At 58.0% G+C, this 57,671-nt stretch carries 41 protein-coding genes, 2 tRNA genes and 2 pseudogenes (1 of these 45 running past the window's edge); 29 read left to right on the top strand and 16 right to left on the bottom strand.

Features of this window, described 5'->3' with window-relative positions; all coding sequences use genetic code 11:
• On the bottom strand, positions 1-988 hold the beginning of the coding sequence (locus AC54AF_RS21550; protein WP_496638159.1) for a TonB-dependent receptor. Its footprint begins 1,868 nt before the window's first position; the window shows 988 of its 2,856 coding nt (coding positions 1-988); it begins with the start codon at positions 986-988; its stop codon lies beyond the left edge, outside the window.
• Positions 989-1,497: 509 nt separating this feature from the next.
• Here AC54AF_RS21550 and aroG point away from each other — a divergent pair.
• Positions 1,498-2,562: a 3-deoxy-7-phosphoheptulonate synthase AroG gene (gene aroG / locus AC54AF_RS21545; protein WP_496638158.1), complete on the top strand. Its 1,065-nt coding sequence runs from the start codon at positions 1,498-1,500 to the stop codon at positions 2,560-2,562.
• 76 nt (positions 2,563-2,638) lie between these two features.
• On the opposite strand, the gene AC54AF_RS21540 is transcribed toward aroG, so the two are convergent.
• Positions 2,639-5,485: a TonB-dependent receptor gene (locus tag AC54AF_RS21540; protein ID WP_496638157.1), complete on the bottom strand. Its 2,847-nt coding sequence runs from the start codon at positions 5,483-5,485 to the stop codon at positions 2,639-2,641.
• A 356-nt stretch (positions 5,486-5,841) separates the two neighbouring features.
• Positions 5,842-8,517: a TonB-dependent receptor gene (locus tag AC54AF_RS21535; RefSeq protein ID WP_496638156.1), complete on the bottom strand. Its 2,676-nt coding sequence runs from the start codon at positions 8,515-8,517 to the stop codon at positions 5,842-5,844.
• Positions 8,518-8,997: 480 nt separating this feature from the next.
• Between AC54AF_RS21535 and AC54AF_RS21530 the strand changes: the two genes are divergently transcribed.
• The 20 genes from AC54AF_RS21530 to AC54AF_RS21435 all read left to right on the top strand — a co-directional run bounded on the left by AC54AF_RS21530 (position 8,998) and on the right by AC54AF_RS21435 (position 34,742).
• Positions 8,998-10,836, top strand: a complete 1,839-nt coding sequence (locus AC54AF_RS21530) for an ABC transporter substrate-binding protein (RefSeq protein WP_496638155.1) — start codon at positions 8,998-9,000, stop codon at positions 10,834-10,836.
• Positions 10,837-10,876: 40 nt separating this feature from the next.
• On the top strand, positions 10,877-11,815 hold the full coding sequence (locus tag AC54AF_RS21525; protein ID WP_034782513.1) for an ABC transporter permease: 939 nt from the start codon (positions 10,877-10,879) through the stop codon (positions 11,813-11,815).
• A 9-nt stretch (positions 11,816-11,824) separates the two neighbouring features.
• The gene (locus AC54AF_RS21520) at positions 11,825-12,934 is read left to right on the top strand and encodes an ABC transporter permease (RefSeq protein WP_496638154.1); all 1,110 of its coding nucleotides are present in this window, start codon (positions 11,825-11,827) and stop codon (positions 12,932-12,934) included.
• A 9-nt stretch (positions 12,935-12,943) separates the two neighbouring features.
• Positions 12,944-14,635, top strand: coding sequence for an ABC transporter ATP-binding protein (locus AC54AF_RS21515; protein ID WP_496638153.1), 1,692 nt, complete (start codon positions 12,944-12,946; stop codon positions 14,633-14,635).
• Between the two features lie 150 nt (positions 14,636-14,785).
• The gene (locus AC54AF_RS21510) at positions 14,786-15,748 is read left to right on the top strand and encodes a VTT domain-containing protein (RefSeq protein WP_496638152.1); all 963 of its coding nucleotides are present in this window, start codon (positions 14,786-14,788) and stop codon (positions 15,746-15,748) included.
• Between the two features lie 349 nt (positions 15,749-16,097).
• Positions 16,098-17,117: a glucokinase gene (locus AC54AF_RS21505; RefSeq protein WP_496638160.1), complete on the top strand. Its 1,020-nt coding sequence runs from the start codon at positions 16,098-16,100 to the stop codon at positions 17,115-17,117.
• Between the two features lie 398 nt (positions 17,118-17,515).
• Positions 17,516-18,310 carry an SMC-Scp complex subunit ScpB gene (gene scpB, locus AC54AF_RS21500; protein WP_131688802.1) on the top strand — a complete coding sequence of 265 codons (795 nt, stop codon included), beginning with the start codon at positions 17,516-17,518 and terminating at the stop codon, positions 18,308-18,310.
• Positions 18,303-20,390: a 23S rRNA pseudouridine(2605) synthase RluB gene (gene rluB / locus AC54AF_RS21495; RefSeq protein ID WP_496638151.1), complete on the top strand. Its 2,088-nt coding sequence runs from the start codon at positions 18,303-18,305 to the stop codon at positions 20,388-20,390. Before scpB ends, rluB begins: the two co-directional genes overlap by 8 nt.
• Positions 20,391-20,733: 343 nt before the next feature.
• The gene (gene rimP, locus AC54AF_RS21490; RefSeq protein ID WP_029496192.1) at positions 20,734-21,222 is read left to right on the top strand and encodes a ribosome maturation factor RimP; all 489 of its coding nucleotides are present in this window, start codon (positions 20,734-20,736) and stop codon (positions 21,220-21,222) included.
• Positions 21,219-22,784, top strand: a complete 1,566-nt coding sequence (gene nusA / locus AC54AF_RS21485; protein WP_086144982.1) for a transcription termination factor NusA — start codon at positions 21,219-21,221, stop codon at positions 22,782-22,784. Before rimP ends, nusA begins: the two co-directional genes overlap by 4 nt.
• 46 nt (positions 22,785-22,830) lie before the next feature.
• Complete coding sequence (infB, locus tag AC54AF_RS21480) at positions 22,831-25,689, top strand: translation initiation factor IF-2 (RefSeq protein ID WP_131689695.1); 2,859 nt, start codon at positions 22,831-22,833, stop codon at positions 25,687-25,689.
• Positions 25,690-25,803: 114 nt separating this feature from the next.
• Positions 25,804-26,232, top strand: a complete 429-nt coding sequence (gene rbfA / locus AC54AF_RS21475) for a 30S ribosome-binding factor RbfA (RefSeq protein ID WP_131689694.1) — start codon at positions 25,804-25,806, stop codon at positions 26,230-26,232.
• The gene (gene truB, locus AC54AF_RS21470; protein ID WP_131689693.1) at positions 26,222-27,157 is read left to right on the top strand and encodes a tRNA pseudouridine(55) synthase TruB; all 936 of its coding nucleotides are present in this window, start codon (positions 26,222-26,224) and stop codon (positions 27,155-27,157) included. The genes rbfA and truB overlap by 11 nt, the downstream gene beginning before the upstream one ends.
• A gap of 207 nt (positions 27,158-27,364) precedes the next feature.
• Positions 27,365-29,197: a translational GTPase TypA gene (gene typA, locus AC54AF_RS21465; protein ID WP_035825203.1), complete on the top strand. Its 1,833-nt coding sequence runs from the start codon at positions 27,365-27,367 to the stop codon at positions 29,195-29,197.
• Between the two features lie 118 nt (positions 29,198-29,315).
• Positions 29,316-30,311, top strand: a complete 996-nt coding sequence (gene dusA / locus AC54AF_RS21460; RefSeq protein WP_496638150.1) for a tRNA dihydrouridine(20/20a) synthase DusA — start codon at positions 29,316-29,318, stop codon at positions 30,309-30,311.
• Positions 30,311-30,775 carry a hypothetical protein gene (locus tag AC54AF_RS21455; RefSeq protein WP_496638149.1) on the top strand — a complete coding sequence of 155 codons (465 nt, stop codon included), beginning with the start codon at positions 30,311-30,313 and terminating at the stop codon, positions 30,773-30,775. The genes dusA and AC54AF_RS21455 overlap by 1 nt, the downstream gene beginning before the upstream one ends.
• 533 nt (positions 30,776-31,308) lie before the next feature.
• Entirely contained in the window at positions 31,309-33,048 is a 1,740-nt protein-coding gene (locus tag AC54AF_RS21450) for a methyl-accepting chemotaxis protein (protein ID WP_131689698.1), read from the top strand.
• Between the two features lie 60 nt (positions 33,049-33,108).
• Positions 33,109-33,456, top strand: a complete 348-nt coding sequence (locus AC54AF_RS21445) for an energy transducer TonB (protein ID WP_436511182.1) — start codon at positions 33,109-33,111, stop codon at positions 33,454-33,456.
• 168 nt (positions 33,457-33,624) lie between these two features.
• A complete protein-coding gene (locus AC54AF_RS21440; protein ID WP_496638148.1) occupies positions 33,625-34,197 on the top strand; it encodes a hypothetical protein in 573 nt (190 codons plus the stop codon).
• A gap of 161 nt (positions 34,198-34,358) precedes the next feature.
• The gene (locus tag AC54AF_RS21435) at positions 34,359-34,742 is read left to right on the top strand and encodes a hypothetical protein (protein ID WP_496638147.1); all 384 of its coding nucleotides are present in this window, start codon (positions 34,359-34,361) and stop codon (positions 34,740-34,742) included.
• 63 nt (positions 34,743-34,805) lie between these two features.
• Here the strand turns inward: AC54AF_RS21435 and AC54AF_RS21430 are convergent, their stop codons facing one another.
• The 4 genes and pseudogenes from AC54AF_RS21430 to AC54AF_RS21415 all read right to left on the bottom strand — a co-directional run bounded on the left by AC54AF_RS21430 (position 34,806) and on the right by AC54AF_RS21415 (position 38,058).
• The gene (locus AC54AF_RS21430) at positions 34,806-35,021 is read right to left on the bottom strand and encodes a hypothetical protein (RefSeq protein ID WP_496638146.1); all 216 of its coding nucleotides are present in this window, start codon (positions 35,019-35,021) and stop codon (positions 34,806-34,808) included.
• Between the two features lie 38 nt (positions 35,022-35,059).
• Entirely contained in the window at positions 35,060-35,509 is a 450-nt protein-coding gene (locus tag AC54AF_RS21425; protein ID WP_131689687.1) for a hypothetical protein, read from the bottom strand.
• A 256-nt stretch (positions 35,510-35,765) separates the two neighbouring features.
• Positions 35,766-35,867: pseudogene (locus tag AC54AF_RS21420) on the bottom strand (PEP-CTERM sorting domain-containing protein); the annotation flags it as partial.
• Positions 35,868-35,937: 70 nt separating this feature from the next.
• Positions 35,938-38,058, bottom strand: a complete 2,121-nt coding sequence (locus AC54AF_RS21415; RefSeq protein WP_496638145.1) for a TonB-dependent receptor family protein — start codon at positions 38,056-38,058, stop codon at positions 35,938-35,940.
• A 288-nt stretch (positions 38,059-38,346) separates the two neighbouring features.
• On the opposite strand from AC54AF_RS21415, the gene AC54AF_RS21410 reads away from it, so the two are divergent.
• Entirely contained in the window at positions 38,347-38,793 is a 447-nt protein-coding gene (locus AC54AF_RS21410) for a response regulator (RefSeq protein WP_131689685.1), read from the top strand.
• Between the two features lie 277 nt (positions 38,794-39,070).
• A complete protein-coding gene (locus AC54AF_RS21405; RefSeq protein ID WP_096234062.1) occupies positions 39,071-39,547 on the top strand; it encodes a hypothetical protein in 477 nt (158 codons plus the stop codon).
• A 144-nt stretch (positions 39,548-39,691) separates the two neighbouring features.
• On the opposite strand, the gene AC54AF_RS21400 is transcribed toward AC54AF_RS21405, so the two are convergent.
• The 4 genes from AC54AF_RS21400 to AC54AF_RS21385 all read right to left on the bottom strand — a co-directional run bounded on the left by AC54AF_RS21400 (position 39,692) and on the right by AC54AF_RS21385 (position 43,052).
• Positions 39,692-39,767: transfer RNA gene (locus AC54AF_RS21400), tRNA-His, on the bottom strand.
• A 142-nt stretch (positions 39,768-39,909) separates the two neighbouring features.
• A complete protein-coding gene (murI, locus tag AC54AF_RS21395) occupies positions 39,910-40,755 on the bottom strand; it encodes a glutamate racemase (protein ID WP_496638144.1) in 846 nt (281 codons plus the stop codon).
• Between the two features lie 66 nt (positions 40,756-40,821).
• Positions 40,822-42,363, bottom strand: a complete 1,542-nt coding sequence (locus tag AC54AF_RS21390) for a fumarate hydratase (RefSeq protein WP_070218188.1) — start codon at positions 42,361-42,363, stop codon at positions 40,822-40,824.
• Positions 42,364-42,434: 71 nt separating this feature from the next.
• Positions 42,435-43,052 (bottom strand): YqhA family protein, encoded by a 618-nt coding sequence (locus AC54AF_RS21385; RefSeq protein WP_131689683.1) that lies wholly within the window; start codon positions 43,050-43,052, stop codon positions 42,435-42,437.
• A 308-nt stretch (positions 43,053-43,360) separates the two neighbouring features.
• Between AC54AF_RS21385 and acs the strand changes: the two genes are divergently transcribed.
• From acs to AC54AF_RS21355, 6 genes are all read left to right on the top strand, one after another.
• Positions 43,361-45,367: an acetate--CoA ligase gene (gene acs / locus AC54AF_RS21380; RefSeq protein WP_496638143.1), complete on the top strand. Its 2,007-nt coding sequence runs from the start codon at positions 43,361-43,363 to the stop codon at positions 45,365-45,367.
• 190 nt (positions 45,368-45,557) lie between these two features.
• A tRNA-Ser gene (locus tag AC54AF_RS21375) sits at positions 45,558-45,648 on the top strand.
• Positions 45,649-45,879: 231 nt separating this feature from the next.
• The gene (locus AC54AF_RS21370; RefSeq protein ID WP_436574247.1) at positions 45,880-47,190 is read left to right on the top strand and encodes a tyrosine-type recombinase/integrase; all 1,311 of its coding nucleotides are present in this window, start codon (positions 45,880-45,882) and stop codon (positions 47,188-47,190) included.
• The gene (locus tag AC54AF_RS21365; protein WP_496638142.1) at positions 47,183-47,821 is read left to right on the top strand and encodes a DUF4102 domain-containing protein; all 639 of its coding nucleotides are present in this window, start codon (positions 47,183-47,185) and stop codon (positions 47,819-47,821) included. Before AC54AF_RS21370 ends, AC54AF_RS21365 begins: the two co-directional genes overlap by 8 nt.
• Positions 47,822-48,819: 998 nt before the next feature.
• Positions 48,820-49,686: a phage integrase N-terminal domain-containing protein gene (locus AC54AF_RS21360; RefSeq protein ID WP_496638141.1), complete on the top strand. Its 867-nt coding sequence runs from the start codon at positions 48,820-48,822 to the stop codon at positions 49,684-49,686.
• 136 nt (positions 49,687-49,822) lie between these two features.
• On the top strand, positions 49,823-50,026 hold the full coding sequence (locus tag AC54AF_RS21355; RefSeq protein WP_496638140.1) for a helix-turn-helix transcriptional regulator: 204 nt from the start codon (positions 49,823-49,825) through the stop codon (positions 50,024-50,026).
• A gap of 616 nt (positions 50,027-50,642) precedes the next feature.
• Here AC54AF_RS21355 and AC54AF_RS21350 read toward each other — a convergent pair.
• The 5 genes and pseudogenes from AC54AF_RS21350 to AC54AF_RS21330 form a co-directional block, all read right to left on the bottom strand.
• Positions 50,643-51,524 (bottom strand): hypothetical protein, encoded by an 882-nt coding sequence (locus AC54AF_RS21350; RefSeq protein ID WP_496638139.1) that lies wholly within the window; start codon positions 51,522-51,524, stop codon positions 50,643-50,645.
• Between the two features lie 123 nt (positions 51,525-51,647).
• Positions 51,648-51,875 (bottom strand): annotated as a pseudogene (locus AC54AF_RS21345) (RNA-dependent RNA polymerase family protein); the annotation flags it as partial.
• Positions 51,876-52,614: 739 nt separating this feature from the next.
• Positions 52,615-53,850: an antiviral reverse transcriptase Drt3a gene (gene drt3a / locus AC54AF_RS21340; RefSeq protein ID WP_496638138.1), complete on the bottom strand. Its 1,236-nt coding sequence runs from the start codon at positions 53,848-53,850 to the stop codon at positions 52,615-52,617.
• Between the two features lie 539 nt (positions 53,851-54,389).
• Positions 54,390-55,217: a DUF4062 domain-containing protein gene (locus AC54AF_RS21335; protein ID WP_496638137.1), complete on the bottom strand. Its 828-nt coding sequence runs from the start codon at positions 55,215-55,217 to the stop codon at positions 54,390-54,392.
• Positions 55,218-55,867: 650 nt separating this feature from the next.
• A complete protein-coding gene (locus AC54AF_RS21330; RefSeq protein ID WP_496638136.1) occupies positions 55,868-57,352 on the bottom strand; it encodes an anti-phage dCTP deaminase in 1,485 nt (494 codons plus the stop codon).
• Between the last annotated feature and the right edge of the window lie 319 nt (positions 57,353-57,671).

Genomic DNA, 57,671 nt, shown 5'->3' with positions numbered 1-57,671 from the left:
ATTGCTGTGCGGCATCGGTCAGGCAGCCGCCGCCCGGGTCGCCCTGCGGATGCGTGGTGAAGTTGCCGCAGGCGGCGCCGGGGAAGGTGCGCGTAAAACCCGCGCCAGCGAGGTTGCCGCGGTTGTAGTAGTCGAGCGTGTCGGGATTGCGCACGTTGCCGTTGACGGCGCTGCCAGCTGCATTGTTGGTGGTGATGGCGCCCGCGCCGCTGAGCGACTCCTGCGCGCTGAAGCCCAGGTCGCGCAAGTCGCTGCGGCCGACGGCGCCCCGCCCGGCCCGGTCGCGGTTCCAGATGGCGGCTTTTTCGCTGTATTCGAGGTTCAGCAGCACGTTGTAGCGGTCCGTATCGATGTCGCCGAAGCCGTGCGTGATGGCGGCGCGCGCGTCGCGCCCGTCCCACTCCTTCGTCTTGCCGTAATTGCCCTTGATGGCCGTGCCCTGGTAGTCGCGCCGCAGGATCACGTTGACCACGCCGGCGATGGCGTCCGAACCGTAGATGGCCGAGGCGCCATCCTTGAGGATTTCCACCCGTTCCACCGCTTCCAGGGGAATGATGTTCAGGTCGGCAAACACTTTCTGGCCATCGTCGGCCAGGCCGTACGGCGCCACCCTGCGGCCATTCAGCAGCACCAGGGTCGAGGCCGTGCCCAGGCCCCGCAGCGACACGCCGGAAGCGCCAGCGGCAAAGCCGTTGCCGAAGGAGGTGGGGACGGAGCCCTGGTTGTCGACGGCCAGGGTCTGCAGCAGTTCGGCCACGCTGGACTTGCCCGATTTTTCAATGTCGGCCGCGTTCAGGGTTTGTACGGCCGACGCCGTTTCCGCCTGCGCGCGGCGGATGTTCGAGCCGGTGATTTCCACGCGTTGCAGGGGCGCGGGTGTGACATTATCCTGCGCCAGTACGGGTAGACTCAGCAGCGCACTGGCCAGTGCCAGGCCCAGTCTGGGTGGCGAAAAGGCAGCGCACTGTAAAAGTGGTGTAGGGATCATGCGGTTCTCCGGAAAGGTCAGGCAGTCAAAGGTCATCGATACGTCCTTGAGTTTTGTCCGTGCGGAGATGCTGGGACTAGATCTAGATCAAGTAGTGCCCCGCTTGTCGTCGATAGAATGGCTGGCGTGGCGTGGTTGCCACGGCGGGCACAGCGGTGGCGTCCGGTATGCAGCGTCACAGCGAGAGTCACCGCGCGCAACTTTTTATGCTTTTTTGCGTGTTGTACAGTGTAAAACGGCGGCGGCATGCGGCTTTGCCAACAAATATGCTTGCCAACCCTTGCAATTTAGGTTTATAGTCATTCATCACTTAGGGATGACTCATATGTTCGCTCGCCACTTTTTTACCGCTTATTTTTACTTTAGCAATTCCAACCCAAAGGCGGTGGAGTAGCGGTCGGTTCACGTAGCAGCAAAACGAGATCCCAGCAAATTCTAGAAAACCGCCACTGATGGCGGTTTTTTTTTACCCAGATGTTTTACCCTTCCTTAATTTTTTGGAGAAAATAATGCCCCGCACCGATGATTTGCGCATTCGCGAAATGAAGGAATTGACCCCGCCGTCCCACCTGATCCGCGAATTCGCCTGCTCGGAGCAAGCCGAACAGACCGCCGCCAGCGCCCGTATCGCCCTGCACCGTATCCTGCATGGCCAGGACGACCGCCTGATGGTGGTGATCGGGCCTTGCTCCATCCACGATACCAAGGCGGCGATGGAATATGCGCGCCTGCTGGTCAAGGAGCGCGCGCGTTTCGCCGGCGAACTGGAAATCGTCATGCGCGTCTACTTCGAGAAACCGCGCACCACGGTGGGCTGGAAGGGGCTGATCAACGATCCGTACATGGACAACAGCTTCCGTATCAACGACGGCCTGCGCATGGCGCGCGAACTGTTGCGTGATATCAATGAGTTGGGCTTGCCGGCCGGCACCGAGTTCCTCGACGTCATCAGCCCGCAATACATCGCCGACCTGATCAGCTGGGGCGCCATCGGCGCGCGCACGACGGAGTCGCAGGTGCACCGCGAGCTGGCGTCGGGACTGTCGTGTCCGGTCGGCTTCAAGAATGGCACGGACGGCAATGTGAAAATTGCCGTGGAAGCCATCAAGGCCGCCTCGCAGCCGCACCATTTCCTTTCCGTCACGAAGGGCGGCCACTCGGCCATCGTCTCGACCAACGGCAACGAGGATTGCCATATCATCCTGCGCGGCGGAAAAACCCCGAACTATGACGCGGCCAGCGTGGACGAGGCGTGCAAGGCCATTGCCGCACAAGGCCTGGCGGCGCGCCTGATGATCGACGCCTCGCATGCGAACAGCTCGAAAAAACCGGAAAACCAGATCCCCGTGTGCGCCGACATCGCCAGCCAGGTAGCAGGCGGCGATGGCCGCATCGTCGGCGTGATGGTGGAATCGCACCTGGTGGCGGGGCGCCAGGATTTGATCCCGGGCAAGGAATTGATCTATGGCCAATCCGTCACGGATGGCTGCATCGACTGGAACGCCAGCGTGGCCGTGCTGGAAAACCTGGCGGCGGCCGTGAAGCAGCGCCGCTTGCAGGGCGACGCGGAATAGAGTGGCGCGCAGCATGAAAAAAAGCCCGGAAAGCTAAGCTTTCCGGGCTTTTCAGTTTTCAGCCGATGCAGTCAGCTTAGAACTTGTAGGAACCGCTCAGATAGAACTGGCGGCCCAGGGCGCTCGAGTACGATGGGTTGTAACCCACCTGATGCGAACCCGTGTTGCGCAGGGTGAACGGCGGGTTGCGGTCGAACAGGTTCAGGATGCCGCCCGTGATTTCCACGTTCTTCAGTGGACGGTAGGCCGTCTGGAAGTCGAAGGTGGTGTAGCTCGGCACTTCCAGCTGGACGCCATAGCATTCGCCAGGGCTGCCGGCAACGATCACGGCGCAATCGTCAGCTGTCTGGTCCTTGTCCGTATAGCCATTGCGGTAGCTGGCGCTCAGCGTATGCGTAAACTTGGCCGTCTCATACGAAGTGGTGGCGCGGATAATGTTGCGGAAGCTGACCTTGTCGTTCGAACCGTAGCGATTCAGGCTGGTTTCCCATTGATCATCGGTGCCCGGCGTCGTGTAGCGCGAACGCAGCAGGTAGGTCCCCATCAGGCGGCTCGTCAGGCGGCCGTCCAGCAGCTTCATCTTGTGGGTGAAGTCGTAGTCGATACCGCGGTTTTCCACCTTGCCGATGTTGATCGGCAGCAGCTTGATGGCCAGCACGTCGAGGCCCGTCGAGCTGATGTGCTTGGTGGTGAACAGGTTGGCATACTTGGCAGGATCGTTGAAGATCAGGCCTTCGGAGACCGCCGTCACCTGGTCGCGGATTTCCACGTTCCACAGGTCGAACGACATCGACAGGCTGTTGATCGGCTCGAATACGGTACCGATGCTCCACTGCTTCGACGTTTCCGGCTTCAGGTCAGGATTGCCGCCCTGGAAGGCTTCGAATTGCTGGCGTGCGACGCCACTGCAGTAGCCGGCCAGCGGATGGCCGCCCATGCCGTTCGCCGCCGTCAATGGGCATTGGTAGTTACCGCCCGTGACGCCCCAGTCTTCCAGTGGGCCAGCGATTTCCTGCATGCTGGCGGCGCGGAAGCCGGTGCCGGCAGCGGCGCGGAACATCAGGCTCTTGGTGGCGGAATACTTGCCGCTGATTTTCCAGGTGGTGGCGTTTTCTTTCTTGCCTACCGACTTGCCCGTCAGTTTGTCATCGATGGCGCCGATCTGGTCATAACGCAGCGAGCCGGTCACTTCCAGTTTTTTCGAAATCGGCAGCATCAGCTCGGCATAGGCGCCCGCATTGTCGCGTGCGTATTCGCTGTCGACTTGCGCATTGTCAAACAGGATCTGCGCCTGTTTGGCGACGTCCGCCTGCTGCACCTTGTACGAGGTGTTGCGGTAATCGGCGCCCACGCCCAGCATGGCGGTGCCGCCTGGCAGCGAGAACACAGGACGCGAAGCGCGGCCGTCGACGCCTTTCATTTCCACGGTTTGCGTGTTGTACGTGCCGCTGAAGCCTGTGCCCAGCAGGGCCTGGCGCATGGCGTCCGGCATGGAGCCCACAGGATAGGCGAACGGGTCGATATTGCCGGCGTCGATCTGGGCGTTGAACTTGTCGGACAGCGGGAAGCCGCTGACGTAGTCCTGCGTTTGCTTGTTTTTCGAGTACGTCACAGCCGTGTTGATATCCCAGCCGAATGCGCTGCCTTCCACGCCACCGACGAGGTGGGTGGCCTTGGTGCCATAGTCGTAAGTGCGGTTGCCCATTTCCGACAGGCGGTATTTGGCGACGCCGCTCACGGCATTGGCCAGTTGCGATGGGCTCAACTGCGAAGCCAGGTATTTGCTGAACAGTGGAGAATTCGGGGAAATGGAGAAATCTGCCGGGTATGGCGCGATACTGGCCTTGATGCTCGCTTCGGTGTAGGCGAAGTCATAGAAACCCTGCCAGCCGGTCTTGCCCAGTTTGACGCTACCCGAGCTGAACAGCGAGTCGCGCTTCGATTCCGGATTGATTTCAATGGTTGACGGCGAGTCGAAATAGCAGTTGCCGTCGCCGTAGAAGTCCATGTTGCCAGGCGCGCATTTGCCGCCATTGGCCATTGCATACGGATTGGCCAGGTTGACGCTGTCGACAAACGGTTTTTTGGTTTCTGGATTGATCACCACATTGCCGTTCGCATCGGTACGGTTGTAGTTGACGCTGGCATTGGCCGGCGCCGAGCGCGAGGAACCGTTGATGAATTGCAGTGCCTTGCCGGTTTTCGGATCGTTGAAATTGATGATGCCGCTTTTCGCGAAGCTGCGCTGCGAGGCTTTCAGCGATTTTTGTTCGTCATGGCTGGCCGACACGAAGATGCTGTAGCCGTCTTCGTCGATGTCGCCGAAGCCCTTGCTGATCGAAATCGAGTTGCTGGCGCCGCCTTTTTCTTCAGGACGCGAGTACTTGGCATTGATTTCCAGCGGCGAGGTGCCTTTTTTCAGGATGAAGTTGACCACGCCGGCGATGGCGTCGGCGCCATACAGGGCCGAGGCGCCGTCCGTCAGCACTTCCACGCGCTCGATGGCGGCCAGTGGAATCGAATTGAGGTCGATGGTGGTGCCCGAATTGGATGGCGCAAGACGGCGGCCATTCAGCAGCACCAGCGTGTAGGCTGAGCCAATATCGTGGATCGAGGCCGTGGTGACGCCGCCGCCGCCGCCGCCCACCGAATCGGCGGCCACGGAGAAGCCCTGCATCGCAGGAATTTGCTGGATGAAATCGGTCACCGTGGTGACGCCGGTTTTCTTGATGTCTTTCTGGTTGAACGACTGCACCGGCAGCGACGCTTCGGAAGCGATGCGCTTGATGCTCGAACCCGTCACTTCCACGCGTTGCATGGTGCCATCTGTTGTTTCTTGCGCATACGCGGCGTGCATGCTCAGGGCCATGCCGCCTGCAAACATCAGGCGCAGCGACCGCGATATTACATTTTCTATCATCATCTGAAATTCCTTGTTATTGTGATAAAGGCGGCAATTATTTTGAAATAACTTGTTGCTCACCAACAATTTATTTGCCTTTTTGAAAATCCACCAATGAAAATTCTGTAAATTTTCCGGGCCCTCATCAAAACATTCACGATTCAGATTGTCAATTTCGTGGGGACTTTTTGGACGAAATGCAACATTTCCCTGTTTTTTTTGTAATCCTTCAGCAATAAAGTATCGTGAACCCTTGTCAGCCTTGCTCAGATGGGTAAAATAAAACGGCGCACATCATCGCTGATGGCGCCGCTTTTCTGTTGCTGGCAAGCTGTTGCCAGCGCTGCCTGTTTTATCTGTTGACCTGAAAATTTCCCTTAAAACGTATAGCTGCCGCGCAGGTAGTACGCGCGTCCGACCGGGTCCGTGTAGCGCGGGTCATAGCCTTTCTGGAACAGCGTGCCCTGGTTCGAGAACGGCGGCTCCCTGTCCAGCAGGTTCTTCACGCCGGCCGTCAGCAGCAAGCCTTTCCACGCATAGCTGCCTGACAGTCCCAGCAGGCTGTATGACGGCACATCGTGTTTGTATTGGTCGGCAACATTATTCTGGTCCGTGTAGCCGGACTTGAACGATTGCGACAGGCTGGCGCCCCAGTTGCCCATGCGCCAGTTCAGCGCCGCCGTATGTTTCCAGCGGAACACCGGGTTGTTGTCCGCATAGCGGCCCACGTTGGCGATGAAGGCGCCGCCGCGCTCGTTCTGGTAGTCGTACTTGCGGGTCCACGTGCCATCGACCGATACGCTGACATCGCCATACGCGCCGCGTCCCAGGCGTGCATTCAGGCTGACATCGATGCCGTCGGTTTTCACTTCGCCGAGGTTGTCGTTCAGATCGAGAATGGCATAGGGGGAACCGTCGGGATTGCGCAGGAACAAGGCCTTGTATTTCTCGTAGTTGCCGAAGATCGATTGCTCGGGCAAGGAGGCAATCTTGTCCTTCAAATGGATGTTCCAGTAATCGATGGCGACGGTCACTTCCTTCACCGGTTCGAGCACCAGACCGAAGGCGAAGGTGGTGGATTTTTCCGGTTTCAGGTTTTCATTGCCGCCTTGCAGCTTGAACTGCTGCAAGTCGCAATCGCGCAAGGGGTTGGCGCCCGGCTGCGGCACGCCACCGGGGCATAGAATCGGGTCGTCATAGGTATCGTTGGTATCGTTCTTCGACGGCGGCGCATTTTTTTCAAACAGGGTGGGAGCGCGGAAACCCGTGCTGGCCGAGCCGCGCAGCACCAGCGCGCTGCTGGCCTGGTAGCGCACGGCCAGCTTGGGATTGGTGGTACTGCCCACGTCGCTGTAGTGGTCGAAACGGGCGGCCAGCTGCACCTCCAGATCCTTGATCAATGGCAAGTTGACTTCGCCGAAGATGGCCTGGATCGTGCGCGAACCACTCTTCGACAGCGAGCCGGACAAGCCGGAGCTGGCGGCCTGGCCGGCGATGTCGCGGTTGACGTTGAAGTCGGCCTTTTCGCGCCGCACTTCGCCGCCCAAAGCGATGGCCAGCGGGCCGCCGGCCAGCTGCATCAGATCGCGGCTGCCCTTGAGGTCGAAGCCCGTCGTGGTGACTTTGGCGTTCTGTACTTCGCCGCGCAGGGCGGTGCTGTCGAGGTAAGCCTTGCCGGCGGCATCCTGCACGCCGAACGGGTTCAGGATGCCGTTCAGCACGCCGGCGGCAAAGCCCGCGTCCTGCACATAGCCGTTCGTAAATTTCTCCGACGACTTGCTGATCGCATGGCTCAGCCCCGTCTTGTAATCCCAGCCCGCCAGCTCGCCCTCGAGGGCCAGCACCAGGCGGTCCGCCTTGCCGGTGGAATCGATCTGCCGCTGGCCCGCCTCGACGGGACGCCAGTTGACGCTCAGGGGCTGGCCCGACAAGCCGGGCTGGGCTGGCACGCCACCCGCATTGCCCGGATAGTAGCGGCTGGTGCTGGGCAGGATCAAACCCGTTTGCGGCGGCGGCGCCGTGCGTGCCTTCATCTTGTTTTCCGAATGCAGATATTCCGCCGTGGCCAGGTGGCCACCGCCGAGCTTGAAGGCGCCCTTGCCGAAGAACGCCAGTTGCTGCTGTGCGGGCAAGTTGTCAATCTGCCGCGTGTAATCCTGGCGGCAGGTGCCGTTCGCCGGCACGGCCGGCACCGACAGCGGCGGCAGGCAGCCGCTGGCCGCGTACGGATTGCCGGCCAGGCCCGCGCCGCCGTTGGCCGCCGCATCAAAGTAATTGCCGGGGAACGTCGTGCCGCTGGTGATGGACAGGCCGCGCGAGGGGACGATGCCGGTGGCCGAGAAGGCGCGGTCTTGCGAGGTCAGCACTTTTTGCTTGTGATAGTCGAGCACGCCAAAAATATTGTAGCCATCCGTGTCGAGCTCGCCGAAGCCCGTCGACAGGTTGATGCGGTGCTCGTCGCCGCCCCTGTGCTGTGGGGCGACGACCTCGGCGGTGATGTTCGTGACGTTGACGGAGCGCTTCGTGATGAAGTTGATGACGCCGCCGATGGCGTCCGTGCCGTAGATGGCCGAGGCGCCGTCGCGCAGCACTTCGACCCGTTCCAGGGCGGCGATGGGAATGATGTTCAGGTCGACGCTGGCGCCGTCATACGGATGGTTGGCGATGCGCCGGCCATTGAGCAGCACCAGCGTCTTGTCGCCGCCCAGACCGCGCAAGTCGGCGCTGGCCTGGCCGCCCGTGGGCAAGCCGCTGGTATTGCCACCGACGGCATTGCCGCTGCCCATGCTCGATGCGTTCGAGGGAATTTTACTGAGCACTTCCTGCGCCGTCGTCAAGCCCTGTCTGGCGAAGTCCTCGGCCCTGAAGATGGACAGCGGCGTCGCCGTTTCCGAGACGAGGCGCTTGATGGAGGAACCGGTGACTTCGACCCGCTGCATGGCGGGCTCCGCCGGGTCGCCCGTGCTTTGCCCCAGGGTGGCGGGTGCCTGGGCAACGAGCAGCGCCGCACACAGCAGGCGCAAGGGAGGAGACGGACGCGTATTGATGTTCATTGAAACACTCCTGTGATAAAGGTCATGTTGCTGAGAAAGAGTGGCGAGAGGGCGCCTGCTGCGGTTGTAGCAGGCGCTGTTGGTGCCTGATTTGCGCTAGCGCAGGACAACGGTGGCGTGCACCGGTGCGGCATTGATGCGACGCAAATGCGTGATGCTGCGGTGCAAGGCAGCGCTCTGCGGCGCGCTTCGCTTTTGCCATTTTTCTGCCGCCGTCAACAGCGGTGGCATGCGGATATTGCGATGCAGCAAATTGGGCTGGCAGCCGGGGACGGGATGGCGAAGGTGGTGCGGCTTTCTGCCCACGCAGCAAAATATGCGTTATCGTTACGCGTTTTTCAGACAGTCGAGACGGCTGCTAACAAGGCATAGATCTTGCGAGGATGGACTGGTTTTGGCGGTGGAATCCTGTATCCCAGGGCGAAGCCAGTACAAGCGCACCAATACGGTGCGACAGATAATCGAGATGAAGGGTATTACATGAAGTCACCATGGATGCGGCGCGTGGCGCTGCTCGCCTGCCTGGCCACCCTGCCGCTGGCGGCCGTTGCCGTTGACGCCGCCCCTGCCGCCGCGGCCGCGCCGGTGAAAACCTTGCGCTATATCTTGCCGGCCGCCGAGACGGGCTTCGATCCGGCCACCGCGCGCGACCTGTATTCGAATCACATCACGCAGGCCGTCTTCGACACGCTGTACACCTATGACTACCTGGCGCGCCCCGTGAAAGTGGTGCCCGGCGCGGCGGCCGCCATGCCGGAAGTGTCGGCCGACGGCAAGACCTACACCATCCGCCTGAAAAAAGGCATCCTGTTTACGCCCGACGCCGCGTTCGGCGGCAAGCGCCGCGAACTGACGATGGCCGACTACGTGTATTCGTGGAAGCGCCTGTTCGACCCGCGCCTGGCCTCGCCGCACAGCTGGCTGTTCGAAGGCAAGGTGGTGGGGCTGGATGATCTGGCCAAGGAAGCGGCCAAGTCGAACAAGCTCGACTTCAACAAGAAGGTGGCCGGCCTGGAAATCCTCGACCCGTACACCCTGCGCGTGACTCTTACCAAGACCGATTTCAATTTCCCCATGATCCTCGCCTACGTGCCGACGGCCGCCGTGGCGCGCGAAGTGGTGGACAAATACGGCGACGTGAAGGGCGAAGTGGGCTCGAATCCCGTCGGCACCGGTTATTACACGCTCGGTGAATGGACGCGCGGCAACCGCATCGTCCTGAACCGCAATCCGCAGCACTTGCCGGAAACGTGGAATTTCATGGCCGGCGACGACCCGGACGACCAGCGCATCGTGCGCCAGATGCAGGGTAAACGCATTCCCGCCATCGACCGCATCGAAATTACCGTCATGATCGAAGACCAGTCGCGCTGGCTGTCTTTCCAGAGCGGCGGCACGGACGTGTTCTGGCTCGATGGTCCGCTGGCGCCGAAAGCGCTGCTGAACGGCAAGCTGCGTCCCGAGCTGGCGGAGAAGGGCGTGCAACTGTCGCGTCTGCTTGACCCGGAAATCAGCTATTACTACTGGAACATGGAAGACCCTACCCTGGGCGGTTTCAGCAAGGAAAAGATCGCCCTGCGCCGCGCCATTGCCATGGCGCACAATATCGATGAAGAAATCCGCATCATCTGGAATGGCCAGGCCAAGCGCCTCGACTATCCAATACCACCCGGTGTCGTCGGCTACGATCCGCACTACAAATCCCTGCTGCAATACGATCCCGTGCTGGCGAACAAATTGCTCGATAAATTCGGCTACAAGAAGGGCGCCGATGGCTGGCGTACTTTGCCGGACGGCAAGCCGCTGCTGATCCGCTACGCTTCGCGCAACGAAGCCAATGGCGTGCTGCAGGCGGAAATGTGGCGCAAGACGTACAACTCGCTGGGCATCCGCATGGAAAACGACCGCATGATCTTTTCCGATATTCTAAAAACGGAAAAGCAGTGCAAGATGCAGACGCGCACGGCGCCGTGGCTGGCCGACTATCCGGACGGCGACAATTTCATGCAGCTGTTCTATGGCCCGAACACGCACCAGAACAACAATGGCTGCTACCAGGATCCCGAGTACGACAAGTGGTACGCGGCCAGCCAGGCCATGCCTGCCAGCCCCGAGCGCGATGTGCTGTTCCACAAGATGGCGCGCCGCCTGGAAGTCAATGCGGGCGCGCTGATCGGCTATGCGCGCTACCGCAACATGCTGGCGCAAAAGTCGGTGCTGGGCTACAAGAAGCACCCTATCCTGTTCCAGGAGTGGGCGTATATGGATATCGACAGCACGGGCGCACCGGTCCCTCTCCCGGCCCCTGCTGCCAAATAAGCGCAGCCGCTTATAACAACATATACAACAAGGAATCATTATGTTTGCTTATATCCTGCGCCGCCTGTGGCAGATGCTGCCCACCATGCTGGGCGTCGTCCTGCTGGTGTTTATCCTGTTCAACTGGGTGGGCGGCGATCCCGCCTACATCCTGGCCGGCAAGATGTCTAGTGCGGAAAGCATCGCCAACATCCGCCGCCAGCTCGGCGTCGACCAGCCGTACTACGTGCAACTGTGGATCTTCATCAAGCAGATCGTCACGTTCGACTTCGGCCAGAGCTGGGCCACGGGGGAATCCGTGTCGCACATCATCACGTCGCGCCTGGGGCCGTCGATGATGGTGCTGATCCCGCTGACCGTGCTGGAAACGTTTTTTGGCGTGGCGCTGGCGCTGGCCATCGCGTTTGTGCGCGGCTCGCTGACGGACCGCGCCGTCATGATCGCCTGCACGGTGGGCATGTCGATTTCCATCCTCGTCTACATCATCGTCTTCCAGTACGGCTTCGCCTATAAACTGGGCCTGTTCCCTGTGCAGGGCTGGGGGGACAGCTTCTGGGAAAACCTGCTGCGCTATTCCACCTTGCCGATCCTGATCGGCCTGGCCGTGTCGATTGCGCCGACCCTGCGCCTGTTCCGCACCTTCGTGCTGGACGAGGCCAACCAGGATTACGTGCGCACGGCGCGCGCCAAGGGCTTGAAGGAAGGCCGCATCATGTGGGTCCACGTGCTGCGCAACGCCGGCATCCCCATCATTACCTATGTGATGTCGAACTTGCCGGCACTGCTGATCGGCGCTTTCCTGCTGGAACGTTTCTTTGGCATCCCCGGCATCGGGCGTGAAGTGATTTTGGCCGTCGAGCGCAGCGACTTTCCGGTGATCAAGGCGATCACCGTGTACGTTGCCGCCGCCACCATGCTCTTCAACCTGCTCACCGACCTGCTGTACCAGGCGGTCGATCCTCGCGTACAACTGAAGTAGAAAGAGACGATGTCGAAACCTCATACATCGCCCGGCCTGTGGGCCCTGGCGTGGCGCCGTTTGCGCGGCGACAAGATTGCAATGGTATCGCTGGCCGTGGTCGGCGCCTTTTTCCTGCTGGTGCTGGCATCCGCCAGCGGCCTGGTGGCGGCAAACTGGGAAGATGAAGTGGCTGTCAGCTATGCGCCGCCCACGTTTGTGGGCGCCGATGCCGATGCTGCCGGTGATGGCGCGATTCACGTGCCGGACGAGCGCAGCGCGCCGACACCAGTCAACGTGCTCGATCCGCTGGCCGACGATATCGCCGAACTGCGCGCCCAGATGGGCAGTAACCCATCGGCTGGCGTCGAGATGTACGGCGTCACCGACCCGCTGGCCGACGACTTGACGGCCTTGCGCGCCGGCATGGGCAAGGCCAGGAAACTCGTCACGCACAAGGCGGCAACGTTACCGTTCGGCGCCGACAAGTGGGGCCACGACATCATCCAGAAAACCATCAAGGGCGGCGAAACGTCGATCGTCGTGGGCCTGGTGGCAGCCTTGCTGGCCGTCGTGCTGGGCACGCTCTTTGGCGCCGTGTCCGGCTACTTCGGCGGCATCGTCGACGACTTCTTCAACTGGTTCTACAGCATTTTTACTTCGATTCCGTCGATCCTGATGATCCTGACGGTGGCGGCCGTGCTGCAGCAGAAGGGCGTGCTGACCATCGTGCTGATCCTCGGGTTGACGGGCTGGACGGGGCCGTACCGGCTGATCCGCGCCGAATACATCAAGCACAAGGCGCGCGAATACGTGATGGCGGCCGACGCCATCGGTGCCTCGCACTGGCGCAAGATGTTCTCGCATATCTTCCCGAACGTGAGCCACGTGGCGCTGGTGCAAATGTCGATTCTGGTGGTGGGCTTCATCAAGGCCGAAGTGATTCTGAGCTTCCTCGGCTTTGGCGTGCCGGTGGGCACCGTCTCGTGGGGCAGCATGCTCAACGAGGCACAAAATGAACTGATCCTGGGCAAATGGTGGCAGCTGACGGCCGCCGCCACGGCGATGGCCGTGCTGGTGACGGCGTTCTCGCTGTTTACCGATGCCTTGCGCGATGCGCTCGACCCCAAAGTGAAATAGGAGTTGCTCATGGACCAGAATAACCTGTTGGAAGTGCGCGACCTGCGCGTCACCTTCCGCCTGGACAAGAAGACCACGTTCGAAGCCGTGAAGGGCATCTCGTTCAACGTGCCGCGCAACAGCACCGTCGCGCTGGTGGGTGAATCGGGCAGCGGCAAGTCCGTCAGCTCCCTGGCCGTGATGGGCTTGTTGCCGCCGGATAACACCATCATAGCCCCCGGATCGAGCATCCACTTTGGCGGGCGCGATTTGCTCAAATTGTCGATCGCCGAGCGGCGCACCATGTGCGGCAAGGATATCTCGATGATCTTCCAGGAGCCGATGTCGTCGCTGAATCCCGTCTTCACGGTGGGCTTCCAGATCGCCGAGGTGTTGCGCCAGCACATGGGCATGAACCGCAAGCAGGCGCGCGCGCGCACCTTGGCGCTGCTGGAAGAAGTGGGCATTCCCGACCCGGCCACCAAGATCGACGCCTACCCGAGCCAGATGTCGGGCGGCCAGCAGCAGCGCGTGATGATCGCCATGGCGATCGCCTGCGAACCGAAGCTGCTGATCGCCGACGAACCGACGACGGCGCTGGACGTGACGATCCAGAAGCAGATCATGGACTTGATCGCGGCGCTGCAAAAGAAGCATCAGATGTCCGTGCTGTTCATTACCCACGACCTGGGCCTGGTGGGAGAAATTGCCGACCAGGTGATCGTCATGCGCCACGGCGAAGTGCGCGAGACAGGGGAAGTGCGCCAGGTATTCGAGGCGCCGACCGATGCTTATACAAAAGCCCTGCTGCATTGCCGCCCGTCCCTGGATGAGCGCCCGTGGCGTTTGCCCGTGATCGCCGACTACATGGAAGGCAAGGCGGGCCCCGGTGTGGAAGTCAAACAGCGCACGCGTGGCTACACGCCGGGAGACGAACCGGTGCTGGTGGTCAACAATTTAAGTAAAAGCTTTTACACGCGCGAGGGCCTGTTCGGCAAGCGCGAGTTCCAGGCCGTCAAGGACGTGTCGTTCACTTTGCCGCGCGGAAAAACGTTGGGCGTGGTGGGCGAATCCGGTTCCGGCAAGACGACGGTGGGCTTGACCCTGCTGCGCCTGCACCAGGCGACAGGCGGCACGGCCATGTTCCACGGCAAGGACCTGATTGCCATGCCGAACAAGGAATATTTGCCGTACAAGCGCCGCATCCAGATCATCTTCCAGAATCCGTATGCCTCGCTGAATCCCCGTTTCACGGTGGGACAGATCCTGCTCGAACCGATGCGCATCCACAAGATCGGCGCGAACGACGAGGAACGCATCGCCAAGGCGTATTGGCTGCTCGACAAGGTGGGGCTGCCGGAGCAGGCTTTCCACCGCTACCCGCACGAGTTTTCCGGTGGACAACGCCAGCGCATCGCCATTGCCCGCTGCCTGACGATGCAGCCGGAAATTTTAGTCTGCGACGAATCCGTGTCGGCGCTGGACGTGTCGGTGCAGGCGCAGGTGCTCAATCTGCTGCAGGATTTGCAGGATGAATTCGGCTTGTCTTACATCTTCATTTCGCACGATTTGTCCGTGGTGAAATACATCGCCGACCAGGTGATGGTGATGCACAAGGGGCAAGTGGTGGAACTGGCCGATTCGGATGAGCTGTACCGCAATCCCGTGCATCCTTACACGCGCACCCTATTGAGTGCCATACCGAAGGGCGTGCAAATCTAACGTCTGGCAAAACCTACTGCGCGTCGCGCTTTGCGGCCTGCGATGCTCACCGTGCTCAAGCACGGTTGCGCTTCTTAGCCACAAATCACTGCCGCTCGCTACGGTTTTGTCTGACGTTAAGGTCCGGATTTTTACGGTAAGATAGCGGCCATGCTCAACCTCATTTACCTGCTCGAACATTACGGTGTCCTGATTGTCTTTGGCATCGTGCTGGTGGAGCAGCTCGGCCTGCCGATACCCGCCTTTCCCATCCTCGTGGTGGCGGGCGCGCTGGCCGTCGATGGCGACATGAATGGGGGGCTGGTGCTGGCCGCCGCGCTGGGCGCCTGCCTGATCAGCGACTTCACCTGGTTCCGCGCGGGCCGGCATTTCGGCAAGCGCATCCTGCGGCTGCTGTGCCGCATCTCGCTGTCGCCCGATTACTGCGTCAGCCAGACGGAGGACAAATTCAAGCGCTGGGGCCCGAAAGCCCTGATCGTTTCCAAGTTCGTGCCAGGATTCAATACCGTGGCCGCGCCCATGTCGGGCGCGCTGGGCACGCCGCCGGGCCTGTTCTTCCTGTACGCGGGCCTGGGCGCCTTGCTGTGGAGCGGCACGGGCATCGTCGTCGGCGTGATCTTTCACGCCAGCGTGCAGCAGGTGCTCGACTTGCTCAGCACCATGGGCAGCACGGCCTTGCTGATGCTGGCGACCTTGCTGGGCCTGTTCCTGCTGTACAAATTCCTCGAACGCCGGCGCTTCCGCCAGGCCTTGCAGATCGAGCGCATCGGCATCGATGAATTGCTCGAACTGATCGAGCAGGGTGAGGAGCCGCTGCTGGTCGACGCACGCAGCGCCACGGCGCAGGCGCTGGAACCAGCCGTGCCGGGCGCCTTGTTCTTCAATGGCAAGGAACCCGTGCCGGCCATGATCGCCATGGACAAGGACCGCCACATCATCGTGTATTGCAGCTGTCCCAACGACGTGACGGCCGCGCAGGTGGCCAAGCTGCTGCACCAGCACGGCTTTCACCGCGCCAAGCCCCTGCATGGCGGCCTCGATGCGTGGAATGCCGCCTACCGCTCGGACCAGCCGGCACCCGCAAGCCTGCTGGGCGAAGGCATGCCCTCCTGACCAGTAAAAACCGGTAGTAATAATACGAAAACGCCTTTCCCAGGCGGCCAGCACGGCAGTGCCACGCCTGCGCCGTCCCGTACACAGCGCATTTGCGCAAACTCCGGCATACTCTGTTTTCAAGGCGATTCTTGCTGCTGTGCAGCATGCTTTTCGCACTCCTGGCGAGTGCAAGCACTTACTATAAAACATTGTTTTTGAGTAATTTTGGTGCTGCCTGTTGCATTTGGAGTGGAACTACCAATAAAGGCTTGTTTTGATGTACTTAAACTACAAACTTTGCTTGCCTCAGGGCGCATTCATCCTTTAAGCTTGGCGTCCCATGCGTCCCACTTCATCATTTAAAATCATGAGCGCTTCGTCTTCTTCCGTACTGCCGACTTCCGCCTTCGCCGATGGACCGCGCCTGCTGGCCGACGTGGGCGGCACCAATGCCCGTTTCGCCCTGGAAGTGGCCGCTGGCCACATCACCCTGGTGGAAGTGTTGCCCTGTGCCGATTACCCGAGCCTGTCCGCCGCCCTGCAAGCCTATCTGGCCCTGCCGCACGTCGCTGCTGCCGGCGGGCAAGCCGTGCGCCATGCCATGATCGCCATCGCCAACCCGGTCGATGGCGATTTCCTCAGCATGACGAACCACCACTGGTCGTTCTCGATTCGCGCCATGCGCGAAGAGTGCGGTTTCACGACCTTGGACGTGGTCAACGATTTCACGGCCCTGGCGCGCGCCTTGCCGCAGCTGTCGAACGAGCAAAAGCACCAGGTGGGCGCGGGCACGGCCCGTCCCAACACGGCCATCGGCCTGATCGGCGCTGGCACGGGTCTGGGCGTGTCGGGCCTGATTCCGTCGCACGGCGGCTGGATCGCCCTGCAAAGCGAAGGCGGTCACGTCAGCTTTGCGCCGTTCAATGACGTGGAAGTGAGCATTCTGCAATTTGCCTGGCGTGAATACGAGCACGTTTCGGCCGAACGCCTGATTTCCGGCGATGGCCTGGAACTGATCTACCGCGCCCTGGCCGACCGCGCGGGCGTGCCGGCGGAAGACTTGCCGGCGGCGGAAATCACGCGCCGCGCGCTGGCTGGCGAATCCCAGCTGTGCGACGACGTCATCGAAGCGTTCTGCTGCATGCTCGGTACCGTGGCGGGCAACGTTGCCGTCACCCTGGGCGCGCTGGGCGGCATCTATATCGGCGGCGGCATCGTGCCGCGCCTGGGCGCGCGTTTCGACCGTTCCGGTTTCCGCGCCCGCTTCGAGCGCAAGGGCCGCTTCGCCAATTACGTGTCGCAAGTGCCGACCTTCGTCATCACGGCGCAGTACCCAGCTTTCCTGGGCGCATCGGCCATTCTCTCGGAGAAACTCGCCTCCCTGTGATGCGGGAAGCGGGCGATATGTCGCGCCAGGGCCGGGTAAAACGCGTGTTTTACCCGGTTTTGCGCTTTTCCGCTTTTTATCAGGTACAATTGGCATCGTTGGATGAAACGACGACTGTCGCTCTCCCGTATGGCTGGTGCGTCGCCACGGGAAAAGCAGCTGCTCCGCAGTGCGTTTCATTGCTGGTTATTTAAGGCCAGCACCATGGATGGCAGGACTTTCACTGCATCCGCTTCAGTCCCGCTTTGCGCGCATCGGCCAAGGCGTCGGAAAAACAGCCTCAACTAGTAACCCAGCACGGCGTCATCATCGATGTCTGCCCTCTGTTACGTTGAAATGAACGTTTTTGATTTCTTTCTCTGCACACGAATTGCAACACACATCCGCACAGAATTGCTATGAATACAATTGAGGCTAAAAAAGTCCTCGAAACCGCGTTGCTGTGCGCTCGTGAATCGCTGACGATCCACAGCTTGAAAAAGCTGTTCGTCGATGCGGACGAGAATGGTCGCGTGCGTGGTGTCGGCGTCGGCGCCGACACGATCAAGCAGTTGCTGGAAGAGTTGCGGCAGGAGTGGGAAGGGCGCGGCATCGAGATCGTCAGTCTGGCTTCGGGCTGGCGCTTTCAAAGCCGCCCGGAAATGAAGATGTATCTCGATCGCATGACGCCCGAGCGGCCGCCCAAGTATTCGCGGGCGACCCTGGAAACCCTCGCCATCATCGCCTACCGCCAGCCGGTGACGCGCGGCGATATCGAGGAAATTCGCGGCGTTGCCGTCAATTCGCAGACGATCAAGATGCTGGAAGACCGTGGCTGGGTTGATGCCATCGGCTACCGCGACGTGGTGGGACGGCCGGCCTTGCTGGCCACCACCAAGCAGTTTTTGGATGACCTGGGTTTGCATTCGCTGTCCCAGCTGCCGCCTTTGCAGCAAATCAGCGAGATGCAGGGCAACGGGCTCGAAGCCCTGGAAGCGGCCCTGCAGGAAAATTTTGATAAAGCAAGCAATGAGCTTGCCCACCAGCTTGGTGCAGGTAGCAATACGGCTGTGACAGATGTAGATGTGACAGCAAGCCTTGATGCCGGCCCCGATGCTTCGCCCACGGACGAAGCCTACACTCACGACCCTGCGCCAGAACTAACGGTTGACGCTGCGCCAGGTCAGCACAGCCAAGAAACGAAGAATGAATAATCCGAACACACCCGAGACAGTAATCGCCAGCGACGAAGCCATCGTTGCCAAGCCCAAGCGCCGCACCAAGGCCCAGATCGAAGCCGACGCAGTGGCTGCAACCGCTGCTGCCGCCGCTGGCGATGCCGTCGCTGCCAAACCGAAGCGCCGCACGAAAGCCGACGTGGCCGCCGATGCGCCCGTCGCCGCTGCTGAAACTGAAGCTGCCCCAGTCGCCAAGAAAACCCGCGCCAAGCCGGCCCTGAAGGCCGTGGCCGACGCCGCGGAAGCGGCTGCCGAGGCAGTTGCCGAAGTTGCCAGCGCACCTGCGCCACGTCCGCCGCGCGCCCGTGCTGCCGCCAAGGCCGCTGCCGCCGTCGCTGAAACGGCGCCGGAAGCCATCGCTGACAAGCCGGCCGAAGCCCGCCCGACCCGTGGTCCGCGCCAGATGCGTGGCGTGCAGGCGGAACGCGCGCTGCGCCAGCCGCCGCGCGCCGAAGCGCCGCAGGCGGCCGAAGCCGTTGCAGCAGCGCCGGCCGCAGAGCAAGCTGCCGCGCCTGTCGCCGATGTGTTCGATGCCGAAGGCAACCTCGTGTCTGGCCCGCGCCTGCCGCGCGGTCCGCGCAACGACGTGCCGGGCGCTGGCAAGAATGCCGGCAAGAGCCGCAAGAAGGGCAAGGGCCGCCAGGCTGCGCCCGGTAAGCTCAGCGACGCTGACGCCGTGTTCTCGTTTGTCACCTCCGACGCTTTCGACAGCGAAGAAGGCGGCACGGGCCGCGTGCAAAAAGCGGCCGTGCGCCGCGACCTGACGTCCGACGACGACGCGCCGAAGCTGCACAAGGTGTTGGCCGAAGCCGGTCTTGGTTCGCGCCGCGACATGGAAGATCTGATCATTTCGGGCCGCGTGTCCGTGAATGGCGAACCGGCCCACATCGGCCAGCGCATCTTGCCGAGCGACCACGTGCGCATCAATGGCAAGTTGATCCAGCGCCGCGTCAGCAAGAAGCCGCCACGCGTCTTGGTCTACCACAAGCCGGCCGGCGAAATCGTCAGCCATAATGACCCGGACGGCCGTCCATCCGTGTTCGACCGCCTGCCGACCATGAAGGCGGGCAAGTGGCTGGCCGTTGGCCGTCTCGACTTCAATACGGAAGGCTTGCTGCTGTTTACCACGTCCGGTGACCTGGCCAACCGCCTGATGCACCCGCGCTACGGCATCGACCGCGAGTACGCCGTGCGTACCCTGGGCGAGCTGGAAGAGGGCATGCGTCAGAAACTGCTGGCCGGCGTCGAGCTGGAAGACGGTCTGGCGCAGTTTTCGAAGATCGCCGATGGCGGCGGCGAAGGCATCAACAAGTGGTACCGCGTGGTGATTGGCGAAGGCCGTAACCGCGAAGTGCGCCGCATGTTCGAAGCGATCGGCCTGACCGTTTCGCGCCTGATCCGTACCCGCTACGGCGCCATGACCCTGCCGAGTGGCCTGAAACGCGGCCGTTGGGAAGAAATGGATGAAAACACCGTGCGCGATCTGTTGACCGCCTACGGCATCGAAAAGAAAATGCCGGCATCGGGCGATCCCCGTGCCGCTGGCGCCGCCAAGGGCCGCGAAGCGCGCAAGGCCAGCCGTGACGACGAGCCGAATGGCAATCGCATCGATGTGAGCAACCGCAACGCCGATCCGTTCCCCGTCGCGCCGCGCCGTGGCCAGCCTGCCGGCCAGTTTGCCCGTCCGCAAGGCCAGGGCCGCCCAGGCGGCGCCGGCCGTCCAGGCGACGCGCGTGGCCCGGGCCGCGGCCAGCCGCAAGGTCCGTTCCAGGGTGGCCAGCCCCGTTCGTCGGCATCGTTCGAAGGTGCGCCGCAAGGCCGTGCTCCGCGCGCCGCCGGTCAGGGTCAGGGCCGTCCGGGTGGTGAAGGCCGCGCGCCGCAGCGCGCTCCGCGCCAGCCCGATCCGCTGCAAACGACTTTCGGCTTCGCCAACACGGGTCCGCGCCGCAATACGGGTGGTGGTGCCGGTGGGCAAGCCCGTTCCGGTGGTCAGCCGCGTGGCGGCATGGACCGTGGCGGCATGGATGGCATGCCGCGCCGCCGCAGCAAAGGTTAATCGGGAAGTGTTTCTTCTTGCGCGCCCGCTGATCTGCGCGGGTGCGCGCTCTTGTAACTGTTGTAAGCCGGGCCGCTCCTTGCGTGCGGCATTGCGGCGAAGTTAATAAGAGGTTATAATCTGCAGCCTAATAAAAGTTCTCCGCAGGGTTGTTTGGTGGGGAGTGCTTTCATCTGGTTGGGGAAATACAAGAAGATGGGCAGATGCCCATTTTTTTTTTGTTGAACCGTTTGTCATGGCTCCGCAAGGGGCCATATATGACTTGAATGCGTGTTTTTGCATGTTGTCGGCGCTCAATGCGGCGCCGTCATGCCGAAAACGGGCCTTATTTCTGGAGAATTTCTTGCAGCAGTTGGGATTGATTGAAAAGACAGTTATTGGTCTGGGCTATGAGCTCGTTGATGTCGAACGTGCCGAGCGCGGACTGCTGCGCGTCTTTATTGATTTCAGCGCCGCCGATGCCGCTGAAAAAGGTCCGATCACGGTCGAAGACTGTGCCACGGTGAGTCACCAGTTATCGCATGTGTTGACGGTAGAGAATGTTCCTTACGAGCGTCTCGAAATTTCTTCCCCAGGTCTGGATCGTCCGGTGCGCAAGCTGGAAGACTTTGTCCGTTTCGCAGGCCAGGAAATCATCGTCAAGCTGACTGTGGCGATGCCGGGTACGAACAACCGGAAATCGTTCCAGGGGATCTTGCAAGAACCCGTGGGCGATAAATTGTCGTTGGAATTTGAAGGTAAGGATGGTCCGGCGATGTTGGAGTTTACGCTCGCGGATGTGGATAAGGCACGCTTGGTGCCGCAGGTGGTTTTTAAGGGACGCAAAGCATGAGCCGCGAAGTTTTATTATTGGTTGACGCGCTGGCGCGCGAAAAAAACGTCGATAAAGATGTCGTCTTCGGCGCCCTCGAATTCGCGTTGGCGCAAGCCACGAAGAAACGGTATGAGGGTGAGGTAGACATCCGCGTTTCGATCGACCGCGAAACGGGCGAATTCGAATCGTTCCGCCGCTGGCACGTGGTGCCCGATGAAGCAGGCCTGCAATTGCCGGATCAGGAGATCCTGCATTTCGAGGCAAAAGAACAGATTCCTGATATCGAAGTCGATGACCACATCGAAGAGCCGATCGAATCCGTTGAATTCGGCCGCCGTTTCGCCCAGGATACCAAACAGGTCGTCCTGCAGCGCGTGCGTGACGCCGAACGCGAACAGATCCTGGTCGACTTCCTGGAACGCGGCGATTCGCTCGTTACCGGCACCATCAAGCGCATGGAGCGCGGCGACGCCATCGTCGAATCGGGCAAGATCGAAGCGCGTCTGCCACGCGACCAGATGATCCCGAAAGAGAATCTGCGTATCGGCGACCGTGTGCGTGCATACATCTTGCGCATCGACCGCAACATGCGCGGCCCGCAAGTGATTCTGTCGCGCACCGCGCCGGAATTCATCATGAAGCTGTTTGAGCTGGAAGTGCCGGAAATCGAGCAAGGCATGCTGGAAATCAAATCCGCAGCCCGCGATGCCGGCGTACGCGCCAAGATCGCCGTCTACACGGCCGACAAGCGCATCGACCCGATCGGTACGTGCGTCGGCATGCGCGGTTCGCGCGTGCAGGCTGTCACCGGCGAACTCGGTGGCGAACGCGTCGACATCGTGCTGTGGTCCGAAGATCCGGCGCAGTTCGTCATCGGCGCCCTGGCGCCGGCGAACGTGTCGTCGATCATGGTCGATGAAGAAAAACACGCGATGGATGTCGTCGTAGACGAAGAAAATCTGGCAATCGCGATTGGCCGTTCCGGCCAGAACGTGCGCCTGGCCTCGGACCTGACCGGCTGGAAGATCAACATCATGACGGCCGAAGAATCGGCTGACAAAGCTGCCCAGGAAACGGCTGCCGTGCGCATCCTGTTCATGGAAAAGCTCGATGTCGACCAGGAAGTGGCCGATATTCTGGTGGAAGAAGGTTTCGCCAGTCTGGAAGAAATCGCTTACGTGCCAATTTCCGAAATGCTGGAAATCGAATCGTTTGACGAAGATACCGTCAATGAACTCCGTACCCGTGCGCGTGATGCGCTCGTGACCGAAGCGATTGCTTCGGAAGAGGGTCTGGAAGGCATGGACGAGGCGTTGGTCGGTCTGGAAGGCATGGACCGCATTACCGCCGGCAAGCTGGGTCTGGCTGGTATCAAGACCGTTGAAGCATTTGCAGCACTGGCATACGACGAATTTGGCGCAATCCTGGCCTTGTCTGCGGACCGTGCGCGTGAACTGATTACAAGTGAATTTAAAGATGTGACCGACGATGAGATGAAGTTGGTTGACTCGAAATATGACGATCGTGCCAAGGCCTTGCAAGCCAAAGCATGGAGTCTGGCCGAATCCGCAAAGGCTTAATTTGAGTATCTTTATCATCTCCGCGACACATAGAAAAGAGGACTGAATGGCGAGTAACAACGTAGCCCAATTTGCCACCGAACTGAAGATGCCTGCAGATTTGCTGCTGACGCAGCTGCGTTCTGCCGGCGTCGAAAAAAGTTCGACGTCAGATCCATTGTCGAAAGATGATAAGGACAAGCTTTTGGATCATCTGCGCCGCACACACGGCGCAGCGGCTGACACAGAAAAGAAAAAAATCACCGTGACCCGCAAGGAAACGACTGAGATCAAGCAAGCTGACGCAACCGGCAAGTCGCGCACCATCCAGGTGGAAGTGCGCAAGAAACGCACTTTCGTCCAGCGTGACGAAGCTGCGCCGGTCGCGGCAGAACCGGTCGCGCCTGCCGCACCGGTGATCGATCCCGCCGACGTGGCGCGCCGTGAGGAAGAAGCCCGTAAACAGGCTGAACTGATCGCCCGCCAGGAAGCCGATCTGCGCGAAAAGCAAGAACGTCTGGCCAAGCTCGACGCGGAAAAAGAAGCCCAGGCGAAAGCCACGCAACAGGCTGAATTGGCTGCGAAGAAAGAAGCTGACGCGGAAGCGAAGAAAGCCGCCGCCAAGGCTGCTGCTGCGCCTGCCGCCAGCGCCGCTGCGCCTGTCGTCGACGACGCCGCCGCCGAAGCGAAAAAAGCTGCTGCCGCTGAAGAAGCGAAGAAGAAAGCCGCTGCCGCTGCTGTTGCCGCCAAGGAAGCCGCTGACAAAGCGGAAGCCACCGAGCGTGCACGCAAGGCCGTTGCCGACGAAGTCGCCCAGATCAAGGCCATGATGAACGCGCCACGCCGCGCCATCAAGGCACCGGAACCCGTACCGGTGCCGGTCAAGCCGAAGGCGCCGGAAGGCACCCTGCACAAGCCAGCTGACAAGAAACCTGGCGACAAGCCGGGCGACAAGAAGCCTGCTGTTGCAGACAAGAAATCCATCAAGTCGGCCAATGTGTCGTCGACCTGGTCCGATGACGCGAAAAAACGCGGCACCACCGGTGGTCCGAAACCACGCGGCAACAGCGGCCCAGGCGGCCGTGACAGCTGGCGCGGTGGCGCGAAGGGCCGTCGCCCGACGCACCATGACGACCGCGAATCGAACTTCCAGGCGCCGACGGAAGCCGTCGTCAAGGACGTGCACGTACCGGAAACGATCACCGTGGCCGAACTGGCGCACAAGATGTCCGTCAAGGCATCCGAAGTCATCAAGCATTTGATGAAATTGGGCCAGATGTGCACGATCAACCAGGTGCTGGACCAGGAAACCGCCATGATTCTGGTGGAAGAAATGGGCCACAAGGCGTTCGCCGCCGAACTGGACGATCCGGAAGCGCTGCTGGCCGATGTGGGCGAACACGCGCACTTCGAAACCAAGCCACGCGCACCGGTGGTCACCGTCATGGGTCACGTCGACCACGGCAAGACCTCGCTGCTCGACTATATTCGTCGCGCCAAGGTTGCCTCCGGCGAAGCGGGCGGGATTACGCAGCATATCGGCGCTTACCACGTCGATACGCCACGCGGCATGATCACCTTCCTCGACACCCCGGGCCACGAAGCGTTTACCGCGATGCGTGCCCGTGGCGCCAAGGCAACCGACATCGTCATTCTGGTGGTTGCCGCCGACGATGGCGTGATGCCGCAAACGAAAGAAGCGATTGCCCATGCGAAAGCAGCCGGCGTACCGCTGGTGGTGGCGATCAACAAGGTCGACAAACCGGGTGGCAACGTGGACCGCGTGACGCAGGAACTGGTCGCCGAACAAGTCGTGCCGGAAGAATACGGTGGCGAATCGCCATTCGTACCGGTCTCGGCCAAAACGGGCCAGGGTATCGACGATCTGCTGGAACAAGTGCTGTTGCAAGCCGAAGTGCTGGAACTGACGGCACCGGTCGATGCGCCTGCGCGCGGCCTGGTTGTCGAGGCGCGTCTGGACAAGGGCCGTGGTCCTGTCGCGACGATCCTGGTGCAGTCCGGTACCCTGAAACGCGGCGACGTGATTCTGGCGGGTTCTTCGTATGGCCGTGTTCGCGCCATGCTGGACGAGAACGGCAAGTCGATTGCTGAAGCCGGTCCTTCGATTCCGGTCGAAATCCAGGGCTTGACGGAAGTGCCGGTTGCCGGTGAAGAAGTCGTTGTCATGGCTGACGAGCGCAAGGCGCGTGAAATCGGTCTGTTCCGTCAAGGTAAGTTCCGCGATGTGAAACTGGCCAAGCAGCAAGCGGCGAAACTGGAAAACATGTTCGACCAGATGGCCGAAGGCGAAGTGAAAAACTTGCCATTGATCATCAAAACCGACGTGCAAGGTTCGCAAGAAGCGCTGGTTGGTTCGCTGCAGAAACTGTCGACCTCCGAAGTGCGCGTGCAAGTGGTTCACGCAGCCGTCGGCGGCATCACGGAATCGGACGTCAACCTGGCAGTCGCCTCGAAAGCGGTCATCATCGGCTTCAACGCCCGTGCTGATGCCCAGGCACGCAAGCTGGCCGAGTCGAATGGCGTGGACATTCGCTACTACAACATCATTTACGATGCGATCGACGAGATCAAATCGGCGTTGTCGGGTATGTTGGCACCAGAGAAACGCGAAACCGTCATCGGCCAGGTCGAGATCCGCCAGGTTATCCTGGTCTCGAAAGTGGGCGCGATTGCCGGTTGCCTGGTCACCGATGGCGTGGTCAAGCGTGCTTCCTCCGTCCGCCTGTTGCGCAACAACATCGTGGTGTGGAGCGGCGAGATCGACTCCCTGAAACGCTTCAAGGACGATGCGAAAGAAGTTCGCGCCGGTCTGGAGTGCGGCCTGTCGCTGAAGAACTACAACGACATTCAGGTTGGCGACACGCTGGAAGTGTTCGAAGTCCAGGAAATCGCTCGTACCCTGTAATCTCAGCAGCAATGGCGCGGACATAGTGATGTCCGCGCAAACACGTGGGGCGCATTGGTCAACGGGCAACCGTTTGACCCATGCGCCCTGCGGCACTTAGGACAGCATAAAATCATGGCTAAACATAGCAAAACCATGCCAGCGCGCGGCTTGCGCGTGGCCGACCAGATCCAGCGCGATCTGGCTGAAATCGTCGCCTACGAATTGAAAGACCCACGCGTGGGCACGATGATCACCATCACCGAAGTGCAGATCACGCCCGATTACGCGCACGCCAAGGTGTTTTTCACGATGTTGAAAGACAGCAAGGAAGCCATCAAGAACACCACCGAAGGCCTGATGGCCGCGTCCGGCTTCATCCGTGGCTTGCTGGGCAAGCGCCTGCACATCCACACCTTGCCGATGCTGCATTTCGTGCACGACAGCTCGACCTCGCGCGGCATGGAAATGTCCTTGCTGATCGACAAGGCCAACGCCACGCGCGCGGCCGACGCCGAGCCGGACGAAAAGCCTGCAGACAAAGCGGACGAGCATGGCGGGTAGTAAGCGGCCGCCCGGCATCAAGCGGGTGCGCGACCTGGTCGATGGCGTCTTGCTGCTCGATAAGCCTGTCGGCTGGTCCAGCAACGACGCCCTGATCAAGGCCAAGCGCGTGCTGAACGCGAAAAAAGCGGGCCATACGGGCACCTTGGATCCGTTCGCCACGGGCTTGCTGCCGCTGTGCTTTGGCGAAGCGACGAAGTTCTCGCAGGACTTGCTGGAAGCCGACAAGACCTACGAAACCCTGGTGCACCTGGGGCAGACGACGGATACGGGCGATACCGAGGGCGCAGTGCTGGAAACGCGCGACGTCAACGTCACCGAAGAGCAGATCGAAGCCGTGCTGGCGCAGTTCCGCGGCCCGATCCTGCAGACGCCACCCATGTACTCGGCCTTGAAAAGGGATGGCAAGCCCTTATATGAGTATGCAAGGGCAGGCATCACCCTGGAGCGCGAAGCGCGCCCGGTGACCATCCACAAGCTCGAGTTCCTCGGCTATGACGCCCCGTTCCTGAAATTGTCGGTAATGTGCAGCAAGGGCACGTATATCCGCGTGCTGGGCGAAGACATCGGCCACGCCTTGGGTTGCGGCGGCCATCTGAACGCCTTGCGCCGCACGCAGGTGGGCAATCTGACGCTTGATGGCGTCGTGACCCTGGATGAGCTGACGGCGCATGCCGCGCCGTTGAGCTTGCTGGCGCCCGTCGATGCATTACTGTCGAGTTTCCCCGCCGTCCAGCTGACGGAAGAATTGGCCAAGCGTTTCCTGCATGGCCAGCGCATCGCGCTGGGCAAGGAAGACGTCGCCGTGCCAGCCGAACCGGGCAGGGTGCGCGTATATCACGACAGCAAATTGCTGGGCACGGGCCAGTTGCAGGAATACAGCATCCTGGCCCCCGAGCGGCTCATTGCCACGGCGCATCAATAAGTCACAGCAACGTCACATTACCCAGCGACACTCGTCAAACAGTGTCGCTTTTTTAAACAAACCGTCCCCGACTGCGGGAGCCGCCAGCATTTTTAGATAGCGTTGCAACGCAACATGCTATACTACGCGGTTCCGGAAATAGATTAGCATTCGGGTATCTCGTACATCTTGTACGCACTCCGCAGTTTTTCAGTAACTACTACGACCATGTCAAATACAAAACGCGCAATTCGTAATATCGCCATTATCGCCCACGTTGACCACGGCAAAACCACGCTGGTGGATCAGCTGCTGCGCCAGTCCGGCACCTTCCGTGAAAACCAAGCGGTCGACACCCGAGTCATGGACTCGAACGACCTGGAAAAGGAGCGCGGCATTACGATTCTGTCGAAGAACTGCGCTGTTGAGTACGAAGGCACCCACATCAACATCGTCGACACCCCAGGCCACGCCGACTTCGGCGGCGAAGTGGAACGTGTTCTGTCGATGGTGGACTCGGTTCTGCTGCTGGTCGATGCACAGGAAGGCCCGATGCCGCAAACCCGTTTCGTCACGCGCAAAGCGCTGGCACTGGGTCTGAAGCCTATCGTCATCGTCAACAAGGTCGACCGTCCAGGCGCGCGCCCGGACTGGGCCATCAACCAGACGTTCGAACTGTTCGACAAGCTGGGCGCTACCGACGAACAACTGGATTTCCCTATCATTTACGCTTCGGGCCTGAACGGCTATGCCGGTCTGACCGAAGACGTGCGCAGCGGCGACATGAAGCCGATGTTCGACGCCATCCTGGAACACGTTCCAGTGCGTGACGACAATCCTGAAGGCCCGCTGCAAATGCAGATCACCTCGCTGGACTACTCGTCGTACGTCGGCAAGATCGGCATTGGCCGCGTCAACCGCGGTACCGTCAAGGTCGGCCAGGACGTGCTGGTCATCAATGGCCCAGGCGCCACGCCAATCAAAGGCCGCATCAACCAGGTGCTGAACTTCAAGGGCCTGGAGCGCGTGCTGGTGGACGAAGCTGTTGCCGGCGACATTTGCCTGATCAACGGTATCGATGAGATCGGCATCGGTTCGACCCTGTGCGCGGTCGATACCCCGGATCCGCTGCCGATGCTGACCGTCGACGAGCCGACCCTGACCATGAACTTCATGGTCAACAACTCGCCACTGGCTGGCCGCGAAGGCAAGTTTGTTACCTCGCGCCAACTGCGTGACCGTCTGGACCGCGAACTGAAAGCCAACGTTGCTCTGCGCGTTTCGCCTACCGACGACGACACGATCTTTGAAGTATCGGGCCGCGGCGAGCTGCACCTGACGATTCTGATCGAAAACATGCGTCGCGAAGGCTTCGAGCTGGCCGTATCGCGTCCACGCGTGGTGTTCAAGATGGTCGATGGCGTGCGCCACGAGCCGTTTGAAAACCTGTCGGTTGACGTGGAAGAAGTCAACCAGGGCGGCGTCATGGAAGAACTGGGCCGTCGTCGTGGCGACCTGCAAAACATGGAATCGGATGGCAAGGGCCGCGTGCGTCTCGAGTACCTGATCCCGGCGCGTGGCCTGATCGGCTTCCAGGGCGAATTCATGACCCTGACCCGCGGCACCGGCCTGATGAGCCACGTATTCCATGAATACGCGCCAGTCGACAACACCCGTGGCGAAATGGCTGGCCGTCGTAACGGCGTGCTGATCTCGCAAGATGACGGCGCCGCTGTTGCCTACGCGATCTGGAAACTGCAAGACCGCGGCCGCATGTTCGTGTCGCACAATGACCCGGTCTACGAAGGCATGGTCATCGGTATCCACTCGCGCGACAACGATCTGGTCGTCAACCCGATCAAGGGCAAGCAGCTGACCAACGTGCGTTCGTCGGGTACCGATGAAGCGGTGCGCCTGGTGCCGCCAATTCAGATGTCGCTGGAATACGCCGTCGAATTCATCGAGGACGACGAACTGGTGGAAATCACGCCTAAATCGATCCGTCTGCGCAAGCGCTTCCTGAAAGAGCACGAGCGTAAAAAAGCGTCGCGTGATGCGTAATCTGTTGTAGAGCATGGCCTGCGGGCCATGCCGCTCCCGGCCCGCTGCGCCGCGTCACCGTCACTGGTGAGGCGCGCAGCGGGTTTGTCATTTGCAGCTCCTGTTTTTTGTAGACACCATGACTTCCTCTTCTTTGCCTTCCCGCCGCCTGTCCGTCGCCCCCATGATGGACTGGACCGACCGCCATTGCCGCAAGTTCCACCGCGAAATCACGCGCCACACCTGGCTGTATACCGAGATGGTGACGACGGGCGCGCTCGTGTACGGCGACGTGGAGCGCCATTTGCGCTTCAACGAGGAAGAGCATCCGGTGGCGCTGCAGCTGGGCGGCAGCGATCCGAAGGACCTGGCCACGAGCGCCAGGCTGGGCCAGCAGTGGGGTTACGACGAGGTCAACCTGAACTGCGGCTGCCCGTCCGAGCGCGTGCAGAAAGGCGCGTTTGGCGCCTGCCTGATGGCCGAGCCGCAACTGGTGGCCGACTGCGTGAAAGCCATGCGCGACGTGGTCGACATCGATGTGACCGTCAAACACCGCATCGGCATCGACGACAGCGAATCGTACGACTTCGTGCGCGATTTCGTCGGCACCGTGGCCGACGCCGGCTGCAAGACGTTTATCGTGCATGCGCGCAACGCTATCCTGAAAGGCCTGAGCCCGAAGGAAAACCGCGAAGTGCCGCCACTCAAGTATGACTATGCCTACCGCTTGAAGCGTGATTTTCCGCAATTCGAGTTCATCATCAATGGCGGCATCAAGACCCTGGACGAAATCGACCTGCACCTGCAGCACCTGGACGGCGTCATGCTGGGCCGCGAGGCGTATCACAACCCCTACGTGATGGCGCAGTTCGACCAGCGCTACTACGGCGACGACGCTCCCGTCAAAACGCGCGAACAGGTGCTCGAAGCGATGATTCCGTATATCAGCGCGCAGCTGGAAAAAGAAGCGGGGAGATTGAAACTGAACAGTGTCACGCGCCACATGCTGGGCCTGATGCAAAACCTGCCCGGCGCGCGCGGCTACCGCCAGACCTTGTCCGATTCGAAGAAGCTGGCCTCGGGCGACCCGCGTTTGCTGCTGGAAGCGGCAGCGCGCTTGTCGCTGCCTGCCTGATGCGCGGCGACGTCCACGCCCATGCACAGCAGCTGCAGGGCTACCTGCATGCCGTCAGCGCGCTGAAGGATGATGGCAGCGGGTTTCTGTGCGCGTATCTGGGACCCGTCGCGCCGCAGGCGTCCTGCGACGCGCTGTGCCGCGCGCTGAAGCTGCAGCCGGACGGCATGCGCCTGCAGCCGATCGAGAGCATGGTATGCAGCGGCGCCTTGTGCACGCCGCGCCAGTGGCTGCTTGAGCGCTTGCTGCCGATGAGCGAAGCGGACCGCCAGCCGCTCGACGCACGTTTATATGATGGTTTCGAGGGCGAACTTGCCGAGCTGTTCGGCAGCGAGCCGCACTGGTATCAACTGGTATCGTCTGGCCAGGGCAGCCTGGCTGGTCGATTGGGCGCCATCTGGAGCGTCTTTGTCTTCGGCACAGACGGCCACGCCTATGTGATGCATTGCAGCTGGGACCGCTGATCCAAGTTGTCTATACCGCTGCCCCGGCGCAGTGGTATTGTCCGCAGTACCCCTTCCTCTGAGTACCCCTCCCAAAACGATGTTATATGGCTATGCCATGTGTTGTAAATGCGCTGTTTCGGCGCACGCCCGCACTGTCGTGGGGCATTTCTAAGGCGCAAGAAACGGCGTTGTTGCCATTTCCCCGAAGAAAGTTAATCAGGCATTTATTCAGGTACTTATTGCTTGCTTTGAGGCAAAATTTACACCTATAATTGATTATAGACAAATATTTCTCATATGAATTTTTGATGTTGATTTCACATTAACGGTATCAGAAATCCACTGTGTGGAACTAGTTGCATTCGCAGTTACTGGCGTTTTCAGGGCTGTTGTGGATCAGGAAGTACCCCAGGCTGCGTGCGGCCGGATACCGCCAGCATACCAGTGGGTAAGGGCGGATTCCGGTGTTGCGCAGCCTTCGTCTTGTCGTGCCGGGCAAAAATTCTTATCAATAGTTTCATTTACGAAGAGCCGAAATGAATTTAGCAAAAATGAAGGTTGGTACCCGCCTGGGCCTGGGTTTCGCCCTGGTACTGGTTCTGCTGGTGGCCGTGACCGTCCTCGGCATCGCGCGCATGGCGCAAATCCAGGAACGTCTCGATCACGTGATCAATGTCAACAACGTCGTCACTCGCCTGGTGATCGACATGCGTGGCAACGTCAGCGACCGCATCACCTCGCTGCGCATCCTGACCCTGATGACCGACGCCGGCGATATGGAGCCGGAAATGGCGCGTATCAAGACGCAAACGACCACTTATCAGGAAACGCAGAAGAAGCTCGAAGAGAAATTCGCCGTCGAGTCGACTCCTGAAGAAAAAGCCTTGCTCGCTTCGATCAAGGAATACGAAGCGGCCGCCATGCCGGCCATCGCCAAGGCCTCGGCCCTGTGGATGGCCAACGATGCGGAAGGCGCCACGCGCGTGATGATCAAGGAAATCCGCCCGGTACAGAAAAAATGGATGGAAGCGCTGGAGCAACTGGCCGTGCTGGAAGACAAGCTCAATGAGCAGATGCAATCGGATGCCCGCAAGGCCTTCGACAGCGCGCGTCTGTTCATGATCATCCTCGGCGTACTGGCCGTGGCGATGGGCGTGGCGGCGGCACTGGTGATTACCCGCGGCCTGCTGAAACAGCTGGGCGGCGAGCCTGACTACACGGCGTCGATCGCCGGCAGCATCGCCAATGGCGACCTGTCGATCGGCATCCACACGCAGCCTTCCGATACGTCCAGCCTGCTGGCGGAAATGAAGGAAATGCGCGACAGCCTGGTGGGCATCGTTGGCCAGGTGCGCGTGGGGACGGAAACCATCGGTACGGCGTCGCGCGAAATTGCCGACGGCAATATCGACCTGTCGTCGCGTACGGAAATGCAGGCCAGCGCGCTGGAAAAAACGGCGTCGGCCATGGAAGAGCTGACTTCGACCGTGAAACAGAATGCGGACAATGCGCGCGAAGCGAACAAGCTGGCCGCCACCGCGTCGGACGTGGCCCTGAAGGGCGGCTCCGTGGTGTCGCAAGTGGTTGACACCATGAGTTCGATCAATGAGTCGGCGAAGAAGATTGTCGACATCATTGGCGTGATCGATGGCATCGCTTTCCAGACCAACATCCTGGCGCTGAACGCGGCCGTGGAAGCGGCACGTGCCGGCGAGCAAGGCCGCGGCTTTGCCGTGGTGGCGTCGGAAGTGCGCAACCTGGCCCAGCGCTCCGCTGGCGCGGCGAAAGAAATCAAGATTCTCATCGACGATTCGGCCGAGAAGACGGAGCGCGGCACGCGCCTGGTCGGCCAGGCTGGCGTGACGATGGGCGAAGTGGTCGACAGCGTGCGCCGCGTCACCGACATCATGAGCGAGATCGCCAGTGCCAGCCAGGAACAAAGCGCCGGCATCGAACAGGTCAACCTGTCGATCATCGAGATGGATGGCATGACGCAGCAAAATGCCGCCCTGGTGGAGCAGGCAGCCGCCGCGGCGCAAAGCTTGCAAGACCAGGCGGCCGAACTGGCCCACGTGGTCAGCATCTTCAAACTGGTCGACGGCGAGGAGAAGCCGGCAGCGTATGTGCCGGCACCCGTAGCTAGCGCACCAGTGGCCGTGCGCAAGCCGGCGCCGGCATTGCGTCCGGTCAAATCGCTGACCCGCAAGGCGGAAGCGGCAGTTCCCGTGGCTGCTGCGGCGCCACGCAAGGCGGCAGGCGCCGGCAGCAATGACGAGTGGGAAGAGTTTTAAGCGCGGCCAACAGCGCACAGGAAATTGTAATTACCGTATCTGATAATCATGGGGAAGCACATGTTTGAGAATAAGCGTTTGATGAGTGTTGCAGCAGCCTTGCTGGTGTCCGTTTCTTCCGCCGCCTTCGCGGCCGAGGTGCCGGCGTCGTTCGACGCCAAGACCTGCAAGGCCGACTATCCGAAAGCCTCGCTGATGAACGAAGAGCAGGGCACCGTGTCGATGTCCTTCCTGGTGAATGCCGATGGCAGCGTTGCCGATTCGAAAGTCGACAAGAGCAGCGGCTTCAAGAACCTGGACAAGGCCGCCATCAAGGCGCTGTCCGCGTGCAAGTTCAAGCCGGGCACCAAGGATGGCGCTGCGGCGCAAACCTGGACCAAGGTCGATTACGCCTGGAAGCTGGACTGATCCACGTAGCGCCGGGAGCCAGGCTCCCGGCATGGCCGTATCCGCTACGGGCGGCGCTTGCAAGGGTGCCGCCCGTTCTGTTATGTGCGCCAGCCAACGGCGCTGTCGCCGCCGATTCTGTTACCCTCGAAACATACCTTCGGGATCTCCCACCACAAGAGGCCTACCATGCAGCGCATCCTGACACTTTCTTCCCTGGCCGCCAGCGGCTTGCTGCTTTCCGCCTGCGCATCGCTGGGCACGCCCGTAGGCTTGCAGGCGGGGCAGACCGTGGCCGTCGTGAATAGCCTGAGCTGGGACAATCCCCTGACGGGCAAGCGCGACGGCGTGCGCACCAGCTGGCCCATCAAGGATGGCAAAGTTGCCCCTGAATATTTTCCACTGGCGCAATTGAAGCAATGCGAGGCCGATGGCAAGCCTTGCGCCTGGGGCGTGATGCGGGCGCAGCGCGGCGCGCCCACGCTGAGCTATGCTGACGGCGGCGTCGATCTGGCCGTGAGCGTGGCTATCGACGTGGCGCGGCGCCAGGATGCGCGCCAGGGCGAGACGCAAACGGCGATGGCGATTCCGCAGGATGTGGCCGCGCTGGCTGGCCGGCAACAGGTGCAGCCCAGCTGGAAATTGAAGTATGGCAAGGTCGAGCAGGTCGAGCTCGATTACGGCGTGCGCTACCAGGTGTGCGTGCAGCGCTACGATGCGGCCGGCAAGGCCATCGATGCGTGCGCGATTCCGTTTATTTGAGGAAACATGCCGCACGAGTGGCTTGTGGAGGCTTTGCCACATTTCATGTTGCGGCGTGCGTCGGCGTGTAACAATCGGTAAAAGCGCAGCAAAGCTCGACGTAATTTCTTATAGTACTTAATTAAGGTAGTACATGGAATTGGTACTCGAGGAGAATTGCAATGAAAACCCTGTTGGCAGTAATTTCGCTGGCCGCCCTGGGGGGCTGCGCCGTGGCGCCCCCCGGTCCCGCGTATTACGGGTCGCGCGCGCCACAGGGGGCCTACAATCCCTATGAATGGCATACGGTTTCGTCCGAGCCGGTGCAGTCGGGCCGCGTGATGAGCGCACCGCGCGTGGAATACACGAATGAACCCGTGTATGTGCAGCGGCAGCCAGTGTACGTGCAGCAGCCCGTGTATGTGCCGGCGCCCGTGTACGCGCCGCAACCGTATTATTACAATCCGCCCGTGACGATCGGGCTGGACTTCATGTTCGGCTTTGGGCGCCACGGTGGGCACCGCGGCGGCTGGGGCGGGCATGGCCGCTACCACGGCAGGCGCTAATCTGTTGCGCTTGCATGCAGGACAAAGCCGGACAAGCGTTGCTTTCCCGGCTTTGTCATTTTACTAGTGGAAATAAACCGAACCCTGGTGCAGTATGTCCGCCGAACACAAGATGTACATCGCCGCCGCTGCCAGACCTATTTGCAAGGCGCCAAAGCTGATCGGGATGAGGCGGGACATGTCGTACTCCTGAGTGGTATGAGGTGTGGTCAGGCTTTCATCATAGGATGAATTAATGCCATCGGGCATCAGAAGAATGTCCGCCACCGTGTAGGACAACACCTCGTGCCCGGCGCCCAGCCGCGCTCTCCGGCCATTTAGCGGTTTTTCCAGCGTACGACAGGTTCTTCCGGCGCCGTGTCCGGCACGTTTGAGATCGCCAGCCAGTGCGTCAGGCGTTCCGGGTGCTTGAGGTTGATGCCCATGCCATCGATGATGCCCACCTGTTCCAGCATGCGCGCATCGATTTTCGCCTTCGACACGGTCGGCGCGCCCATGACCATGCGGTCATACGCCTTGCGCGCCTTGTGTTCCCACTTGTGCAGATTGCTTTCGTCGAAGCGGTTCGCTTCGAAGTACACGGTCAGGGTGCCATCGAGGTTGCCGAAGCCGACAATGCCCGCGCCCTTGCGGATGGTGGTGGTATTGTCGATGTCAAACTCCGCCGTGGGCACGAAGATGCCGGCGCGGCCATCGATGTCGGGACGTCCCACGGGCGTTTCCTTGCCGTAGGAACTCGTTTCGGTGATGTTTTTTTCTGCAGACATGGTGCGTGTGTGGTGGCCGTGCCGGGAGCGCAATCGGGCCCGGCAGCGCCAGTCATCCTGTTCAAAAAATGCGTGCTGATGATCAGGGCGGGGTAGGGGCCCTGGCGGAGCGATGCTTGGCATTGCTTGATACCTCGCTATTGTAGCGTCAATTTAATTCTTCTTGGCAACATTTACTGCTCTAATGCATCCGTTTTTCCATGAAAAAAGCCGCCCGGCCAGGTGGCGGAGCGGCTCTTGCGCGACGACTTCAGATTCAGGCGGCGCCCTTGCGGCGTGCCACGAAACCCAGCAAACCCAGGCCCAGCAGCATGGCGTAGGTTTCCGGTTCCGGCACGGCCGCCATCACCGAGACATTAGGAGCAGGTCTTGTCTTGTCTCTCGCACCGTGCCGCCTGTCGATCCGGGAGGCGGCACGGCGCGCACGGTCAGAACGCCAGGCGTCCCTGCAGGTAGACCATGCGCGGCGCCCCCACCATCTTGCCCAGGTTGCCATCCGAAGTGCGCGTGAAGTAGCGCTTGTCGGCGAGGTTGTTGACGCCGGCGACCAGCTCCATGCCATTCTGGCCCGGCACCTTCCATTTCACTTGCGTGTTCCAGGTACGGAAGCCGGGAATGACGCCCAGGTTGCCGGCCGTGTTTTCCGCCACGGTGTTGGCCTCGTCGGCGAACTGGCGGCTCTGGTGGCTGCTCGACAAATCAAAACCCCACGCGCCCAGCTGGTAGTGGGCGCCAACGGTGTCCGTGTTGCGCGAATAGAAGGGCACGTCATTGCCCGCGTTCACGCCGTCCTGCAGGGTCGCCTTGGTGTAGGTGTAGGTGGCGTAGGCGTTCAAGCCGGCCAGCGGGCCGGACTGGTCGAAATGGTAATTGATGGCCGATTCCAGGCCCCGGTGATGCGTGGCGCCCACGTTGTAGAAGACGGCGTTCTCGCCGCTGCCGACGGACTGGATCTGGTTGTCGAACTTGATGTTGAACAAGGTCGCCTCGGCCGACAGCTGGCCGCTCTTCCAGCGCGCGCCCAGCTCGGCTGTTTTCGCCAGTTCCGGCTGCAGCGGGTTCTTGCTTGACTGCGAGTTCAGCTGCGTATTTTGCACGGCGCCAAACGAGCTGTTGTAATTGCCAAACAGGGTCACGTTGTTGCTCAGCAAGTAGGCCACGTTCAGCGAGGGCAGGGCCTTGTTGTTGAGTAACTCGATCTTCTGGTCGACCGGCAAGTGGTTGTAGCGCTCCGTCTTGATGTGCTCGTAGCGCACGCCGGGCGTGATGCGCCACGCGTCGATGGCGATCTTGTCGTCGATATACACGGCTTGCGCATCGGTGGCATTGTCGGCGAAGCGCGTCGGCTTTTGTTGCACGCCGCTGGCGATGACGACGTTGTAGATGGTTTCATCGGCCCGCTCGGCCAGGTAGCGGTAGCCGACGGTGACGTCTTGCGACACCTTGCCGGTCGTGAAGCGCTGCGTGTAGCGCGGCTCGATGGCCGTCGTTTCATAGTTGCGCGGCTGGTGCCCCAGGCCCGTGCGGCCGGCGTTGATCAGGGTGCTTTCGCGCGAGCTCTTGTTGTAATAGGCGCGCACCTCGAATTCCTGCGTGCCGGAGATGGCATTCAGGTAGCCGATGTCGAAGGCCTTGCGCTCGCCGCTCCAGTAGTCGCTCGGGCGCGTGTTCTGGAACGGGTCGGCCTTGTATTGCGCGGCAGTCAGGCCACCGGGCGTGCGCGACGTCACGTCATAGTAGGACAGCTTGCCGTAGACCTCGGCCGTGGGACTTAGGTCGTAGCGCAATTTCAGGGCGAAGTCGTTGACCTTTTCGTCGCTGCCGACGCGCCAGTCGCTGCCGCGGATGCCGGAATACAGTACCGCCAGGCCCAGGCCGCTGTCGAGCTGGGTGCCGGCAAAGACGCTGGCCTGCGTGTTATGGCCCACTTCGCTGTACGCGTTATAGCGCACGCTGGCGTCGCCCGTGATGCCTGGCGTGGTGGGCACGCGGCGCGTCTTGAAGTTGATGATGCCGCCCACGTTTTGCGGGCCGAAGCGCACGGCGCCGCCGCCGCGCACCACGTCGACCGTCTCGACATTGGCGAGGCTGACGGGCGCGAACGACAGTTGCGGCTGGCCATACGGCGCCACCGACATCGGGATGCCGTCGAGCAACACCGTGCTGCGCGGCGAATAGCGTCCGGCCAGTCCCCGCACGCCAATATTCAGGGCGATGGCGCTGCCGGCGCTGCCCGAGTTGTCGCTGATCTGCACCCCGGGAATGCGGCGCATGACGTCGCTGAGGCTGGTCGCGCCCGAGTTCTCGATGTCATCTTTCTGCACCACGGTGCGGGCGCCCGCGAAATTTTTCGTGCTGGCGGCCATGCTGGTGCCCAGCAGGTTGCTGCTGACCTGGATCGATTCCAGGATGGGCCCGGCGTTATCGGCCGTGTTGCGCGAACTGGCTTCCTGCGCCTGCGCGGCAAGGGAAGCGCCCAGGCAGGCGAGGGCGATGGCCAGCGCGCACGGGCGCAGCGAAAAGGGCAGTGTGGAAGGTGTGGCAGCCATGCATGGATCTCCGTAATGACAATGTTTGCGCGGGCAATCGGGCGGCGCGACAACATCGTGGCGTGGACATCCGGCGCAAGCGGATAAGAATGATAATGATTCTCATTTTATCCGTCAATTGCGCAAACTGCGTAGGGCCGGCTTTCTCCGCGCGAGGGCGGGGAAGTGTTGCTGGCGCGGTACAGCGGTGCGCCCGGATTGCCGCTTGGCACCATTGCTCGGGTGCGGCGGCATTGCGCGCGCTTCTTGTATACTCGCGTTTTTGCAGCCGTCAGACGTGAAGGTACAATGAGCCAGACAACTGAAACGACACCAGGCAATTCCTCCGTGGAACGCCGCCAGGGCGACCAGCCGGCAAGTGCTGCGCGCAAACTCAATCTGCTGGTGGTCGACGACAACCAGGAAGTGGGCGAATCGCTGGCCATGCTGCTTGAAGCGCTGGGCCACCACGCCGTGGTGGTGCGCAACTGGCAGATGGCCGTCGAGCAAGTCAAGCTGTGCGTGCCCGATGCCGTCTACCTCGACATCGAAATGCCCGGCATCAGCGGCATCGAAATCGGCCGCCGCCTGCACCACAATCCCGAGACGGCCAACGCCGTGCTGATCGCCGTCACCGGCCACAGCCTGCCCATGTACATGGACGACGCGCTGGCTGCGGGCTTTCGCCACTTCCTCGTCAAGCCCGTGCGCCTGGAAGACCTGGCGACGACGGTGCAGTCGGTGCTGGCGGGGTAGGTTTTCCGCGTCATCAAGCACTGCCTGGCGAGCCTTTGCTTGCCTATTTTGCTTGGGATTCAGCTGCCCCGCTTGCACGAAAGGGCTCCGTCCCGCAGGCGCCGGGATTATCTTCCTTTACCGTGCGCAAGTTGGCCAAACCTGGTGTGCGAAGGCCGGGGATTTTGGAAGTTGACATTCAAACATATTCAAATGATCATGCGATAGTTTTATTGCTCGCTGGCAGTGTATTTGCACGGCCGGTGCATTCTCTGATGTTGATCTTTGAAGGGTGGGTATGAAATTTCTGAAGTACTTGCTGATTGCTGTGGTGGTGCTTGTTATTGGCGTGCCATCGCTAATGGCTGCAGGTTATTATGTGCGTAACAAGATGGCTGGACCCGATGGCTGGGCGAAGGACGATGCCCTCAAGGCATTGAAGGCGAAAATGAAAGATCCCGATTCGACGGTGATCCGCTCCTCGTATCTCGTTCACAAGCGCAAGGATAGCGAAACGATGGAAATCGTCGTGTGCGGTATCGTTGACGGCAAGAATGGCTTCGGGGCATATACCGGCGGCACGCGTTTTGTTTCCGTCAGTGCCGATAATGAAAAGCTCAACACCTTTGACACGTATATTGTCGAGATGGATGAGGCCAGCATGCAGGACAAAGAGGCGTCAAGAAAAGGGATTTCCCTGACCTCGTTCGAGGAAGTGTACTGGAATGGTTATTGTGTCGATGCGCAGCACCCTGCGCTGGCGGCGAAATCGTAAAATCGGGTGACCCTGTGCGGGCTTGCGGGCAGTCTCGGCTGCCTGTCATTAACATGTGCAATGATGCTCGCAATGAATTATCCTGAAAACAAAAAAGGGTCACAAGCCGAAGCATGTAACCCTTTTTATTTACCACTAATTCTGTGGGGTGGCTGATGGGGCTCGAACCCACGACAACAGGAATCACAATCCTGGACTCTACCAACTGAGCTACAGCCACCACTGTCTTACTTGCCTGTTTAGCTGTTTTGCTGAACAGGTGCCGAATTATACAAAGAACTCGGCAAAGTGGCAAATCTAAATGCAGTCTTTTTTAAAGAATCGAAAGATTGCATGAAAACGGTCGCTTTTGCTCACACCGCTCACACGGACAGGTGTTCGATGGGCGGGTGCAAGTCCAGCAAGCCGGCGAAGGCTTGCGCCAGGGCTTCGACACTGGCCGTCGTGTAGCCCCGCAGTTGCGGCGCGTCGTTGCCGGTGCGGCGCAGGCTGGCAGCGTCGAGCAAGCGGGTCAGCTGGCGCGCCACGGCGTCGCCGGTGTCCACCAGCGTAATCGTTTCCTGCGTATGCGCGCGCACCGTGCGGACGATGGCGTCCTGCACGAAGGGGTAGTGCGTGCAGCCGAGCACCAGGGTGTCGACGCCTTGCGCCAGCATGGGCGCGATGTAGCGTTCGAGCATGGCGCTGGTAGCGTCCGTCGGATCATTGCCCAGCTCGCACTGCTCGATGCGGTCGGCCAGGCCGATGCAGGGCTGCAAGATGAAGGTGGCGCCCGTGGCGGCGCTCACCTGCTCGCGCAGGGCAAGCAGTTTGTCGCCGCGCAAGGTGCGCTCGGTGGCCAGCACGGCGATCTTGCCGTTGCGGCTGATGGCGGCCGCCGGTTTCAGGCCAGGTTCGACGCCGACGATGGGCAGGTCGGGATAGCGCGCGCGCAGCGCCTTGATGGCGGCGATGGTGGCCGTGTTGCACGCCACCACCAGCGCTTTCGCGCCTTGCTGCAATAAAAAGGCGGTGATCGCCAGCGAACGGTCGACCACTTGCTGCTCCGTCTTGTCGCCATACGGCGCATGGGCGGAATCGGCAAAGTACATCAAATCTTCTTGCGGCAGCTGCGCGCGGATATGGCGCAGCACCGACAGGCCGCCCACGCCGGAATCAAAAATGCCGATGGGCGCGTCTGGGCGGGCAGTGCTTGCAGTCAAAGTCATAGGGAACCGTTGAAGATAAAAAACGCCGCGCTGATGTTGCCGCGCGGCGTCAATGGTAGAGCTTGTTTAAGCGACCGTCACGGGGATCTTGCTGACGCTATTGAGTTGCTCGATCTTCGCCTGCCACTCTTTCGGGCCCGTGTTGTGCACCGAGGTGCCTTTTGCATCCACGGCCACCGTCACCGGCATGTCGACGACGTCGAATTCGTAGATCGCTTCCATGCCCATGTCGGCAAAGCCCAGCACCTTGGCGTGCTTGATGGCTTTCGACACCAGGTAGGCGGCGCCGCCGACGGCCATCAAATAGGCCGACTGGTGCTTCTGGATCGATTCGATGGCGACCGGGCCACGTTCGGCCTTGCCGATCATGGCGATCAGGCCCGTTTTTTCCAGCATCATGTCGGTGAACTTGTCCATGCGCGTGGCGGTCGTCGGACCGGCCGGGCCGACGGCTTCGTCGCGCACGGGATCGACGGGGCCCACGTAGTAGATCACGCGGTTCTTGAAGTCGACCGGCAATTCTTCGCCACGGGCCAGCATGTCCTGGATGCGTTTGTGCGCGGCGTCGCGGCCCGTCAGCATCTTGCCGTTCAACAGCAAGGTCTGGCCCGGCGTCCACGAAGCGACTTCTTCCTTGGTCAGGGTATTCAGGTCGACGCGCTTGGATTTTTCCGTGTCCGGCGTCCAGTGCACTTCCGGCCACGACGACAGCGACGGCGGCGTCATGTAGGCAGGGCCCGAGCCGTCCAGCACGAAGTGGCCGTGGCGCGTGGCGGCGCAGTTCGGGATCATGGCGACAGGCTTCGATGCGGCGTGCGTCGGGTGCATCATGATTTTCACGTCGAGCACGGTCGTCAGGCCGCCCAGGCCTTGCGCGCCGATGCCCAGCGAGTTGATCTTGTCGCACAGCTCGATGCGCAGTTCTTCCAGCTTGTTCTGCGGGCCGCGTTGTTTCAGCTCAAACATGTCGATGTCTTCCATCAACACTTCTTTTGCCATCAGCATGGCTTTTTCGGCCGTGCCGCCGATGCCGATGCCCAGCATGCCTGGCGGGCACCAGCCGGCGCCCATGGTCGGCACGGTCTTCATGACCCAGTCCACCAGCGAATCGGACGGGTTCATCATGATCATCTTGGACTTGTTTTCCGAACCGCCGCCCTTGGCTGCGACTTTCACGTCGACGGTATTGCCTTCGACCAGTTCCATGTGCACCACGGCTGGCGTGTTGTCCTTGGTGTTCTTGCGGTCGAAATGCGGATCGGCCACGATGGAGGCGCGCAGCTTGTTGTCGTCGAAGTTGTACGCGCGGCGCACGCCTTCGTTGACGGCGTCGGTGACGGTGCCGCTGAAACCTTCGAAGCGCACGCCCATGCCGATTTTCAGGAAGACGTTGACGATACCCGTGTCCTGGCAGATAGGACGCTTGCCTTCCGCGCACATGCGCGAGTTGGTCAGGATTTGCGCGATCGCATCTTTTGCCGCCGGGCTTTGCTCGGCCGCGTAGGCGCGCGCCAGGTGCTCGATGTAATCAGCAGGGTGGTAGTAGCTAATGTACTGCAACGCTGCGGCGACGGATTCGATCAGGTCTTCTTGCTTTATGACAGTCATGGTGTTCTCGCGGTGGATAAGAAGGGTAGGACTTTGATGCTGTTTGCTAATCAGTACAGGAGCGCCAGAACTTAGTGGGGCGCCCGGGCCTGGTTCTGCGTCACCGTCATGATGCGGTCGGTGTACGCAATGGCCATGGCCGAAATGATGAAGACCATGTGGATCACCGTTTGCGCAATGATCACATCCATCTTGTAGGAATTGGCATTGATAAACGTCTTCAACAGGTGGATGGACGAGATGCCGATGATGGCCATCGCCAGTTTCGTCTTCAGCACGGACGCATTCACATGCGACAGCCATTCCGGCTGGTCCGGGTGGTCATCGAGGTGCATGCGCGAAACGAAGGTTTCGTAGCCGCCGATGATGACCATGATCAGCAGGTTCGAAATCATGACGACGTCGATCAGGCCTAATACCACCAGCATGATGGTCGCTTCATTGAGCTTGGTCGGCAGGGCGCTGCCCGGTACGGCCACGGCCGTCAGCACGTGCTGCAGGGCGGCATCATTGCCGAACACGGCACCGATCAGGTCGGACAATTCCACCCAGAAATGGAAGACATACACGCATTGTGCGAGGATCAGGCCCAGGTACAGCGGCAACTGCAGCCAGCGCGACATGAAGATGAAGGAAGACAGGGGATGCAGCTTGCTATGTTTGGATGACGGTGGTAGGTGGTCGATCATGTGGGGTTTCCTGGGGGAGTAAATACCAATTTTTGGTATGCCCGACATTTTACACTTGCTGCTGATTACTGCGCATGGCCTTGCTCCTGATTATTAGGTTTGATGAAACACGAAGTGGTATTGAACCTTCGGTGCAGCACGCATTTTCCCAGTGAAAATACTGTACGGCGTCCCCTTGACTCCTGTTGCCGAAGGCGCTTATGGTTAGCCTTGATAGGGGTAAAACGCTGCATAAACGCGACATGTAAGGCGTCCGTAAGACACGGGAGCTATCGTGTTAGCAAACAATTACTACACTGGAGACTAGCATGAGCGCTACAGAGAACCAAGGGCAGGGCACGCAGCAGCAGGGACCGGAAGAGTCGCGCGTATTTGAACCGTCGGCAGCGTTTGCCGCACAGGCAACGATTTCCGGCATGGACGCCTACGGCGCCATGGTGGCGGATGCCGAACGCGACTACGAAGGCTTCTGGGCCAGGCTGGCGCGTGAAAACCTGAGCTGGAAAAAGCCGTTCACCCGCACCCTGAACGAAGACGACGCCCCGTTCTACAAGTGGTTCGAAGACGGCCTGCTGAACGTGTCCTACAACTGCCTGGACCGCAACATCGAAAACGGCCTGGGCGACAAGACGGCCATCATCTTCGAAGCGGACGACGGCACCGTCACCAAGGCAACGTATACCGAGCTGCACGAAAAAGTCTGCAAGTTCGCCAACGGCCTGAAAGCCAAGGGCATCGCCAAGGGCGACCGCGTCATCATCTATATGTCGATGTCCGTCGAAGGCGTTGCCGCAATGCAAGCCTGCGCGCGCATCGGCGCCACCCATTCCGTCGTCTTCGGCGGTTTCTCGGCGAAATCCCTGCAGGAACGCATCATCGACGCGGGCGCCGTGGCCGTCATCACGGGCGACGAGCAATTGCGCGGCGGCAAGAAGCTGCCACTGAAATCCATCGTCGACGAAGCGCTGGCGCTGGGCGGCTGCGATTGCGTGAAAAACGTCATCGTCTACAAACGCACGGGCAGCGACTTGCCGATGGTGGCCGGCCGCGACACGTGGCTGCACGAGCTGGTCGAAGGCCAGAGCGCGCAATGCGAGCCGGAATGGGTCAATGCCGAGCATCCGTTGTTCATCTTGTACACCTCCGGTTCGACGGGCACGCCGAAGGGCGTGCAGCACTCGAGCGGCGGCTACCTGCTGTGGGCCGCGCTGACGATGAAGTGGAGTTTCGACATCAAGCCCGACGACGTGTTCTGGTGCACGGCCGACATCGGCTGGGTGACGGGCCACAGCTACATCGCGTATGGCCCGATGGCCGTGGGCGCCACGCAAGTGGTGTTCGAAGGCATCCCGACCTACCCGAACGCGGGCCGCTTCTGGGAAACCATCAAGAAGCACAACGTCAGCATCTTCTACACGGCGCCAACGGCCATCCGTTCGCTGATCAAGGCGGCCGACGTGGACCCGAAAGTCCATCCGAGCAACTACGACCTGAGCAGCTTGCGCCTGCTGGGCACGGTTGGCGAGCCGATCAATCCGGAAGCGTGGATGTGGTACTACAAGCACATCGGCGGCGAGAAATGCCCGATTGTCGATACCTTCTGGCAAACGGAAACGGGCGGTCACATGATCACCCCGCTGCCAGGCGCCACGCCGATGGTGCCCGGTTCCTGCACTCTGCCATTGCCCGGCATCATGGCCGCCATCGTCGATGAAGCGGGCCAGGACGTGCCGAACGGCCAGGGCGGCATCCTGGTGGTAAAACGCCCATGGCCATCGATGATCCGCACGATCTGGAACAATCCCGAGCGTTTCAAGTCCAGCTATTTCCCGGAAGAACTGGGCGGCAAGATGTACCTGGCAGGCGACGGCGCCATCCGTAACAAGGAAACGGGCTACTTCACCATCACGGGCCGTATCGATGACGTCTTGAACGTGTCGGGCCACCGTATGGGCACGATGGAAATCGAATCGGCCCTGGTGGCTAACCCGCTGGTGGCAGAAGCGGCCGTGGTGGGCCGTCCGGACGACACGACAGGCGAATCGATCTGCGCCTTCGTGGTGCTGAAGCAAGCGCGTCCGACAGGCGAGGAAGCCAAGAAGCTGGCCCTGGAACTGCGCAACTGGGTCGGCAAGGAAATCGGCCCGATTGCGAAACCGAAGGAAATCCGTTTCGGCGACAATCTGCCAAAAACCCGCTCCGGCAAAATCATGCGCCGCCTGCTGCGCGTGCTGGCCAAGGGCGAGACGATCACGCAAGACGTCTCGACCCTGGAAAACCCGGCCATCCTGGATCAGTTGAAGGAAACGTCTTAATTGACAGGCCGGTGCCTCCGGAAGGGCCGTGCGCCGCACTGGCGCGCATCCTTCCGGCGGGCCTGGCCAAACTTTTACCCCAGGGTAAATAACTTTGGCAGTCTGTAGAATCTTTGCTATAATCTGCGGCTTCGCGACAAGCGATATGCAGTACACAATGTGAGCAAGCAAGACGCGCGCATTGCCTTCAGGAGAGATGGCTGAGCGGCTGAAGGCGCACGCCTGGAAAGCGTGTATAGGGTAATACTCTATCGGGGGTTCGAATCCCCCTCTCTCCGCCACGGATAGTAATTAAGTAAGATCAGGACGTCTCAGGAAGTCCCTCAAAAACCGCTTAGAGCCTTGATTCTAAGCGGTTTTTTCGTTTCTGGACGTTGCACAGCGTCCCAGGAAATCAACCTCAAGTAGGCGCAAGTTTGGGGGCACCTCGCACTCAGCCATTGCCGCTTGCCCCAAAAATTCAAAAAAACGACTATATTGATCTTTACAGCATGCCGCGCAGGAGGTTTGCCATGCCAAAGATCATTGCTCCGCTGACAGATTTACTCATCCGCAACGCCAAGCCACGCGAGCGGCCATACAAAATGTTCGATGGTGACGGCATGTACCTCGTCGTCGCTCCTACCGGCTCCCGCATCTGGCGGTTCAAGTTCCGGCAGGCCAACGGCAAAGAGAATACGCTGACGTTCGGCCCTTACCCGGAAATTACCTTGCAGGATGCACGTGAAAAGCGTCTGGCGACACGCCGCCTGCTACTGCAAGGAATCGACCCCGCCAAGCATCGCGACGATGCCAAACGCTTGGCAAAGGATAAGGCGTCCAACACGTTCGAAAAAATCGCGCGCGAGTGGCACGGCAACAAAGTGCCCACGTGGAGCGAACGCACCGCCAAGAACACCATCCAGCGCCTGCAAGCGGACATCTTTCCAGCCATTGGCCGCATGCCGATCGATGAGATAAAGCACCGCGATCTGATCGCCGCGCTGCGCAAGATCGAGGACCGTGGCGCGAGTGAAGTCGCCCATCGCCTGAGAGCGGTATGTGCGTCAATTTTCAGCTACGCGATTCAGTGCGGATTCACAGAGCGCAATCTGGTCACCGATATGAAGGATGTGTTGAAGACTGTCCGCGCCGGACACTTTGCCGCCATCAACGCCGACGAACTACCGCTGTTCCTGGCCATTCTGGACCGCAACGAAGCACGTATGTTCGCGCCGACCCGCATTGCGCTGCGTCTGATGCTGCTGTGCTTTGTGCGTACCAGTGAGTTGATCGAGACGCCCTGGTGTGAAATTGACCTGGAGCGCGGCGAGTGGATCATTCCATGGCAGCGCATGAAGCGTGGCAAGCTGACCGTCAATCCGGATATGACCAACCATCACGTCTGCCTGTCGCGCCAGGCGCTGGAGCTGCTGCGCGAACTGCACGCGATCACGGGCCGCAGCAAGTACCTGTTCCCGAATCAGCGCGACCACGAAAAGCCGATCAGCAATAACACGATACTGGTGGCGCTTGGGCGCATGGGATACAAGGGCAAGATGACCGGCCATGGCTTCCGGGCGCTGGCCATGAGCACGATCAAGGAGCGCCTGGGCTACCGGCATGAAGTCGTGGACCGGCAACTGGCACATGCACCGAAGGACAAGGTGGCCAGCGCCTATGACCGGGCGCAGTTCCTGGCGGAACGGCGCCGGATGATGCAGGATTGGGCCGACTACATCGATGCCGTCAGCGGCAAGGGAGCGCCGCCGCTGACGCCCAGATTAACGCTGGTCAGCGGAGAATCCAGCCGGGATGGCGGAACAGGAGGGCACCATGTCTAAGTATGTATTGCGCCTCACGGATGCGCTTATCAAGCAGGCTGCTCCGAAGGACAAATTATATAAACTTTCCGATGGGGCTGGTCTGTACATCGAAGTGCAGCCCAGCGGCAGCAAGATCTGGCGCATGAAGTATCGCCAGCAAGGCGGTGGGGAAAGCGCTCTGACTTTTGGCCGGTATCCCCAAGTCTCTATCGCCAAAGCCCGCGAACACAGGCTTGCAGCGCATCAGATGCTGGAGCGGAAGCAGGACCCGAGCACAGAATTCAATCGAGAAAAATTGCATCCACTGCCAAAGCCTATTGCAATCGACGAAATATTCGATGAGCCGGAGTGGGGCCATGTGCAGACCAGTGTTCTGCGGGCGACCCTGCTCGCTATCCGTCACCTCGAAACCACCTTATTTCCTGCATTGGAGCGCATTTCCGTCAGTGACGCACAGCACAGTATCCAGCAAGCAGCCATTCGGCAAATTGAACAGGACGGTTTGCAGGTCGTTTCCCGACACCTAGAGGGTGTCGCGACGGCGCTCGCTGCCAGCTATTTACGTAACGGCATGAGCATGGACCAATTGGTTAGTGCGATGAAGGAGTCAAGGAGACGGGTACGTCGCCAGGGCGACAACATGCAGTAGCTATCGGAGCCTTTGTCCGGGCTGCAATTCTGCGTACTATCAAAAACGCACTTGACGAAACGAACCACTTGCAAACGTCGATATCAGGCATAGAATGAAACTCTCTTATGTGGGAATCGCTCCCACGAGGGCATGCTTCGAGCATGTCCCTATGCTTAGCAGCATAGGCGTTGCGGTCGTTACCCGCCACCATGATACATAGCAGTTTCTGCTAGACAGATCGCCGGGCCATGCAGAAGCATGCACATCTCGGCACGATAAAGCGCTGCCTTCAGCGCCTACATATCCCACAATTCGCAAGACGGATTGCCTGGATGATTGCGCCCGGTGGGCGCTTCTTCAAACAGGAGCAAGACTCCTGCCCCGATTGGTTCGCATGCCCCGCGAGGTAGCGCACCGTATGAAGCACAGCATGGCTTTGCCGCAAGCCGCACCGTCAGCAGAAATGCCAGCGATGCGATGCCATCGCGGCTGCTTCCAGCGCATGTGCCTCAGAGCCGCCAGTATCGTCACCGCGAGTGCGATGCTGGCATGTATGCCGTCACATGCCATGGCTACGTGCGCGCGTCGTTACTGGCGGCGTGCTGCCAGTGACGACGCGCCGCCGGCGGCATAGGCCCAGGCGGCAAGCGGAATTCCACCGCGTGATGTTGTTCAGTGACGGGGCCAGGCGCCCCGCATCGCAGGCAAGCCCTGCGATGTCCTTTGCCCGCTACGGGCTGATTAGTAGAAGTTGATCCGTGCACGATGTGCACTCCATGGACCCTGGGTGATTGGTCCCCGCTGCGGCGGCTTCCTCCGGGAGCGCGCAGCGGTGCCACACGCGCGTGCGGCGCGGGCAGGCAGTAACAGCAACCGCATACACGGGAGTGGTGTCCCGAGGCCCTTGATTCAACCTTTTCTGCTGAGGCAGTGAGGGTGGCCAGAAACACTTACCTGACAGGATTACACCACGCGGCATCGACGTGAGAACCAAAGATCGAAAGGATGACTTTGCCATGCGCGACCTGAACTACCAGCTCAAGCAACTGTGTCACCGCAACCGGGATGGCAGCTTTGCGACGCAGGCCGACCGCGAGCGCATATTAAATCTGTGCGCCAATGACCTGGCGGAACGGGGCTTCCAGCATATGAGCGTGGACAGTCTGAAGCCGAAGCATGTGGCGGCGCTGCTCGACAAGTGGAAGCAGGATGGCGTCAGTACTGGAACCATCAAGAATCGCATGAGCGCCCTGCGCTGGTGGGCCGAGAAGATCGGTAAGGAAAATATCATTGCGCGCACCAACGGCGAATACGGCATCGCGGAGCGGGTGTTTGTCACCAATGTCTCAAAGGCGAAGGTGCTCGATGCCGACACGCTGGCCCGCGTGAACGATCCGTATACGCGCATGTCGCTGCAGCTGCAGGCGGCGTTTGGTTTGCGGCGCGAGGAAAGCATCAAGATCAAGCCGGGATGGGCCGATGGCGGGAACATCCTGCGGCTGCAGGATAGCTGGACCAAGGGTGGCAAGTATAGGGAGGTGCCGATCACAACCATGCAGCAGCGCGCCGTGCTGGAAGCGGCCAAGGAGCTGGCGGGAAAAGGCAGCTTGATTCCGGCGCAGTTGCAGTATCGGGACCAGTTGAACCGCTTTCGTGCGCAGTGTGACAAGGCTGGCATTCATGGTGTGCATGGGCTGCGGCATGAGTACGCGCAGCGGCGCTATGCCGAGTTGACTGGCCGACCTAGTCCAGCCAGTGGCGGCGCGACGTCCAGACAGCTGGATGCTTCACAAAAGTTGGCGGATAACGCTGCAAGGTTAAAGATTTCGACGGAGATGGGGCATGGCCGTGAACAGGTCACTTCCATCTACCTGGGCAGATGACCGCTCACTTGTATCAGGGGCGCAGCGCATGGAATAGAAGAGGTGCAGAAGGGGCAGCGCTGGCGCTGCCGGAATGATCGCGGAGAGTCGGCACGACTTTCCATTGTTTGCTGTTCATCAATCGAAGGAGAATCTTATGACCACGACTAAAAAATTCCTCCGCTTGCCTGCGGTAATCGAGGCTACCGGCTGGTCCCGCGCCACAATCTGGCGCAAGGTGAAGGCAGGCGTGTTGCCAGCGCCGATTCCCATTGGTCCCAAGTCTGTAGCATGGGACTCTGCCGAAATCGCCGAATGGCAACAGCGGTGTATAGACGCTAGCCGTAGTGAGGGCGGCTGAACTGACATTGGACTAGCCCCTCAAGCAAGCCCTCACACGTTAGCCAGTTCAAACACAATACTGCCGTTGGCGTCTTGGGGGGGTAATCGAAGAGATGTTGGAGCGATAATAGGTACAACAAACTATCGTGCCAGGTAAGGGAGAGAGGCTGAGGTGAGGATGTAGTTGATATTTGGATGCAGTTGACGCCGTGATTGCTTGCGCCCGGCTCCTGTGACAGCCACAATGACTCGCTTGCACTCCAGCGGGAACTAGCGATGGCGGTCGTCTACATTCGTGGAGATGAAAGGTTGAATATTTGTAGCCATTGTCGATTTTATTGAGAAAACATTGTGCCAAAATTGGATTATGGACGATGCAGATAGAGGCTACTACACGAGGCTAGAATGCTGACAATGCGAATTTGGCTCTGAGATCCCTAGCCGGTATTAAATAAAATTGAGAAACCGCCTCACTCTAAGTGTGTGCGGACAAACGTCATCCGCTCTCCGAGCAAGCCAGTAATTGAATTTTGCATAATATTGCCAAAATTCAACCACGTCGATGCCAAAGTATTCGCAGAGATATTTTTCTGCGGGAGAGGTTCTTGGCGGTTCCTCCCGGTAATAGTACTGGTTCAGTACGCTCTTTTCAACTCTTTTCTTTCAAGGGCGTTCAGGAGATCTATCTCATTCCAGTTGACAAACCATGGACGAATCCCGCAGTCGCCAACAAATTTGTGAATGTCCGAACTCGTTGGGATTGATGTTCCTCCGTAATGAGATGTGTAACGTTGTACCCACTTTGCCTTGCGACGCCCTTCAATATAAGGACAACCGATGACATCTAGGAAAAGACAGGTAACTTCGGCGTGTTGTTCTATTTCAGAAATGTCTTTAAATCGCTCTTCGATTTGATCGATGACGAATTTTTTCAATTCTGAATATTGCGGAAAATCTCGAACATAGAATAGACACGAAATGATATCAAAATAAGAAAATCGGTCAAACCCAAGAAAAACTTGACTAACCACATCAGGGGGCAAAAGGTACTCTGATCCCATTTCGCTCATTGCCAAAACAACATTAATACTTTCTAGGCGAATTATATTATCTATGTCGTTATTTTTTGAAAATAATCCGACTTGAAAGAGTTCAACTCCAAGTTCGTAAATTCGTTGTTTTATGGTGGCAGCCTGTTGCTCTAAATTTTTATTCGAGAAGCGAATAGTTAAAATTATCGAAGCGCATAGTTTATATGATGCGCTTACAGAAGGTGATGCTGTATAAAAGAAAAATAATACCTCTGTTATAACACTGAGGGCAGATTTATAATAATCTGATTTTTCCTCTTTTATTGAGTCTATACTTATTATTTTCTTTATTCGCTCAAAGAATGCACCGATTATATAAGATGATACATCGTCATAAGTGACGGCGTTGACTATACAAACTGACTTCACAGCATCAATAAAGCTTCGTGATAATTTTAGTTCCTTAAAAATCTCTTTTGGAATCAATTCATACTTCTCTTCTGATTTTTCTAAAAATTTATCAAAAAATTCGTTGATTAATACGTTTACATCGCTGATTATTTGGGATTTTTTTGTGAAGAATGGTCGAGCATGTTTTATTGTTTTTGATTTGTTTACGTGAAGATTGAATTTTTGGAGTTCGGCGGAGTATATTTCAAATATTTTTTTTGCTGTTTCGTCATTGTTTGCGAATATGTAAATGTCATCAACATACCGCCTAACCTCGAATGATGTCGATAGTTTTTCATCCTTGTTGTCGCGAACGAGGTTGGCAACTTGCGCATCAATTCTCTGGAAAATTATTTCAGCAAATATTCGGCTAATTTCCGGGCCAATAACTATTCAATTTGTTTCATTGTAATTTGACTTTTGCATTAATTCATCAAAATCATTTCCAAAAGTGGAGAATAATACTGACGAGATGTTTTTTTTAATGAAAGATTTTTCTTTTGTGGCCCAAGTTATAGAGTGAGTATAAATGCTGTCGAAGCACTTTGATACATCCATAGACCATAGCGAGGACCAACGTTTTTCTAACTTAAGAAAATCGTTAGAGTCGAAGAACTTATACAAGCGGTCAACGCCGCTGTATGCAAAGAATGAAGATGAGTGTTTGTTAAATAACTCACCTTGTGTATCCTGGACCCCTCCGTGCTTGTACTGATTAATGTTGGCTAGCGAATTTTTCTGAAAAAAACTACTTGCCACTCGATGGGGTGATCGTAGTGACACGTCACTATTTTGACAAAAATATGTAATCAGTTTTTCGTATCGCCTATAAAACTTCATCATCCGCCACTGAGCGATCGGATGTACAAGAGCAAGGCGTCTATACTCTAAGGAAGTTTTGCGTACCTTGTATAGATATGGAATTGTATAATTGGGAGAATTTTTTTCTTCTCCTTCTACTAAGCGTGAGAATATTAGCTTATAAACTGAATTTGCACTCGTACTTGCTTCTTTGCTTCTAAGGTAAAATCCATCATTTGAAAAAATGACTGGGGTTTCATATGGTATTGTTTCAGTTATCAAAGTTCTAAAATAATCCGTTTTGTCTACTGATATTGATTTTGATTTAAGCATATTTCCAGCAGTCCTGAATGGTTTTAAGTTTCGAACCAGTGTAATTCATAAATGTTCTGGCATGAAAACCTCTGGAGAATGAAAAAGTCGCAAGGCGTCGACGTTCAGGAGAAGTTGTAAGGGATTTAAATTTTAAGAATGTGGTTCCTCGTCCCGAGGTAACCGCGTGACGCAAAAATTTATCAAGCTCATTCAATCCACATTCAGAACTAGATGATTTTATTAAATGATAATTATAGAAAATTCCCGCAAGTCTTTTTCGACCGCGATCTCGATCATTTAATGAGAAATTACCACAAAGAAAATGCAGCCTATCAAGGAGTGTTGTCATATTATTTGTTTTGCAAAAATCTCTGATTGCTAAAATTATCTTTGTTTTTATTTTATTTATTTTTTTTTCGGAAATTCCCAAATCGACTTGACGGCATGTTTTCACGGCACCGGGATCTTTAATGGAAAATTTATAGCCTAGGTACTCAAAAGAAAACTGGAAATTTGATGCTTTTGTAACTTTAGGAACTGTAGTAATTTTTTGCTTGTTTTTGCTGAGTTTTAATCCATCAGGTAATAAGGATGCGACCAATTTAAGGAAATTTTGTTCTAATTCCGCACCACTAGTTATAATTATAATGTCATCAACATAGCGAGCATAGAAAAAAACATCTTTCATGTTTTTTATTCGCTCGTCGAATGATATCATCATTAATTCGGATAATGTTGAGCTTATCGCTAGACCCCGTGGTATGCCGCTTCCTCCTGATGCAACAAAGTGTTTAAATAGATCGCGTAATAATCGTTTGGTCGAAAGGCTCAATATATTTATATCATCTACTGTTTTCAAAACATGCGCGATCGAAAAAGATTCGAAGAAACTTTTTACGTCAAGTCGATAAATTCTATATGGTACTGCTTCCGCAACAATTAGCGATAGATTAGTGACGATTGAAGTCCTGGCAGGATTACGTACGTTCCTGAAATGTCTTATGTTGTTATTAACCTTCCTGATTAATAACTCATCTTCGAAATTTGGAAGGGAATATACGTTCTTGCCTCTTAACTGAGATATTTTTAAGGGGGATAAATCCCATAAGGCTTTGTTTCCGGTAGAAACTGCGCGGATGAGAATTTGATCACGAAGAATTTCGTCTCTAAGGTCAAATACGGTGTGAAAGTCGCTGCGGCGCAGCGTGTGGTATAGCGACTTGCTGTTTATTGATTGATCGTACATCGTACACCTTAGTCGAAATGTTACACGCATGCGTTATATTTGTTTTACTTCATCTGTATTGCATTTAGTATATGAAGCATCATAGTTGCGCCAATGTCAACAAGTATTGCGTTTTCAATGAAAAAAATAAGATAGTGGAGAGCTGTAAGTGCGACGCGGGGGCTTGCATGTACAAAAAAATTTTCAATATCATTAAGCAAGGACTAGTTTTTCTGTGCGTGACTGTTTTTACAGGGTGGGTTTGGGGGTGTGGTGTGAACGAGTGTGCGGGCCAGGGCTAGGTCCGCCATTTGGACACGGGCTGATGCGTTGAGCACTGCAGAAGCCCGGTCAATTAGAGCAACGAACACACGTCCTCGGCACGCGATGCTGTCGACAAAGACCTAAGATCTTCTACTCCAACCACTGCACCAATCCGTGTCCAAATGGCGTATCTGACCCCGCGCGCGGGGGGCCTCCGCCGCCGCCCCCACGCTGACGCGAGAACTAACGCGTAAGAAATGTGCAGCGATCTCAGAAAAAAGTTATCAGCGATTGCTTTACGCTAGACGAAGTTCTGGCGGAACGGTCAGTAATTCCGCTACTTCAGCTAAGCGTTTTTTTGAGAAATTCCATCCGCGACCACCTGTCTTAAGAGGAATATATTTGCCTCCCAAGCGCTTCAACTCTTCGCGATGATTAAGCGTATCGCCTCGCACCGCGAAAGACTTCTCGCTATAATCTTCAAACCAAATCGGCTCGTTGCTCTCAGCGGCAGGCACCTGCGGTGCTGTTTTTGTTGGCTCGGCGACGGTATCGATTGGGCTAGAGCCAGAGGCGCGAGCTTCTTTAACAACACTTGGGTTCACCACTGTTCCAACGGACATGCCGCGCATCACAATCGTCAGCTGCCGTGATAGTTTCTGCTTTAGCTCATCCACAAAAACGTATTGCTCTTGAATTCCCTTGTCGCGAATAGACTTCTTGAATTCGCGCAGTTTCTCTAGCTGCGCAGTGTCGATTGCATCGAGATCTGGTTGCGCCTTTGAGTAATAGAGCATCACGGGTTTGTTGTTTTTGAGGAACCACTTAATTTCTTCGACTGTCCCACTGTCTTCAACACCAGTTGGCGAACCTAGCCTTGTCCAAAAAGCGCCGATTAGCATGTCGCAAGTATGGACGACTTGATCATTGATGATGCCCTGCGGTCTGTCTCCCATCACGGGCGCGCTGTGTGACTCCCACATCACGGGAAGCAAAACCTTGCCTGTTTCAACTGAGTTGAGAGCGTTCCATTCGTGCAGACTTGCTGCGATTGCCTCCCGTTCAGCGGGAACATCTGATGGCGATGCAATAAGGACGTTAAACACAGTTGCAGAAAATGGCATGATTTCTTGCCCTCTAGTATTTGAAGTGCACCAGTGTTTGCTGATCGCAAATCTGAGTGCCTTAGTTGTTATATACGGATTGTGTTTTCGAGCAAGAATCTTAGCATTTAGAGATGATTAGAAATACGTGCTTTCTCACTCGCAATATCAAAGTCCTAGAAAAAAACGATCAGGCGGATAGGGCTGCGCTCATCAACTCTGGTGCTGAATAAGAGACGTCAACGTTGAATCTGAACACGCCCAAGGCGTGTTCCTCTGATTATTTTTGACGGTATAGGTGAGGGTATGAGGTCTTTCTAATCATGCAAAATATAGTGTTCATGCGGGTTTTGGACGATGATTCGACTTCCCCTCTCCAAAGACGAAAAAGAAAAAGCTACCCTCGGGTAGCTTTTTTTTTCGTCTGTAGGCGGAGAGAAGCACGCCCCCTGCGGGGCGTGCGCGGGGGATTCGAAGGGTCGGGCCTACCGGCCCGGCCCTCTCCGAATCTACTGGCTGCTGCCGCTGCGCGGCAGCTTCGCGCGCCGCAGGCGCGCGTTCGTGGTTCTAATTAGGTTTCGGCTGAGCTGGCTACTACGGCGCCCAATGCATCAGTCTGTGTACGAATGGTGGACCTGACCCGGCACGCGCATAAAATTAAAAAATGTAATTTATTCAATTTTTATTTTGGCAATTTTGCTCAATATATCAATCGCCTCATCTCCAACAATTTTTTCATTTTTTGAATATGAGGTATCGAACATCTTCATGCGCGGGTGTGCAGTTTTCCGTTCCCATTCCGCAACTTTAAAAGTTCCACTTGTTTTTCTTCGAACTTTCTCTCCTGAACTCAAACTTAACGAAAAAAGATCAACGTAACGTCTTGGACCAACGCCAATAAACGGGGAGAAGAGTGTATTTGATAGATTGTCTTTCGTCGTGGAATCTTTTGTTCTCAAAGAATCTTTGTGCATTTCCATCGCTTTACTTTTTGGGTAAGGCTCAATAAATATAACAGACTTTATTCCACTAGCAATAATGTGTTTTGCGCAATTATGGCATGGGAATGTCGTTGAAAAAAGTGTCGCATCCTTACAGCTAATTCCACGCCTAGCGCAACCTAATATGGCATCCATTTCCGCATGTACTACTCGACCATATTCACTAATATCTTTTATTCCAGAATCTTCTATATTTTTCATTAAAACTTCTTGCAATTCGTCTGGGATTCCAGTTTTTAAAGATTCAATAATATCGTTTTTTTCTTTTCCATTATAATCTATTCCATTCGTGTAATCGCGGCCTTTGGGGACGTCTACGATCGAACTGGTTGCATCGTCATAGATTGGCCAGTAGGTGCCGCCACCAGGGCGAGGGCATTCATTAGCGCCGGTTGATATGATATCGGTACCCAATGCAATTGCTGCACCGACCTGCCTTGACATATCTGCACTCTTCATAGAGGCTGCATAAGTCATAAACATCGAGTACTCGTTAAAGGTAGGGGTCTTAAATGGATCTCCGAAAATAATATCGAAAAATCTTTGCAAGGTGTTCCAAACCTTTGTATTATTTCCTTCTTCTGCCAGAAAGAAATCGGCCAGATGAAATGCATCGCTGGTCGCTTGACCATGTCCAATTTTTTCATCCTTGTCGCGCTCAATAAGACCTGATCGTTTTTTGGGGTCAGCGATGTTGCATTGATTCTCCAAATAGCGGTCTCGCGACGCCTCAGAGGAATGAACGGCAAAAAGGTAAAATCCATCGCCGTAGATGTTTTTTAATTCTTCGACTTCTTCAGGACGTTTGATTGAGTCAACTAGATAAATTGTGCGTTCTTTTTTCTTGGTGATGCGTAGATTTGAAATTTCTTTGGCTGCTAATTTTGCAAATATTGCATTATCATTTGTTTTTTTTCTTAGCTCATTTCCCGCTTTCATGAGATTTGTAACTCTAATATACTCATCGCCTTTATGATCAGCTACTTCGATATATGGAGTCATGGCGGTACTCATTGGAACGACTATTAAATCATACTCATAATGTTTTGCTATATTTGACATTAATTCTGATACTAATTTTCGATTGCATCCAATTGGGCCGATTATCCCCATTACTAATTCAGATGGTTCTTTAGAATTCTGCCTGAAGTCCATATTTAGTCAATTCCCTCAGTTTTAAATCTCAATTTATGAATTATTTATGAATATGGGATTTCGATGCCAATTTGCAATTGTGCAAGAAATCGCTAGTGTTTCTTGACATTATCATAAATGCATTCATCAATGGTCACAAATAGTCACATTTAATTATTGAAGAAATAGTCTACTTATTGTGAATTTTTTCCTTGCTGTCCTGCAACTACTGCGTAAACGTGATCCGAAAACCGCAGCGATTTCAGCGTTATTTCTGCGCTATCCTAGTTGTTTAGTTTCGTGCGATCATATTCCTCGTCGCAGCATGGCCCTGTTCCGG

The sequence above is a fragment of the Janthinobacterium sp. JF4 genome, from assembly GCF_059617925.1.
This window is presented reverse-complemented; position numbering and strand designations above follow the sequence as displayed.

Excerpts from the sequence above, each read along its gene's own strand:
- aroG (WP_496638158.1), top strand. The coding sequence starts at position 1,498 with ATGCCCCGCACCGATGATTTGCGCATTCGCGAAATGAAGGAATTGACC.
- AC54AF_RS21540 (WP_496638157.1), bottom strand. The coding sequence starts at position 5,485 with ATGATGATAGAAAATGTAATATCGCGGTCGCTGCGCCTGATGTTTGCA.
- AC54AF_RS21535 (WP_496638156.1), bottom strand. The coding sequence starts at position 8,517 with ATGAACATCAATACGCGTCCGTCTCCTCCCTTGCGCCTGCTGTGTGCG.
- AC54AF_RS21530 (WP_496638155.1), top strand. The coding sequence starts at position 8,998 with ATGAAGTCACCATGGATGCGGCGCGTGGCGCTGCTCGCCTGCCTGGCC.
- AC54AF_RS21525 (WP_034782513.1), top strand. The coding sequence starts at position 10,877 with ATGTTTGCTTATATCCTGCGCCGCCTGTGGCAGATGCTGCCCACCATG.
- AC54AF_RS21520 (WP_496638154.1), top strand. The coding sequence starts at position 11,825 with ATGTCGAAACCTCATACATCGCCCGGCCTGTGGGCCCTGGCGTGGCGC.
- AC54AF_RS21515 (WP_496638153.1), top strand. The coding sequence starts at position 12,944 with ATGGACCAGAATAACCTGTTGGAAGTGCGCGACCTGCGCGTCACCTTC.
- AC54AF_RS21510 (WP_496638152.1), top strand. The coding sequence starts at position 14,786 with ATGCTCAACCTCATTTACCTGCTCGAACATTACGGTGTCCTGATTGTC.
- AC54AF_RS21505 (WP_496638160.1), top strand. The coding sequence starts at position 16,098 with ATGAGCGCTTCGTCTTCTTCCGTACTGCCGACTTCCGCCTTCGCCGAT.
- scpB (WP_131688802.1), top strand. The coding sequence starts at position 17,516 with ATGAATACAATTGAGGCTAAAAAAGTCCTCGAAACCGCGTTGCTGTGC.
- rluB (WP_496638151.1), top strand. The coding sequence starts at position 18,303 with ATGAATAATCCGAACACACCCGAGACAGTAATCGCCAGCGACGAAGCC.
- nusA (WP_086144982.1), top strand. The coding sequence starts at position 21,219 with ATGAGCCGCGAAGTTTTATTATTGGTTGACGCGCTGGCGCGCGAAAAA.
- infB (WP_131689695.1), top strand. The coding sequence starts at position 22,831 with ATGGCGAGTAACAACGTAGCCCAATTTGCCACCGAACTGAAGATGCCT.
- rbfA (WP_131689694.1), top strand. The coding sequence starts at position 25,804 with ATGGCTAAACATAGCAAAACCATGCCAGCGCGCGGCTTGCGCGTGGCC.
- truB (WP_131689693.1), top strand. The coding sequence starts at position 26,222 with ATGGCGGGTAGTAAGCGGCCGCCCGGCATCAAGCGGGTGCGCGACCTG.
- typA (WP_035825203.1), top strand. The coding sequence starts at position 27,365 with ATGTCAAATACAAAACGCGCAATTCGTAATATCGCCATTATCGCCCAC.
- dusA (WP_496638150.1), top strand. The coding sequence starts at position 29,316 with ATGACTTCCTCTTCTTTGCCTTCCCGCCGCCTGTCCGTCGCCCCCATG.
- AC54AF_RS21455 (WP_496638149.1), top strand. The coding sequence starts at position 30,311 with ATGCGCGGCGACGTCCACGCCCATGCACAGCAGCTGCAGGGCTACCTG.
- AC54AF_RS21450 (WP_131689698.1), top strand. The coding sequence starts at position 31,309 with ATGAAGGTTGGTACCCGCCTGGGCCTGGGTTTCGCCCTGGTACTGGTT.
- AC54AF_RS21445 (WP_436511182.1), top strand. The coding sequence starts at position 33,109 with ATGTTTGAGAATAAGCGTTTGATGAGTGTTGCAGCAGCCTTGCTGGTG.
- AC54AF_RS21440 (WP_496638148.1), top strand. The coding sequence starts at position 33,625 with ATGCAGCGCATCCTGACACTTTCTTCCCTGGCCGCCAGCGGCTTGCTG.
- AC54AF_RS21435 (WP_496638147.1), top strand. The coding sequence starts at position 34,359 with ATGAAAACCCTGTTGGCAGTAATTTCGCTGGCCGCCCTGGGGGGCTGC.
- AC54AF_RS21425 (WP_131689687.1), bottom strand. The coding sequence starts at position 35,509 with ATGTCTGCAGAAAAAAACATCACCGAAACGAGTTCCTACGGCAAGGAA.
- AC54AF_RS21415 (WP_496638145.1), bottom strand. The coding sequence starts at position 38,058 with ATGGCTGCCACACCTTCCACACTGCCCTTTTCGCTGCGCCCGTGCGCG.
- AC54AF_RS21410 (WP_131689685.1), top strand. The coding sequence starts at position 38,347 with ATGAGCCAGACAACTGAAACGACACCAGGCAATTCCTCCGTGGAACGC.
- AC54AF_RS21405 (WP_096234062.1), top strand. The coding sequence starts at position 39,071 with ATGAAATTTCTGAAGTACTTGCTGATTGCTGTGGTGGTGCTTGTTATT.
- murI (WP_496638144.1), bottom strand. The coding sequence starts at position 40,755 with ATGACTTTGACTGCAAGCACTGCCCGCCCAGACGCGCCCATCGGCATT.
- AC54AF_RS21390 (WP_070218188.1), bottom strand. The coding sequence starts at position 42,363 with ATGACTGTCATAAAGCAAGAAGACCTGATCGAATCCGTCGCCGCAGCG.
- AC54AF_RS21385 (WP_131689683.1), bottom strand. The coding sequence starts at position 43,052 with ATGATCGACCACCTACCACCGTCATCCAAACATAGCAAGCTGCATCCC.
- acs (WP_496638143.1), top strand. The coding sequence starts at position 43,361 with ATGAGCGCTACAGAGAACCAAGGGCAGGGCACGCAGCAGCAGGGACCG.
- AC54AF_RS21370 (WP_436574247.1), top strand. The coding sequence starts at position 45,880 with ATGCCAAAGATCATTGCTCCGCTGACAGATTTACTCATCCGCAACGCC.
- AC54AF_RS21365 (WP_496638142.1), top strand. The coding sequence starts at position 47,183 with ATGTCTAAGTATGTATTGCGCCTCACGGATGCGCTTATCAAGCAGGCT.
- AC54AF_RS21360 (WP_496638141.1), top strand. The coding sequence starts at position 48,820 with ATGCGCGACCTGAACTACCAGCTCAAGCAACTGTGTCACCGCAACCGG.
- AC54AF_RS21355 (WP_496638140.1), top strand. The coding sequence starts at position 49,823 with ATGACCACGACTAAAAAATTCCTCCGCTTGCCTGCGGTAATCGAGGCT.
- drt3a (WP_496638138.1), bottom strand. The coding sequence starts at position 53,850 with ATGTACGATCAATCAATAAACAGCAAGTCGCTATACCACACGCTGCGC.
- AC54AF_RS21335 (WP_496638137.1), bottom strand. The coding sequence starts at position 55,217 with ATGCCATTTTCTGCAACTGTGTTTAACGTCCTTATTGCATCGCCATCA.
- AC54AF_RS21330 (WP_496638136.1), bottom strand. The coding sequence starts at position 57,352 with ATGGACTTCAGGCAGAATTCTAAAGAACCATCTGAATTAGTAATGGGG.